This window comes from Pseudomonas sp. A39 (assembly GCF_058145955.1).
On record NZ_JBYVMD010000019.1, the window covers coordinates 55,647 to 109,551 of the forward strand.

Sequence of the window (53,905 nt, forward strand, 5' to 3'; positions counted from 1 at the left end):
CTCCTTGGCGGTCGGAATATTCTTCATTTCCGGCTCGTCCAGGCGCTCCTCGGAGAACACCGCCAGCAGGCGCATGTCGCCGCTCAAGATGTGCGGCATGGAGTCGGAGATATCGGTACTGCCCACCTGGATATGGCCACCGAGCAGGGCGGTGGCAATTTCACCGCCGCCTTCGAGTGCCACGTAACGCAGTTCGCGCGGGTTGATCCCGGCGGCCTTCGCGATCAGCGCGGTTTGCATCCAGTCCTGGCTGCCGACGGTGCCGCCGGAACCGATCACCACGCTGCCCGGATCTTTCTTCAGTGCTTTGACGAGATCGTCGAGGCTCTTGTAGGGCGAATCGGCTTTCACCGCGATAGCCCCGTAGCTGGTGCCGACGGCGGCCAACCAACGCACGGCGCTTTCATCGAAACGACCGAACTTGCCCTGGGCCAGGTTCAACAGCGAACCGCTGGACCAGGCCACCAAGGTGCCGGCGTCTGCAGGACGCTGGGCCACTACGGCGTTGTAGGCCACCGCGCCTACGCCGCCAGGCATGTAGGTCACGCGCATCGGCTTGCTGAGCAGTTTCTCGTTGACCAGCGCGCTTTGCGCCAGTTTGCAGGTCAGGTCAAAACCACCGCCAGGCGAGGCCGGGGCGATGCATTCCGGGCGCTTGGGTTCGTCGGCGGCCAGCAGTTGGCCGGCGAACAGCATGCAGCCGGCGGCGAGGGCCAATTTACGCAGTGAAGGGGTCATGGTTATCTCCGTCTTTGTTGTTATGAGTTGTTACTACCAAAGCGCAACGCTATAGCTCACCAGCAAGCGCATTTCATCCGCATCACGGGCTGAGTAGTTGGAACGGTAGGTGGCGTTGCGCAGGCGCACGGCCACGTCTTTGAACGTGCCGGTCTGCACCACGTACTTGATCTCGCTGTTGCGTTCCCACTCTTTGCCCGTCTCGCCGTTCTTGAGCTTGATGTTGTCACCTGAGAGGTAACGGCTCATGAAACTCAGGCCGGGGATCCCAAGCTTGGCGAAGTCGTAGTCGTAGCGCGCTTGCCAGGAGCGCTCTTCGGCGCCGGCAAAGTCGTTGATCTGCACGAAGTTGACCAGGTACGGGTCGCTGCCGTCCACATACGGGAACGCACTGTCGCCGGACATGTGCTGGTAACCGGCGCTGAGCTTATGACCATTGAGGGCATAGCTGAACAGGCCGTTGAGGGAGGTGTTGTCGATCTTGCCGCCACGCGCACTGCCGGTGTCATCGCTGATCGCCAGGCGCAGGTCGGTGCCGAACGTACCGGGGCCCATCGGGCGCGCGGCCACCAGGCCGAGGAAGTGCTGGCGGTACACGTCGTCGAGTTGGGCGAAGTGGTAGCTGCCGGTGATTTTGTCGGCGAACTTGTAGTCGGCCCCGCCGAAATTGAAGTGCTTGCCGGTGGCCCCGCTGAGGAAGCGGCTGTTCTTGTTGTTGAGGGCAATGTCTTCGTAGTTGCTGTCGTCGCGGTCCTTGGCTTTGTCCAGGCGACCAGCGGTGAACACCAGGTTCTTGAATTCCTTGGACGTGATCAGGCCGCCATTGAAGGTCTGCGGCAGGATGCGACCGTCGTTGGGCTTGAGGATCGGCAGTTCGGGGATCAGCGAGCCGATTTTCAGCTCGGTGGCCGAGATCTTCACTTTGCCGGTCAGGCCCAGCTTGGAGTACTCATCGGCGGCGCGACCGTCGTCATGCGTGGGCAGCAGACCGGTGCCGGTGCGGTCGGGGCTTGAGTCGAGCTTGACGCCGAGCATGCCCAGCGCATCCACGCCGAAACCGACGGTGCCGTCGGTGTAGCCCGATTGCAGGTTGAGCATGAAGCCCTGGGCCCATTCATCGCGCTTGGATTGCTGCGCGCTAGTGCCGTCGCGGAAGTCGCGGTTGAAGTACATGTTGCGGGTTTCCAGGGTCGCGCTACTGTCTTCGAAGAAGGCAGCCTGGCTAAGCGGCGAAAAGCCGGCAAGGGTAGCAGCACTGGCAAGGGCGGTCTGGGTCAGGCGAGAAGAACGAACAGGCGAGCGGGCCTGGGGCTGTGTCGACAGCATCGTTGTGTACTCCGTTATTGTTCTTATTTTGGCGAAAACGCTTCGAGGCGTTTTTCGGGCGCTGCGGTTCAGGCAACTCGGTGGGCATAGACCACCGTGACTGGATGCTAAAGGGCGAAGCTTTCACTAACCTTTCAGCTGCCTTTCAATGTTTTCGGGCTTCACAGGGCAGTCGGCGCCTGTAAACTGCCCGGCAAAGCGTGGTGCCAACCACCCCTGACTGAGGTAGAAATCCATGCGTGTCTTGCTGGTTGAAGACCATCTGCAACTCGCTGAAAGTGTCGCGCAAGCGCTCAAGAGCACGGGTTTGACCGTTGACGTGCTGCACGATGGCGTGGCCGCGGACCTGGCCCTGAGCAGTGAGGAATACGCCGCGGCGATCCTCGATGTGGGGCTGCCGCGCATGGACGGTTTCGAGGTGCTCGCGCGCCTTCGGGCCCGTGGGAAAAATCTGCCGGTGCTGATGCTGACGGCGCGCAGTGACGTGAAAGACCGCGTGCACGGCCTGAACCTGGGGGCGGACGACTACCTTGCCAAACCTTTCGAGCTGACGGAGTTGGAGGCGCGGGTCAAGGCGCTGCTGCGGCGCAGCGTGTTGGGTGGCGAGCGTCAGCAGGCCTGTGGTGTGCTGGTATATGACCTCGATACCCGGCGTTTTACCGTGGGCGGCGAGCTGATGACGCTCACTTCCCGTGAGCAAGCGGTGCTTGAGGCGCTGATCGCCCGTCCGGGCCGGGTGATGAGTAAGGAGCAGTTGGCTTCCCAGGTATTCGGCCTGGACGAAGAGGCCAGCCCCGACGCCATCGAAATCTATGTGCATCGACTGCGTAAGAAGCTCGACGGCCAGCCCATCGCCATCGTGACCTTCCGCGGCCTTGGCTACCTGTTGGAAGCCCGCGATGCATAAGCCCAGCAGCCTGCGCTGGCGCCTGTTGTGGAACCTGGCGCTGTTGCTGGTGTTGTTGATGATCGCCAGTGGCCTGAGTGCCTATTGGAATGGTCGCGAGGCCGCCGATACGGCCTACGACCGTACGCTGCTGGCCTCGGCGCGTACCATTGCCGCCGGGTTGACCCAGGTGGACGGTACGCTCAGCGCGAATGTGCCGTATGTCGCGCTCGACACGTTCGCGTACGACAGCGCCGGGCGTATTTACTATCAGGTCAATGACATCAACCAGAAGTTGATCTCCGGCTACGAAAACCTTCCTGGCCCACCGCCGGGTACCCCACGAACCGATGATTACCCGGCCTTGGCACGGTTCTACAACGCCATCTACCAAGGGCAGGAGGTGCGGGTGGTCAGCCTGCTCAAGGCCGTTTCCGAGCCGAACATGAACGGCATGGCGGAGATACGCGTGGCTGAAACCGACGAAGCACGCGTCAGCATGGCCCGCAGCCTGGCAGCGGACACGTTGCTGCGCCTGGGCATGCTTGCGATTGGCGCCTTGTTATTGGTGTGGTTTGCGGTGAGCGCGGCATTGCGCCCGCTGGAGCGATTGCGCACGGCGGTGGAAGAGCGCCAACCCGACGATCTGCGGCCGTTGCCCTTGGTGGAAGTGCAGCACGAGTTTGGCCCGCTGGTGCGGTCCCTCAACCACTTCACCGAGCGCTTGCGCGGCCAGTTCGAGCGCCAGGCGCAGTTTATTGCCGACGCTGCCCATGAGTTGCGTACGCCACTGGCCGCGCTCAAGGCCCGGCTGGAACTGGGCTTGCGTGCCGAAGAGCCCGCCACGTGGCGCAGCACCCTGGAAACCGCCGCCCAGGGCACTGACCGCCTGACTCATCTGGCCAATCAATTGTTGTCCTTGGCCCGCATCGAAAATGGTGCCCGCGCGATTGCCGAGGGTGGCGCACAGTTACTCGACCTCAGCCAATTGGCCCGTGAACTGGGCATGGCCATGGCACCGTTGGCTCACGCACGTGGCGTGGCATTGGCGCTGGAGGCCGATGAGCCGGTGTGGCTGCGCGGTGAGCCCACCCTGTTGAATGAGCTGTTGAGCAACCTCGTGGACAACGCCCTGGCCCACACGCCACCGGGTGGCAATGTGATCCTGCGGGTGACGGCGCCGGCGGTGCTGGAAGTGGAAGATGATGGTCCAGGCATTCCGCTGGACGAGCGGGACCGGGTGTTCGAGCGTTTTTACCGACGCAGTCAGCAGGGCATGGGCTCGGGGCTGGGGTTGGCGATTGTTGGCGAAATCTGCCGGGCGCATCTGGCGCAGATCAGCCTGCACGATGGGGAGCAGGCCGGGTTGAAGGTGCGGGTGAGTTTTATCGCGGGTTGATCAGTAGAACATCGAGCGGGCTTCATCCAACTCGGCCCGCAAGGCGTCGCTGTAGGGGTCGAACCGCAGCTTTTTGATCGCCGGCAGCGTGGAAACCGCTATGTTGGCCAGCGGGTGATCGGTGCCGCGATGGCAATACAGCACGGCGACCTGCACCAGGTCGATGTAGTCGAGGCTGGGCGAATCGCGCTCCAGGTCGAGGTATTGGCCGGGCAGTTTCGCCAGCATTTCCGGGAAGTCCCAGCCACCCAGCAGTTTGTCACCCAGTAACGGGTGGATGCTCTCGATGACGTGGTTGAGGCTGACCGGGTCCGCGAGCAGCTCGTAGTGGTCTTCGGCGTATGTCAGGATGGGCAGCACACCGATCTGGTGCACCAGGCCGCCGAGGGCTGCCTGGTCCGGTTTGAGCTGGCTATGGCTGCGGCACAAGGCGTAACTCACGCCCGCGACTTCGAGGCTGCGGCGCCACACATCACGCATCTTTTGTTCGACCACGTCGGAGCGGGCGTGGAATATCTGCTCCATCACCAGGCCGATCGCCAGGTTACTGCTGTAATTGGTGCCCAGCCGGGTGATGGCGGTGTGCAGGTCGGTGACTTCCTGGGTCGCGCGCAACAACGGGCTGTTGACCACTTTGATCAGGCGCGCCGACAGCGCGGTATCGCGACCGATCACTTTGCTCAAGTGGCTGATGCTGATTTCCGGGTCTTCGGCGGCCTGACGAATGTTCAGGGCCACTTCCGGCAATGTCGGCAGAACCAGGTCATCGTTATCGATGGCCGTCACTAAAGCCTGTTGGACTTTTTCCGCCAGCTTGTTCATTCATGATCTCTAGGGTGTTGCAAAAGGGTGCGGCGACTAACGCTGGATCTCTCGATCACGGTCGAGCGTGTAAGGCAGGTCAAGCAGTTGCAAGCCGGGACCTTCCAGATTGCCTAAATGCACATCGCCACTATCGGCAGCTTCGGCTTGCAATACGGCCAGAAGTTCAACGCTCTGGTCAGCTTTTGCGGCAATGACCACTTCGCCGATCGCGCTGTTATGGCTGGGTGAAAACAGCGGTGTGCCTGGCGCGGGCATTTCAGTCGCATTGAGGCTCAAGCGGTACAGGCGACGTTTGAGTTTGCCCAGGTACTGCATGCGCGCGACGATTTCCTGGCCGGTGTAGCAGCCTTTCTTGAAGCTGACGCCGCCCACGGCTTGCAGGTTGAGCATCTGTGGGATGAACAGTTCGCGTGTTTGCGGCATGACCTGGCCGATGCCGGCGCGGATTTGCCCCAGCAGCCATTCATTCAAGTCCGCTTGTTGCAGCCTTTCTGTCAGCTGGCTGCGCACCGTATCGGCGTGCTCGGCGGGCGCCCACAGTTCGGCGCGGCCGGGGGACACACGAACAGCGATCAAGGCATCGGTGCGGGCAACGCTGTCGGTCTCGGCCGGCAGTTCCAGACCAAGGCCGGACAAGGCCTGGTCGGCATTCGCCAGGCCAAAACGCACCCAGGCGGCACTTTCGTCGGTGAGTTTGGATTTGGAGAATACGGCGTATTTCTTCAGGTCTGCCAGTTGCGGTTCCAGCAGCTCGGTGGCCATGGCCAGCAACACGCCGTCACCTTGCAGCAGGATGCGGAAGCTCGACTGCATGCGCCCTTTTTGCGTGCACCGCGCACCGAGGCTCGCCTGGGTGTCGCTCAGGTAATTGAGGTTGCAGGTCAGTTGGCCCTGAAGGAATTTAGCAGCGTCAGCGCCGCGGACGGCGAGAACGCCTTCGTGGGACAGGGGGCAGAAGAAAGCAGAGTCAGCCATGGGTCATCGCAGGTCAAAAAGTCATGGGTGCATCATAGAGGGGCGCCCGGCAAATGGATAGTTTCCGTAGGGGGCGACCAAAGCCGACTGTTCCGGTGCCGTCGGGGCTGTATACTTGCCGCCTATTTGAGGAGCGCTCCATGGTCGAAGAAGTTGAAATCAATCGCCTCTACTGGCACAGCCGTCGTGGCATGCTGGAGTTGGATGTGTTGTTGGTGCCTTTCACCAAGGAAGTGTACGCGACGCTCAACCAGGTGGACCGCGACCTCTACGTCAGGCTGCTGACTTGCGAGGATCAGGACATGTTCGGCTGGTTCATGGAGCGCGCCGAATCTGAAGATCCGGAGCTGCAGCGCATGGTCCGGATGATCCTGGACCGTGTCCAGCCCAAGTAATCGCTTCGAATGCCGCTGGCAGGCCTCACGGCTGTTGCTGGCGGCGTATCTCCTTGCCCAGCTGTTCGCGTTGGGTGCGCTTTCGTTGCTCGATCTGACGTATTCAAGCCTCGCCATGCTGTTATGCCTGGCTCATGCCGCCTGGGTGCTGCCGCGCCATATCCTGCTGACTCACCGTTCGTCGATTCGTGGCCTGCGTCGCGATGACGATGGCTGGTGCCTGTTCACTGAGGAGCGGGGCTGGCACAGCGTGCAGCTGCTTCCCGACAGCCTGGCGTTGCCGCTGGTCGTAGTGCTGCGCTACAGGGTGCAGGGTGGGTGGTGTGCGCGTTCGATGTGTGTGCCCAGGGATGCGCAGGCGGCCGATGTACACCGGCGCCTGCGGGTTCGCCTGAAGTTCAGCCGCCGTAGGTGGTTGGCACCAGGATAGTGTCGCGGGCCTCGGGCAACATCTGGGGGTAGTCGAGGGTGTAATGCAGGCCGCGGCTCTCCTTGCGCTCCATCGCCGAGCGGATCATCAGTTCGGCGACCTGGGCCAGGTTGCGCAATTCGATCAAGTCGCGGCTGACCTTGTAGTTGCTGTAGAACTCGTCGATCTCATCCAGCAGCAGCCGCACCCGGTGTTGCGCGCGTTGCAGGCGCTTGTTGGTGCGCACGATCCCTACGTAGTCCCACATGAATCGGCGCAACTCGTCCCAGTTGTGCGCGATGATCACGTCTTCGTCCGAGTCGGTGACCTGGCTGGCGTCCCAGCGGGGCAGGGCGGCAGGCACCGCAATGCGTGGCAGCTGTTCGAGAATGTCCGCCGCCGCCGAGCGCGCATAGACGAAGCATTCGAGCAGCGAGTTGCTGGCCATGCGGTTGGCTCCGTGCAGGCCGGTGAAGCTGGTTTCACCAATGGCGTACAGGCCGGGCACGTCGGTGCGGCCGTGCTGGTCGACCATCACGCCGCCGCAGGTGTAGTGAGCGGCCGGCACCACCGGGATCGGCCCTTTGGTGATATCGATGTTGAATGCCAGGCAGCGCTCATAGACGGTGGGGAAGTGGGTCTTGATGAAATCTTCGGGTTTGTGGCTGATGTCCAGGTAGACGCAGTCGACGCCCAGGCGTTTCATTTCGTGGTCGATGGCGCGGGCGACGATATCCCGTGGGGCCAGCTCGGCGCGTGGGTCGAAGCGCTGCATGAAGCGTTCGCCGTTGGGCAATTTCAAGTGTGCGCCTTCACCGCGCAGGGCTTCGGTGATCAGGAAGCTCTTGGCCTGTGGGTGATACAGGCAGGTGGGGTGGAACTGGTTGAATTCCAGGTTGGCCACGCGGCAACCGGAGCGCCAGGCCATGGCGATGCCGTCGCCACAGGCGCCGTCGGGGTTGCTGGTATAGAGGTAGACCTTGGCTGCGCCGCCTGACGCCAGGATGGTGAAGCGCGCGCCGTAGGTGTCGACTTCGCCGCTGCCGCGATTGAGCACGTAAGCGCCAAGGCAGCGGTCGCCTTCCAGGCCCAGGCGTTTCTCGGTAATCAGGTCGACGGCGACGCGTTGCTCCAGCAGCTCGATGTTGGGGCGTTGGCGCGCCTGATCGAGCAGGGTTCTGAAGATGGCGGCGCCGGTGGCGTCGGCGGCATGGATGATGCGACGGTGGCTGTGGCCGCCTTCGCGGGTCAGGTGGAATTCGAAGCCGCCGTCGTCGCTGCCTGCGTGTTCGTCACGGGTGAACGGCACGCCCTGATCGATCAGCCATTGGATCGCCTCGCGGCTGTGCTCGACGGTGAATCGCACCGCCTCTTCATTGCACAGGCCGCCACCGGCGTTGAGTGTGTCTTCGACGTGAGATTGCACTGTGTCGGTGTCGTCCAGCACGGCGGCGACACCGCCCTGGGCCCAGAATGTCGAGCCGTTGGCCAGGTCGCCTTTGCTCAGGACCGCAATGCGCAGGTGGCCCGGGAGGGTCAGCGCAAGGCTCAAACCGGCCGCGCCGCTGCCGATCACCAGGACATCGTGTTGAAACTGTTGGCTCATTGGAAGGATTCCGCAAAAAGCGATCCGAAGAGGGGGCGCAAACAGGACGCCTGGATCGGCGAATCAAAGGGTCACACGGGCTACTAGTATATAGAGGGGTGGAGCGGCACAATAGCCGGGCATTCGTGGCAATGTGAGATTACGGTGCACAGCTTGGGGTAAAATCGGCTGGTTATTGAAGCGGGAACTTTTTGCATAAGCCTCGACTCAATAGCAGGTTGCCCGAAAGCTGGGAAAACGTTGAGTTTATTGGCCCGTCGGGAGCATTGGACGCGTCAGAAAACCGACGACAAGATTATTCGCGCAGTCGGCGTTGCCCGTACTGCGTTTTTCGTGTGTGCCAAATCAGTGCGTGCCGGAAACTTGCTTGAAGGGGGAGAACTTTTGCGAAAAGACCGAGTCTATGTTTGCAAGCCTGATCGTTTAGTTATGCAAGCCTCCTTCAAGTACAACGAGGAGTGTTCATGCTAACCCAGGAAGAGGATCAGCAGCTGGTCGAGCGCGTTCAACGCGGCGACAAGCGAGCTTTTGATCTGCTAGTGCTGAAATACCAGCACAAAATTCTCGGGTTGATCGTGCGGTTTGTGCACGACACCCATGAAGCGCAGGACGTTGCACAGGAGGCCTTTATCAAGGCTTACCGTGCACTTGGTAATTTTCGCGGTGACAGTGCGTTTTACACGTGGCTCTACCGCATCGCCATCAACACGGCGAAGAACTATCTGGTGTCTCGCGGACGCCGCCCACCAGATAGTGATGTAAGTTCAGAAGATGCGGAATTTTACGATGGTGATCACGGCCTCAAGGATCTCGAGTCGCCGGAGCGTGCATTGCTGCGCGACGAGATCGAAGGCACCGTTCATCGCACAATTCAGCAACTGCCAGAAGATTTACGTACGGCGTTAACTTTACGTGAATTCGATGGTCTGAGTTACGAAGACATTGCGAGCGTCATGCAGTGTCCGGTGGGGACTGTAAGGTCACGGATTTTCCGGGCCCGGGAAGCCATCGATAAAGCCTTGCAACCGTTGTTGCAAGAGAACTAAAGACAGCGGCGACAGCCAAGAGAGGAACCGCCATGAGTCGTGATGCCCTGCAGGAATCGCTGTCCGCAGTGATGGATAACGAAGCGGATGAACTGGAACTTCGTCGAGTGCTCAATGCATTTGATGATGCCGAAACCCGTGACACCTGGTCTCGTTACCAAGTCGCTCGGGCGGTGATGCACAAGGATCTTCTAATCCCTCGTCTGGATATTGCTGCGGCTGTTTCTGCTGCGCTGGCTGATGAAGCCGTTCCGGCTAAAGCTACTCGTGGTCCATGGCGTAGCCTGGGTCGCCTGGCAGTTGCAGCCTCGGTGACTGTTGCCGTGTTGGCCGGTGTTCGCCTGTACAATCAAGACGAAATCGCGGGTGCCGAGCTCGCCCAACAGACTCAGCAGCCGGTCATGGCCGGTCCGCAAGTCAAAGGCCCAGCGGTACTGGCCGGCTACAAGGAAAGCTCCGACACCACCGGCCCTATGGCTAACGGTGTGTTGCAAGGGCAATCCGGCTGGCAAGACCAGCGTCTTCCAGGTTACCTGCGTCAACACGCACAGGAATCAGCCCTGAAAGGCACTGAAAGCGCTCTGCCATACGCTCGCGCAGCAAGTCTGGAAAACCGCTAATCCGTAAGGAGCTCTATGCGAGCCATACCGCTCCTTACGCTTTTGCTCAGTAGTTGGTTTGCACTCCCCGCCCACGCCGATGAAGCCCAAGATTGGCTGACTCGACTTGGGCGTGCAGAGCAGCAGCAGAGCTTTCAAGGTACGTTCGTCTACGAACGTAACGGCAGTTTTTCTACCCATGACATCTGGCATCGTGTCCTGAATGGTCAAGTCCGTGAGCGGCTCTTGCAACTCGACGGTTCCGCCCAGGAAGTCGTGCGGTTGGACGGTCGTACACAATGTGTCAGCGGCACCCTCGTCGCAGGCTTGGGCAATTCACGTGATGCACCCTCACGTGCGCTGGATCCGCAAAAACTCAATGAATTCTACGAACTGGCCGTCATTGGCAAATCCCGTGTGGCCGGTAGAAATGCGGTCATCGTATCGATCACGCCGCGTGACCAGTACCGTTATGGGTTTGAATTGCACTTGGATCGAGAGACCGCGCTGCCGCTCAAATCCCTGTTGTTGAACGACCAAGGGCAATTGCTGGAGCGCTTCCAGTTCACGCGGTTGGATACCTCGCAGGTACCTGACGAACGTGATCTGCAACCTAGTGGTGAATGCACGCCTATCGCCGTCGCTAATGGCAAGGCGCCAGAAGTGCAGTCTACCGAGACTTGGCATATGGAGTGGTTGCCACCCGGTTTTCAACTGACCCGTAGCAGCGCCCACAAAGACACCCACACCAAAGCGACTGTCGACAGCCTGATGTATGAAGACGGGCTGGCGCGTTTCTCGGTGTTCCTTGAGCCGATCAGCGATGTGAGCGTGACCGAAACCCGCACTCAGCTGGGCCCTACGGTTGCAGTATCGCGTCGCCTCAATACGGTGGACGGCGAGATGATGGTGACGGTGGTGGGTGAAATACCCATCGGCACCGCAGAACGTATCGCGTTGTCGGTGCGCGGTGAAAAAAAGCCAGTCCCCCAGCCGTGAGTCGTTAATCCTATGTTCATCCTGACCTTTCACTGTATTTCCATGCCAGGTTGGCTGCCGAGAGCATGAAATGTCTGGATCAGCATTTTCACTTGCAAAAATCCTTCATGTTTTTTATAGGTCAGGGCTTGTCGGCTCTGGCCTTGATTTGTTCGCGGAACAAAGATGTCGGTCGCAGTTTTCGGCGTTTCTTGAACCCTGTCGCTCAACCCTGCTCGTCGTAACGGGAGCTGTATGTCGATACCACGTTTGAAGTCTTACCTATCCATAGTCGCCACAGTGTTGGTGCTGGGTCAGGCCTTACCTGCGCAAGCAGTCGAGCTGCCTGACTTCACCCAATTGGTTGAGCAAGCCTCGCCTGCAGTTGTGAATATCAGTACCACGCAAAAACTGCCGGATCGCAAAGTCTCCAACCAGCAGATGCCGGACCTGGAAGGCCTGCCACCGATGCTGCGCGAGTTCTTCGAGCGTGGCATGCCGCAACAGCGCGCACCGCGCGGCGGCGGTGGTCAACGTGAAGCTCAGTCCCTGGGCTCGGGCTTCATCATCTCGCCGGATGGCTATATCCTCACCAACAATCACGTGATTGCCGACGCCGATGAGATTCTCGTGCGCCTGGCTGATCGCAGTGAGCTGAAAGCCAAGCTGGTCGGCACCGATCCACGTTCCGATGTGGCTTTGCTGAAAATCGAAGGCAAAGACCTGCCTGTGCTGAAACTGGGTAAATCCCAGGACCTGAAAGCCGGCCAGTGGGTGGTTGCCATCGGTTCGCCGTTCGGTTTTGACCATACCGTTACCCAAGGCATCGTCAGCGCCATCGGCCGCAGCTTGCCGAACGAAAACTACGTGCCGTTCATCCAGACCGACGTGCCGATCAACCCAGGTAACTCTGGTGGTCCGCTGTTCAACCTGGCGGGCGAAGTGGTGGGCATCAACTCGCAGATCTACACGCGTTCCGGTGGTTTCATGGGTGTCTCGTTCGCGATCCCGATCGACGTCGCCATGGATGTTTCCAATCAACTGAAAAGCGGTGGCAAGGTCAGTCGTGGTTGGTTGGGTGTGGTCATCCAGGAAGTGAACAAAGACCTGGCTGAGTCCTTTGGCCTCGACAAACCGGCCGGTGCCCTGGTCGCGCAGATCCAGGACGACGGTCCGGCTGCCAAAGGTGGCCTGCAAGTCGGCGACGTGATCCTGAGCATGAACGGCCAGCCGATCGTCATGTCGGCCGACCTGCCGCATCTGGTAGGCGCACTCAAGGCTGGCAGCAAGGCCAAGCTGGAAGTGATCCGCGAAGGCAAGCGCCAGAATGTTGAGCTGACGGTGGGCGCCATCCCTGAAGAAGGCGCAACGCTGGATGCACTGGGCAACGCCAAGCCAGGTGCCGAGCGCAGCAGCAATCGCCTGGGTATCGCCGTGGCCGAGTTGACCGATGAGCAGAAGAAGAGCTTCGACCTCAAGAGCGGCGTCGTGATCAAGGAAGTGCAGGACGGCCCTGCCTCCCTGATCGGCCTGCAGCCGGGTGACGTGATTACGCACCTGAACAACCAGGCAATCGACAACACCAAGCAATTCACCGACATCGCCAAGGCGTTGCCGAAGAACCGTTCGGTGTCGATGCGCGTGCTGCGCCAGGGGCGTGCCAGCTTCATCACCTTCAAACTGGCTGAGTAAATCGGTAAAAACAAAAAGCCCCGCCTTCGTTTAACGAGGGCGGGGCTTTTTTGTGCCTGGTCGGTTTAGCTCATCATCCCTTTAACCAGGCGTTCCTGCTCGATCAACTCACGCTGGCGTGCGTCGATGCGCGACGACAGTGGGAAATTGTTACCGGCCCGACGCTTGGCAAAGTCCAATTGCTGAATGGCCTGCTGGAAATCACCCACCAACGCAAAGTATTCGGCGCGGGCCTGATGCAGGCCGATGATGTTGCCGGACAACCCGCGTGTTTCGGCGACCTGGTACCAGACGTCCGGATCATCCGGACGCGACTTGAGCAAGCTGTCCAACGCCTTTTCCGCGTCCGCCGTGCGGTTCTGCTTGAGCAGCAGATCCACGCGCACCTGATTCAACGGATAGTTGCCCGGATACTGGGTCAGCATCCGATCCGTCCGTTGCTGGGCATCCGGCAGGCGGCTGTTGTCGATGTCCAATTGGATCTGCGCCAGGTTGTAAGTGATGTCGTTGGGCGCCTTGGCCAGCAGCGCCGCCAGGTTTTCCCGTGCCTGCTTGAACTGAGAGCCTTTGATTTGTGCAATAGCCAGGCCGTAGCGCGCCACATCATTCTTCGGGTTCTCGTCCAACTGCGCCTGGAAGCGCTTGGCGGCGAGGCCCGAGGTGTCTTCGTATTGCAACTGCACCCGCGCGCGAATCAGTTGATAGCGCAGGCTGTCTTCCTTGCCACCAGGCTTGGACTGCTCGGCACGGTTGCGGGTGTCGGCGATCCGCGATTCGGTGACTGGGTGCGTCAGCAGGAATTCCGGTGGCTTGGCATCGAAGCGGTACTGGCGCATCAGGCGCTCGAACATGGTCGGCATGGAGCGCGGGTCGTAACCGGCTTTTTCCAGGTTGAGGATGCCGATGCGGTCCGCTTCCTGTTCGTTCTGGCGGGAGAACCGTCGTTGTTCCTGGATCGCGGCGGCCTGGGTGCCGGCAATGGCGGCGATACCGGCATCACCGGCACCGGCGGCTGCCGCGATGATGCCGCCGAGCAGCGCGGCCATCATCGGGATCTGCATGCGCTGTTGCGCTTCAACGCCACGGGCGAAGTGGCGTTGGGACAAGTGCGCCAATTCGTGAGCCAGTACCGAGGCATATTCGCCTTCGGTCTGGGCGTTGAGGAACAGGCCGCCGTTCACACCGACAATCCCGCCAGGCGCGGCGAAGGCGTTCAGTTGCGGGCTGTTGATCAGGATGAACTCCAGGCGCCGGTCGTTGACCTGGCTGGTCTCCACCAGTTTGTACACGCTGGTCTCGACGTAGTCCTTGAGTTGCGGGTCGTTGAGCTGCGAGACCTGGCCCCGCAGGTAAGCCAGCCACGCACGGCCCAGCTGGTATTCCTGTTGTGGCGAGACAATGGCAGAACTGGCGTCGCCAAGTGACGGTAGGTCGTCAGCGAAGCCTGGGGAGGCCAGCAGGCAAGCCAGCGTCAGCAGGGTAGGGCGCAAAAAAGTCATGCACAGAGCCTTTCGACAAAGAGCTTACTGTAGCCGGACACTGAGCTTCGGACCAGATATTCTAAGCAACCCAAACGCGTGCCCGGAGTAAAAACATGACCGACGCTGTAGCCTTTGATGCCGAACTCGATGCCAGCGGCCTCAATTGCCCGTTGCCCTTGCTCAAGGCCAAGCTGGAACTCAATCGTTTGGCCAGTGGCGCAGTGCTTAAGGTGATCGCCACGGACGCTGGCTCCCAGCGCGACTTTCGAACCTTTGCCAAACTGGCCGGCCACACCCTGCTGCATGAAGAAGACGCCGCCGGTGTGTACCGCTATTGGTTGCGCAAGGCCTGAACCGTTTGCCCCCACCACCCGAGGTTGATTGATGTTCAAAGTGTTACGAGACTGGATTCAGCGCTACTTCTCCGATGAGGAGGCCGTGGTGCTGGCGGTCCTGCTGTTTCTGGCCTTTACGGCCGTGCTCACCTTGGGCGGCATGCTGGCGCCCGTATTGGCGGGGATGGTGCTGGCTTACCTGATGCAGGGCCTGGTGACCACGCTGGAACGCTTGCGCTTGCCGGGCGGTGCTGCGGTGGGGCTGGTCTTTGCCTTGTTCATGGGCCTGTTGGTGCTGTTTATCGTGGTGGTATTGCCGTTGTTATGGCATCAGCTGATCACGCTGTTCAATGAGTTGCCGGGCATGCTCGCCAAGTGGCAATCGCTGTTGTTGCTGTTGCCGGAGCGCTACCCGCATCTGGTGTCGGACGAGCAGGTGTTGCAAGCCATCGAAGTGGCGCGCGGCGAGATCGGAAAATTCGGCCAGTGGGCGCTGACCTTTTCCTTGTCCAGCCTGCCGCTGCTGGTCAACATCATGATCTACCTGGTGCTGGTGCCGATCCTGGTGTTCTTCTTCCTCAAGGACCGCGCCATGATCGGTCGCTGGGTGCGTGGCTATCTGCCCCGCGAGCGCGCGCTGATCACACGCGTGGCCGAAGAGATGAACCGGCAGATCGCCAACTACATCCGTGGCAAGGTTATCGAGATCATCATCTGCGGGGGCGTGACCTACATCGCGTTTATCGCCCTGGACCTGAACTACGCGGCCTTGCTGGCATTGCTGGTCGGCATTTCAGTGGTGGTACCGTACGTCGGCGCCGTGGTGGTGACCGTGCCCGTGACCCTGATCGCCTTGTTCCAGTGGGGGTGGAGCGATCAGTTCATCTACCTGATGGCGGTATACGGGATCATCCAGACGCTGGATGGCAACGTGCTGGTGCCGCTGCTGTTCTCTGAGGCGGTCAACCTGCACCCAGTGGCGATCATCTGCGCAGTGCTGTTGTTTGGTGGGCTGTGGGGTTTCTGGGGCGTGTTTTTTGCGATCCCGCTGGCAACACTGTTCAAGGCGGTGCTGGATGCATGGCCACGACAAGAGCCGGTGGTAGCGCCGCTGTTGTAACGTCACAAATAACTTACTGTAGTGAGCGGGCTTGCCCCGCGCCGGGCTGCGCAGCAGCCCCAAAACCTGCATTCGCGTTTTATCTGAAAGACCGCGGCGGCTGTATTGGGGCTGCTTCGCAGCCCAGCGCGGGGCAAGCCCGCTCACTACAAACGCCCGCGTTTCAGGCCTTGTTTAAAGCCTGTGCTGCCGCCAATACGGCATCCACATGGCCTGGCACCTTCACGCCGCGCCATTCCTGGCGCAGCACACCTTCGCTGTCGATCAGAAAGGTGCTGCGGTCCACACCCAAGTATTCCTTGCCGTACAGCTTCTTCAACTTGATCACATCAAACAGCTGGCAAACCGCTTCATCCTTGTCGCTGATCAGCTCGAAGGGGAATTCCTGCTTGCCCTTGAAGTTCTCGTGGGACTTCACGCTGTCGCGCGACACGCCGAACACTTCGGTGTTGGCCGCCTTGAACGCTGCGTACTGGTCGCGAAAGCCCTGGCCCTCGGTGGTGCAACCCGGCGTGCTGTCCTTCGGATAGAAGTAGATCACCACTTGCTTGCCCTTGAGAGCTGCGAGGCTGAAGGTCTGGCCGCTGGTGGCCGGGGCTTCGAAATCGGCTACAGGTTTGTCGATGACTACCGTCATGAAAAACTTCCTTACATTGGGTTCTGTGGGCGCCATGGCTCGATCAAGGCGTCGAGGTTCAGGGCATCGGCGAAATCCAGGAACTGGTCGCGCAGCCAACTGATCTGCACGCCAGCCGGCAAGGTCACGGTAAACGTGGCGTTCAACATGGTGCCGCCGGTTTGCGGGGCCAGGTAGGTGTCGCAGGTCAGGTTCTCCAGTTCGACGTTGTGGTCGATGAAGAACTGGCACAGCTCGTTGACGATGTCCGAGCGATAGGCGGAACTGACATAGGCGACATAAGGCAGGGCCTGGGGACGATTCTCCAGGGCAGCACTGCGTACCACATTGACGGTGAAATCATGCTTCTTGGCCAGGCCCGGCAGGCCCGTCTCCAGGCGCGCCAGGGCATCCCAGGTGCCGGAGATCTGCAAGACCAGCGCGCTGCACTCGCCATGGCGGGTCAGGCGGGAGGTCACGACGGCGCAGCGGTTTTCATGGCTGGCGCGGCACAGGACGTTGGTCAGCTCCATGGGGTTGGCGCCGAGGGCACTGATAACAAGGAATTGTTCGCGAACTGTGGGGGTGGACATGCAGCCTTCCTAAAACGATGAGCGGTCGATACCGTGAGGGCTGTATCGATCAAAGGATGAAGGGTAGCGAAAACCGCCGCCAAGGGATAGGAGGTGGCGTTTTCATTACGTGATCGGTCTGATTTCATCGTGCGTCAGAGCATGCTTTTGTCCAATGATGGCATTGCCCGTCGTTTAGTTGCGCCAGAACGCATCCTCACGCGGTACTTCGCTTGTACAAGCATCTTGGCGCCAGTACCATTACGGCTCTCTTTTTCCGGCAGGAGCGGTTGCATGATTGCGGGCAGTATGGTGGCACTGGTCACACCCATGGATGCACAAGGTCGTCTCGACTGGGACAGCCTGGGCAAACTGGTGGACTTCCACCTGCAAGAAGGCACCAACGCCATCGTGGCGGTCGGCACCACCGGTGAATCGGCCACCCTTGATGTGGAAGAACACATCCAGGTGATCGAATTCGTGGTCAAGCGTGTCGCGGGCCGTATCGCCGTGATCGCTGGTACGGGCGCCAACTCGACGCGTGAAGCGATCGAGCTGACCAAAAACGCCAAGAAGGCCGGCGCCGATGCCTGCCTGCTGGTGACCCCGTACTACAACAAGCCGACCCAGGAAGGCTTGTACCAGCACTTCCGCGCCATTGCCGAAGCGGTCGCTATCCCGCAGATCCTCTATAACGTGCCGGGTCGTACCGCGTGCGACATGAAGGCCGAGACCGTGATCCGCCTGTCCACCGTGCCGAACATCATCGGTATCAAGGAAGCCACCGGCGACCTGCAGCGCGCCAAGGATATCCTGGCCGGCGTGAGCAGCGATTTCCTGGTGTATTCCGGTGACGACGCCACCGCGGTCGAGCTGATCCTGCTGGGCGGTAAAGGCAACATCTCCGTGACCGCCAACGTGGCCCCGCGTGCCATGAGCGACATGTGCGCCGCCGCCATTGCCGGCGACGCCGTGACCGCCCGCGCGATCCACGAGAAGCTGATGCCGCTCAACAAGACACTGTTTATCGAATCCAACCCTATCCCCGTGAAGTGGGCGCTGACTGAAATGGGCATGATGCCGGACGGTATCCGTCTGCCGCTCACCCGTCTCAGCGAAGCCTGTCACGAACCGCTGCGACAGGCCCTGCGCCAGTCCGGCGTCCTGGTTTAATTGAGGAAGCACTACGCATGAAGCGATTGGCCGGACTTTCCGCACTTGCCTTGATTATCTCCAGCACCAGTGGCTGCGGTTGGATCTGGGGCCCGGAAGGCTACTTCCGTGACCGCGGCAGCGATTACCTGGAAGCACAACCCACCAAACCGATGGAATTGCCGCCGGGCGTCAACGTCGCCAAGCGCCTTGACCCGTTGCTGCCGATCCCGCGCAACGTCGCCGACGACACCACCAAAGGTGAATACGTGGTGCCACGTCCACAGCCGATCTCGGCCGTGGCGGATGCCAGCGACTACAGCCTGCAGAAGAGCGGCGACTCCCGCTGGATCGTGGCCCAGCGTCCACCTGCCGAAGTCTGGCCAGTGGCGGTGCAGTTCTTCCAGGACAACGGTTTCCGTATCGACGAGCAGCGCCCGCAGACCGGTGAATTCACCACGGCATGGCAGCAGGGCAGCGAATTGTCCGCCACCATGGCCAAGCGCCTGCAGGCCGGTGGTGTAGCCGCCGACAGCGAAGCCCGTGTGCGTGTGCGCATCGAGCCAGGCGTGCAGCGTAATACCAGTGAAGTCTACGTGGTCAGCGCCGAGCGTCCTGCCGGCAGCACCGCCAACGTTGATTTCACCAACCGCTCGGTCAACACCGGCGTCGACTCGGCACTGGTCGACGAAATGCTGGCCAGCATGAGCCGTATCTCCGAGAAGGGCGGCTCCGTGTCCCTGCTCGCCGCCCGTGATTACGACACTCCGAGCCGCGTCAGCCTCACCGAAGACGGCAGCGGCAACGTGGTGCTGAACCTGGGTGAAGACCTCGATCGCGCCTGGGCCAGTGTCGGCCGCGCGTTGGAGCAGGGCCCTTGGCGCGTAGAAGACATCAACCGCAGCCTCGGCCTTTACTACATCAACGTGGCTGAAAAGGCCGAGCGTAAAGATGAAGAGCCCGGTTTCTTCGGCAAGCTGTTCGGCAGTAAGCCGACCAAGGAAGAAATCGAGACTCGCGCCGAGCGTTACCAGGTTCGTTTGAGCAAGGTTGGCGAAAGCGTGCAGGTTACCGTCGAGAAGAACATCAATACCGTTGCGCCCGCTGAAACAGCGCGCAAAGTGTTGGGCGTGATTCAAGACAACCTGGGCTGATCCGGTGCGTTTTGCCGTTCTCGGCAGCGGTAGCCAAGGGAACGGTACGCTGGTCGCCCACGACGACACGTACGTGCTGGTGGATTGTGGTTTCTCATTAAAAGAAACTGAGCGTCGCCTGTTGCGCCTGGGGATTCACCCCGCGCAGCTGAGCGCGATTCTGGTGACCCACGAACATGCCGACCATGTGCATGGCGTGGGTTTGCTGTCTCGGCGCTACAATCTTCCGGTGTACCTCAGTCGCGGTACCTTGCGCGGGATGCGCAAACCCATTGAACCCGCAGGTTTCCTGGCCGGTGGCGAGCAGCTGCAAATCGGTGCCTTGAGCATCGATGTGATTGCCGTGGCGCACGACGCCCAGGAACCGACGCAGTATGTCTTCAGTGACGGTGAGCGGCGCTTCGGCGTGCTTACCGACCTGGGCTCCTACTGCGCCAAGGTGCTGGACGGTTACCGGAACCTCGATGCCTTGATGATCGAGTCCAACCACTGCCGAGACCTGCTGGCTCGCGGTCATTACCCCTACTTTCTCAAGCAGCGGGTGGGCGGCGAACTGGGACACTTGAACAACCACCAGGCGGCGTACCTGGTGTATGAGTTGGGCTGGCAAGATTTGCAACACTTGGTCCTGGCCCACCTGAGCAGCAAGAACAACCTGCCGCAGCTGGCCCGGCAATGTTTTGTCGACACCCTCGGGTGCGACCCGGACTGGCTGCAACTGGCCGATCAAGATTCAGGGCTCGACTGGCGACACATCGCCTAGCCCACCATTTAGCAAGCGGAGCCCATCATGGAAAAACGTGAAGAACTCTACCGCGGCAAAGCCAAGTCGGTGTACAAGACCGACGACGCCAACCGCCTGATCCTGCTGTTTCGCAACGACACCTCGGCGTTCGACGGCAAGCGCATCGAACAACTTGATCGCAAAGGCATGGTGAACAACAAGTTCAACGCCTTCATCATGCAGAAGCTCGAAGCGGCCGGCATTCCGACCCAATTCGACAAACTGCTGGGCGACAACGAGTGCCTGGTCAAGAAGCTCGACATGATCCCGGTTGAATGCGTCGTGCGTAACTACGCCGCCGGCAGCCTGGTCAAGCGTCTGGGCGTGGAAGAGGGCCTCAAGCTCAATCCCTACACCTTCGAACTGTTCTTGAAGGACGACGCCAAGGGCGACCCGTTCATCAACGAATCCCACGTCGTGGCATTCGGTTGGGGCACCGCTGAGCAACTGGCGCGCATGAAGGAGTTGTCCCTCAAGGTCAACGACGTACTGAGCAAACTGTTCGACGACGCAGGCCTGCTGTTGGTGGACTTCAAGCTCGAATTCGGTGTGTTTCACGACGGCTCCATCGTCCTGGGTGACGAATTCAGCCCGGACGGCTGCCGCCTGTGGGACAAAGACACCAAGAAGAAGATGGACAAAGACCGCTTCCGCCAGGGCCTCGGTGACGTTATCGAAGCCTACGAAGAAGTCGCCAATCGTCTCGGCGTACCGCTGTAATCGACGCAAGCATCTGATAGCACGGAAAAAATTCGCTTCGGCGCTTTGCTTTCCTGATCCACGCTGTTATGATGCGCGCCGTTGGAGAGATGCCAGAGTGGCCGAATGGGACGGATTCGAAATCCGTTGTACCTTCACCGGTACCTAGGGTTCGAATCCCTATCTCTCCGCCATATTATTGATGCTCTTGTAAATCAAGCACTTACAAGAGGTCACATAAAGCGTTTGTACCAGCGCTTTGTACCAAAATAAATAGCCCTGATCTGCGGATCGGGGCTTTTTTTTGTCCAAAATTTGACCAGTTAATGTGCTTGTGGGGCCTGTCTGGCTTTTACCTTGGCATTCCTGTCTTCATCCATGATTATTTCGCCTTAGAACCCCTGTGCAGGGTAGTTTGTACTGAAAATGACAGTAGGGTAGGTTGGTTGTTCGTAAGCGTCTCAATACGCTTCACAGCCCTACCCAAGGGAAATTATTTGATCGTGGTTCTGCCTGAAAGCCTACAACGCGCAAGGTGTGAAGGTTAAGTTCTTCACCGCAGATGACTTGATCACAGACAAGCTTTTCAAGCGGATCAGCGCCAAACATATCGTAGGGCATGACGTAACGATTGTTCCAAAGTCCAGGCGCTACCACTACTTCACAATCAGCTCTGTCACGTCCCTGAAGCTCAGAGGCCTGGCTCGCCTAGGCATTCCCTACGCTGGTCGCAACGATCAAGGGAAGCTTGCACAGCAAGCTCACAGCGCCTGCTGTTGGAGTTGGTAGCCCTGATGACGCCGCTTTCTACCTAAAGGCATTGCGCGAGACGTTCGTGTACAAATCAATGCTGCATGGTGATGCGCTGGTTGACGATGTGAGCGATAGGAAGGTGGCAAGAGGAGCCTTTGCAGAACAATACAGCGGCGATGACGTGTTGGCCTTCCTAATGAGTCAGAGCCACATCCAATTGAGGGAGAATGCGTTTGAGCATGCTGTTAATGCTATAAATATCTGATTTTATAGTAAAAATACCAAAAATATGCACAAATGCATATTGTCGGTTGTGTGTAGAACTGGTTTTATGTACAGTTGTTTTGCCTGGTGTCTAGCATCGTATGAAGACAAGCAGGACGCAGCCTGCTTTTGGGCTGCTGAAATTTAAGATTTGTGCATTTCTAAAAAAATGCCAAGTCACATGGAGATTCTTATGTCTACAACAAATGGAATTGAGCTACCCCCTATCATCGTCACACCAGATCCACTTCCACCTCCGCTTCCACCTGTACCAGTTGTTGTACCGGGAGTACCCGGCGCACAGCCTCCAAATTCAGTAGATGTGCCTGTTGGTACCGACGTTGAGACCCTTCTGAGCCTTCCTGGAATCCGCTCCTCTTCGGATTATGTTTTGCCCATTGCAGGTAAAGCAGCTCGTGCTCAGGTGGACATTGAAACGGCCTATAATGCAAATTTTCCTAATATTCCAACCCAAACCGAAAGCGAAGTAGCCGCTGCGCTTGGTGATGTCGGCCTTCTGAGTGAATTGGAAAAAGCACAAAAAGAGAAAGCGGTAGTAGATGGGCTGGTTGCACAAGCACAAGAGTTACTTGTTAATAGTAATGCAGTTGCGAACTCTTATTTTGGAAGAGATCCTCTTGCAGTAGAATTCAAAAAGAATTCCGCCATTCTCGCAACTGATATTGTTAACGGAAAACGCCCAGGCACGCCGATTGAAATCTATCGATCTTTTATCGCTTCGATTTCAGCTGTTTATGAAAGTAAAAAGCTGGCTGAAAAAATCCGGATCCTTACTGAAAAGTCTAACGCGTTGACCCTTGCTGTTGCAGCAGCACAAGCTGCAGAGGATGAACGTATTGCGGCTGAAGCCGCAGCCAAAAAAGCTGCAGAGGAAGCAGAAGCAAAACGAATTGCCGAAGAACAAGCAAAGGCAGAAGAGGAAATTAAGGGGGCTATCAAATTCACTGCTGATTTCTACAAAGAAATCGGTGAAAAATATGGCGCTCAGATGTCTGCATTAGCTACAGATTTGGCTGAAACTGCAAAGGGTAAAACGCTTCGCAGTGCTGAAGAGGCTTTGAAGGCTTTTGATCAATACAAGGATCATCTGGATAAGAAATTCAGTGCTGCAGATCGTGCCGCCATCGTGAATGCTCTGGATTCACTTGATCGAGCTGAGCTGGCAAAAAACCTCAACCTCTTCGCGAAAGGGTTTGGCTATGCAAGCAAAGCATTTGATGTGTATGACTTGGTTGAGGAGGTCAAAAAAAGCTACGCATCGGGTGATTGGAACAATACTGTGCTGAAAATGGAAACACTTTTTGCCGGCAGTGCAGCGACAGGTCTAATTGCTTTTGCTTTCGGAGTGACCGTTTCCACACCGATTGGTATCGTAGCTTTTGCGCTAATTATGGCACTTGTCAGTGCTTATATTGATGACGCGCACGTGAAGCAATTTAACGATGCGCTTGATGCAATGCTGCCTTAAAAGAGAAGAGAGGAAGTGGTCTTTTTAGGCCACTTTTTTTAATGCCATATACATTAGATAAATACCACAAATGGGAACTGCTAGGATCGTACAGACTACATAAAAGATAGCATATAGGCCATTTTTCCCAGGTGACTCAGTAAATAAGCCGGTAGTCCAGAATTCTGGCGTTGTGAAGCGAAGCGCAGTTTTTTCGATGATCATCCGCGAAAAAGGGAATAAAAAAGTACTGCATACACCCAGCGTTAAAAAAATGGGGTTTGTTCTTTCTACGAATGTTTCCCCACCAAACCAATTGGTAAAGAATAAAATGAAAATTCCTACCGAGATTATCAAGTTCCGGAAGTAGTATTTTATATACAAAGTATGCTCGCGTTTAAATTCAATTTTAGTTTGAATGCTACCGTGCTCAGTATTACATAGCAAATGTCATAGGTGGCGATGGGCTAATAGTGAGCCTCACCGACACATGATTTTCCTCATGCCCGACGCCGGTGTATTCAAATGCACCACATTGAGTATCAGCGCTACAGCAAGGCGTTGATGCCTGAAGGGCTGCCGGGCTACTACGATGCCCATCTGCGTGATAAGACCATGAACCCGGAAAATGGAACAGGGGTGAGCACGGCAGCTAAAGCCAAGATCCAGGCAGATAAACTCATTGAGAAATGTGCTGCCAGCTAACAACCGCGGTTGTAGGTTGATCTGAACATCGGGGGCCATGGAATGCCATGAATGGTCAGAGGCTGCGCTCTCTGATCGGACCCCAGAAACGAAAAAGCCCCGTAACTTATTCAGCTACGGGGCTTTTTCGTTTCTGGGGCGCGGTCAGGCGGGTTGAGCCGCCAAGCTATTACTGACCTTCCGTCCCAGCACCAGCACCGTCACAAAACCTGCACCCACCAGCGCCGTGGCCAGGCTCAACAGCACCGCGCTGCCCAGTTGGTCGACGATACGCCCGCCAAAGAACGATCCCAAGGCAATGATCACTTGGAACAGGGCGACAAACAGCGGCATGCCGCGCTCCACATCTTTCGGCGCTACGACAAACATCCAGATACTGGCGCACGCCGGGAAGGCGCCAAAGGCGAAGCCCCATAGCCCGATCAGCATCGCTGCGCCGGTCATGCCGGTGGCGAAGTAGGGGAACAGGGCGGTGCTGGTGCCGATCATCAGCGCAACCAACAGCAGGGTGTGACGTACGCTGCGGTTGGCGGCGAAACCGGCAAAAATATTACCGAATACCCCGGCCACGCCAAAGAGCAGCAACAGCGAGCCAATGGTCGGTCCGTCGAAGCCGGAGCTGTATTTGAAGAACGGCGCGACATAGGTGTACGCGGCAAAGTGCGCCAGGCCGATCAGCAAGACAGCGATCAACCCGACACGAGCTTGCGGGTTGATAAACAGGGCCGGCAGGTCACTGACGCGAATCGCTTTTTCCGGGTTGAGTCGGGGGAGGAGGAAGACCTGCGCCAGCAGCACCGGTACGCCCACCAGTGCGGTGACCAGGAAGGTCATGCGCCAGCCCATCAGGCCACTGAGCCAGGTGCCGACGGGCACGCCCAGTACGGTGGCCAGGGTCACGCCCATCATGATGATCGAAGTGGCCTTCGCAACATCCACGCCCTTGGGGGCCAGGCGGCCGCTGAGGGCGATGGCCGTGGCCCAGAAACCGCCGATGCTGATGCCCAGCAATACACGGCCGAACAGCAGCAGGCTGAAGTCGCTGGCGAAGGCCACGACCGAGTTGGCGATGATCATGATCAGCGTCAGGCCGATCAGCAGGTAACGACGGTCCATGGCGCCAATGCTCACAGACAGCAAGGGCGCGGCGAGGGCGGCCATGATGCCCGGCAAGGTCACCATCAACCCGGCGTGGCCGGCGCTGATGCCGAGGTCGCTGGCGACGTCATTGAGTACGCCCACCGGGAGAAACTCACTGGTCACCAAGGCGAAGGCGCCCACGGCGACCGAGAGAATCGCCAGCCACTGCTGCTTGAGACTTTGTTGATTGTGTTCGGGAAGGCCGCTAGGGGCCTGGCTGGCACTTGGCATAGTGTTGGGTTCCAGGGTTAACGTCGCCTGAAGCCAGGCGAAAGGGGAGGGAATAGGGAAGGGATTATAGGAACCCGTCTTGAAAATCGAGCAGGCGCTCCGTTCGATAGTAATCATCAGTGCAATCGATGCGACGCTCTAGCACGCACTACATGACCGGTACACCTTTCGCACATGCTTCCAAAACGTTGCCTACAAGCAGCGCGTTGCGATACCCCGGGCAACGCTTTACTTTGTGGTGGCGCTCGAGATGGAGTGCCCACAACTGCAAAGGAATTGCATCATGAGCAAGAATACGAAAGAAACCTCCGACAAGGTCGCGACGTTGGCGGCCCAAACGCTCAACAGCCCAGCCTCCTCAGCCCTCGCCAAAAGCCTCGCGGCTTCAGCGCTAGCCCAGAAAGACCACGACAAGCAGACGGGTGCAGAAATGGAGGCGAAAGCCGGGAGGGTACTCGGCGCCAATCACTACAACGAAACCACCAAAACGCTTGCCGCCTCGGTCCTTTCACAATCCAACAAAGAGCGCGGAAGCTGAGTCACCTCCGGTCGCTAAAAGAAGCCCGTGGTCGAAGAGGTTACGGGCTTTTTCGTAGCTGTATTTTTCTCCTTTTTTCCAGCAGCAGAAATATTAAGTAGCACTTTCATCCGCATCGCTAAAGTCCTGCCCCAGCAGGCCGAAACGCTCTTATACGACATCGTATCCCCAATAAGAGAGTCTCCTGAAAATGTCCCTTCGCAGCCTGTCCATCGCCCGCCGTGCGGGTCTGGGTTTCGCCTTGATTGCTTTGCTGGTGGCCCTACTGGGTTTTTTTGCGCTGTCGAACATGGCAAGCATCCGCGCCAGTGCGGTGCAGGTTGAAAGCGGGCTGGTGCCCAAGATGCGGCTGGTGGCGGACATCCGCGAAATCATGCTGCGCATTCGTACGATCTCTTTGCGCATGGCGCTGGACCCGAACCCCGCCAGCCTTCCGCAGTATCGCAGCCAGATGGACACCCGTAGCCAAGACCTGACGAAAAGGCTGGCCGAGCTCGATGCGGTCATCGACACCCCTGAAGTGCGCTCGCTCTATGACCAGTTTCAGGTGTCGCTGCGCCTGTACCAGCAAGGTCTGGCACAGTCCTTCGTCCTCGCCGACAAGCAGCAGGGCGCCGAGCTTAACAAGTTGCTGCTGGTGGACATGAAAACCGTGGTCGATGGTTCGGGTGCGCAACTCAATGCCCTGGCTGACTACTACAACGCGCAGGTCAATCAGCAGGGCCTGGAGGCCGAATCGCAATACAGCCGTTCGCGCACCATGGTGGTTGGCTTCGTGCTGCTGGCCGCCTTGAGTACGGTGGCGCTGGCGTGGTTGTTGACTCGCAGCATCGTCGGTCCGCTGAGCCATGCGGTGCGGGCCGCCGAAAACGTGGCCCACGGTGACTTGACTCAAACGGTAGACGTGACCGGCGACGACGAAGTAACCCGCTTGCTCGTGGCGCTCAAGACCATGCAGTCCAACCTGCGCGGGACCCTGCAACTGATCCGCCAGTCGGCAGGGCAGATGGCATCATCCGCCACCGACCTGAATGGCATCACGGATCAAAGCAGCCGCAGCCTGCAAAAGCAGACCGCTGAAATTGAACAGGCCGCCACCGCCGTGAACGAGATGACCTCGGCGGCGGATGAGGTGGCGCGCAATGCCGTTTCCACCTCCGAGTCCACTCGCCTCTCCAATGAAACGGCGCGCGAAGGCCAGCATCGTGTCGGCGAAACTGTCAACGCCATCCAGGCCCTGAGCTCTAACATCGGTGAAACGTCGACGCTGGTGCAGAACCTGGCCGAGCAATCGCGCGATATCGGCAAGGTACTCGACGTGATTCGCTCCATTGCCGAACAGACCAACCTGCTGGCCCTCAATGCTGCCATTGAGGCTGCGCGGGCCGGCGAATCCGGGCGTGGCTTTGCGGTCGTGGCTGATGAAGTGCGCGCATTGGCGCACCGTACCCAGCAATCAACCCTGGAAATCGATCAGATGGTGACCGCGATGCGCACGGGGTCTGACCATGCACTCACATCAATGCAGTCGAGTACCCAGCGTGCCACCGATACCTTGGCGTTGGCTGAGGGCGCAGGTGGTGCATTGAGCCAGATCACCGACTCCATCGACCAGATTCACCAGCGCAACCTGGTTATTGCCAGCGCCGCAGAGGAGCAGGCGCAGGTGGCCAAGGAAGTTGACCGCAACATCGTCAATATCCGTGACTTGTCTGCTCAGTCCTCGTCCGGCGCCGGGCAGATCAATGGATCGAGCCGAGAGCTGGCGCAGTTGGCCGTCGCGCTGAACGAGGCGGTGGCGCGTTTTCAGCTGTAGCGGGACTACGGTGACGGCGTGAGTGAATCGGACATCAGTTCCAACACCCGATCTCTTCCGCCTTCGGCCAGTACATAGGTTCCTCGACCGGTCGGCACAATCGACTGCGGCGCCTTCAGGAACGATTGGGTGTTCAGCCAGGAGTTTTCAGGTGGCTGAACACCTCCGGGTCGCTGCCGTCCAGAGTGAGTTCGCGCACCACGCCTTTTTTCTTCTCGGTATAGAGCATGCGCCCATCCGTGCAACGCACGATGGACTCGCCTTCCTGGACCCGCTCGCGCAGCACTGTCAGGCTCTGGTCGCTCCAGCGATAGCGCAACAATCGCCCGAAGGGCTTGCGGTCTTCAATGGCGTAGAGGTCGTCGCCGTCATCCCACAAGCCCTGCACGTTCTCACCTCTGAACAGTTCGGTGACGACGCCGTCCTTGAGGAAAGTCCGCCGAGGGTGAGTAGGATTCAATCCTGCTTGACCATTGGCGTGATGCAAGAAGCAACTGATCGATGCCGATATCCGGCGTCTCGGCGTCTGTCCAGAACTGATGGGTTTCCATGAGTGGCTACGTCTTCCGTTGTGTAGGTCAGGCCGCAAGTATTGACCCATTTCGACGATTGCGTGGCCGCAGACGGCCGATAACCTATTGATATGTATGACTTCATATTTGTAGTAGGGTTATTACCGCAAACCTTTCTGCCATACATGGCGCCCCACCGGCTCCCATACGATAATGCCCACCACCCCGACCACTCTGGCTTCCCTCCCGTGATCATCAACTTCGACCTCAACGACCTCCAGGCCTTCCGTGCCGTGGTAGACAAGGGCAGTTTCCGAGGCGCCGCCGAGGCCATCCGCATCTCGCAACCGGCCCTGAGCCGGCGGATCGAAAAGCTCGAAACCGCCCTCGACGTAAAACTGTTCGAACGCACCACCCGGCGGGTCAGCCTGACCATGGTCGGCCGCGCATTCCTGCCCCAGGTCGAACGCATGCTCGACGATCTTGATGTGGCGTTGATGGGCATCAGCAATGTCGCGTCCACGCGCATGGGCAATGTGACCATCGCCTGTGTGCCGTCCACCGCGTATTACTTCATGCCCCACGTGATCTCCGAATTCCACAAGCTGTACCCGAAGATTCGCCTGCGGGTGCTGGATGCCAGTGCGGGTGAGGTGTGCAATGCGGTGGAGAGTGGCGAGGCGGATTTTGGCGTGAGTTTCAGCGGTAGCCTGGCCGATGAAGTGGAGTTCGAACTGCTGTTGCAGGAGCGCTATGTCCTGGCCTGTCGCCGCGACCACCCGCTGGCCCAGCGCGACAGCGTGACCTGGACCGAAGCCTATGAGTACGACTACATCACCGTCGACAAAACCTCCGGCAACCGCAGCCTGCTGGACCAGGCCTTGCGTGGCGTGCGGGTGAAAAAGCCGAGTATCTGCGAGACGCACCACGTGACTACGATGATCGGGCTGGTGGAGGCCGGGCTGGGCGTGGCGATGGTACCGTCGATTGCGATGCCGGCGCTGGAACACCCGATTCTGGTGAGTGTGCCGTTGGTGGAGCCACAGGTGATGCGCAATGTGGGTTTGATCAAACGCCGCGGGCGGACATTGCCACCGGCGGCGCTGGAGTTGGAGCGGTTAGTGCGTGAGATGCCGTTTCGCTCAGCGTGACACCGAGTCCAGGCCGGTGGATTGCACCACCGGTTGCGCCTCGGGCGACGCCAGGTAATGCAGCAGCGCCTTGGCCCGCGTCGGGTGCTCGGCGTTGACCGGAATACCCGCCGCAAAGCGCGTCACCGATTGCACGTCCTCCGGGATCTTGCCGACATAGGTCACACCCGGCACCGGCAACAATTCCGCCACCTGCTGCAAGCCCACTTCGTAGTCTCCCTTGGCGACCTGTTCGGCCACCGGGAGGCGTTCGATCATGGTGCCCTTGGCGGGCATGCCGAGCTTCTTGAACAGCTCTTTCTCGACATACACACCGCTGGCGCTGTCCGAGTACGCCACTGATTTGGCTTGACTCAGCACGGCTTTCAGTTCGGCGTCAGTCCCGATGGCAGGCTTTGGCACGCCTGCCTTCACCACCAGGCCGATGCGCGAGTCCGCCAGTTCCACACGGGAGGCCGGGTCGACCTTGCCTTGCTTGATCAACTCATCCAGGGCGTAGCCGACCATGATCACCATGTCGGCGTGTTCACCACGGGCCAGGCGGTTGGGAATCGCTTCCGGCGCCTTGCCCATCGACGGGCCGAGAATGGTGTCCAGGCTGTCGCCGCTTTGCTTGGCGTACTGCGGGCCGAGCAATTTATACGCGGCAGTGAAGCCGCCGGAGGTCATCACCTTGAGCTGTTCGGCCTGGGCCGTCAGCGCCACGGCGCCGAGGGCCAGGGCCGTCAGGGTCTTGAGCAGTGGCTTCATCACGCGGCCCCCTGCATGACTTGCCCACGGGCATTGGCGCGGCGATACAGCGCCAGGGTCGAACACAGGGCGCACAGCGCGGCGAACATCAGCCAGTAGGCCGGCGAGGCCTTGTCTTCGGTGATGTGGATGAACCAGGTGGAAATCGCCGGGGTAAAGCCGCCGAAGATCGCCGTTGCCAGGCTGTAGGCCAGGGAGAAGCCCGCCACGCGCACTTCCACCGGCATGATTTCGGTCAGCGCCGGGATCATCGCGCCGTTGTACATGCCGTAAAGGAAGGAGAACCACAGCAGGGTTTCCAGCATATGGGCGAAGCTTGGCGAATTCACCACGTAGGACAGCGCTGGATAAGCGGTGAGAACGGTCAGCACGGTCATGGCGATCAGTACCGGCTTGCGGCCAAAACGGTCGCTCAACGTACCGCCGATCGGCAGCCAGACAAAGTTCGACACGGCCACCAGCAACGTCACCAGCAGGGCATCGGAAGTGCTCAGTTGCAGCACGGTCTTGCCGAAGGTCGGCGCGTACACGGTGATCAGGTAGAACGCAGTGGTGGTCATGGCCACCATCAACATGCCGCCAATCACCACCGTCCAGTTTTTCGCCAGGGTTGCCAGCACTTCGCGCATGGTCGGGCGATGCTTGCGGTTGGCGAACTCTTCGGTTTCCTGCAGGCTGCGACGCAGGATGAAAATGAACGGGATAATCACGCAGCCGATGGCGAATGGAATGCGCCAGCCCCAATCGGCTACCACCGCCGGCTCCATCCATACGTTCAGGCCATAACCCAGCGCGGCGGCGACCACGATAGAGATCTGTTGGCTGCCCGATTGCCAGCTGGTGTAGAAACCTTTGCGGCCCGGTGTCGCCATTTCAGACAGGTACACCGACACGCCGCCCAATTCCGCGCCGGCCGAGAAACCTTGCAGCAGGCGGCCCAGCAGCACCAGCAAGGGCGCCCACAAGCCAATGGTGTGATAACCGGGCACCAGCACGATCAGCAGCGTGCCGCTGGCCATGATCGACAGCGTCACGATCAGCCCTTTGCGGCGACCGACGTCATCGATGTAGGCACCCAAAATAATCGCGCCCAACGGCCGCATCAGGAAGCCCGCGCCGAACACGGCGAAGGTCATCATTAATGATGCAAACTCATTAGCGGAGGGGAAGAACGCGGCAGCGATATAGGTGGCGTAGAAACCGAACAGAAAGAAGTCGAACTGTTCGAGGAAATTGCCCGAAGTAACGCGGAATACCGCACCAACTTTCGAGTGGGCAGAGTCGGGTCGGGTAGGGCTAGTCATGGTTTTGTGTCTCCAGCGTTCTTTTTGAAGTGCTTGTCTCGCTTAAGACCTGGAATAGTGGCTGACACATTTAGAAATGAAAAGTGACAAATTTAAATGGATTGATGTTCGTTGGCTATCAATCGGCGGTGCAGTCGAAAATTCATCAGCTGTTTGTGCGTGCGATTTGGAGATGGGAAACTATTTGACATATTTGATTTGTGATCACATATTGGGGCCATAAGAACGACAACACAGGTTTTGCCTCATGACAGATGGTCCGCTCCTCCTGCCCACCCTGCGCCAGGTGTCCCGCGATACCTTGCAAGACCAGGTCTATCGCCAGATCCGCGAAGCATTGATGAGTGGCCGTTTCCAGCCCGGCCAGAAACTCACCATTCGCGGCCTCGCCGAAGCCCTCGGTTCCAGCCCGATGCCAGTGCGCGAAGCCCTGCAACGCCTCAGCGCCGAAAACGCCTTTGAAGTCACCGAAACGTCCCGTCTGCGTGTACGCCTTATGACGGTCGAACGCCTGCGCGAAATTCGTGATGCGCGGGTCGCCCTTGAAGGGCTGCTGGCGGAAAAAGCCGTGCTGCTCCTGCAAAAAGCCGACCTCGATGAAATCACCGACCTGTGCCAGCAAATGCAGCACGCCGCCGACGAAGTCGACGTGTCGCGCTACCTGTGGACCAACTTTGCCTTTCACCGGCGTATCTACGCCGTGGCCCAGGCCGAGTTGACCATGGCCGCCGTGGAAAACTTCTGGCTGCACATGGGCCCGTGCTTTGCGCTGGTCGCCCCGGATAAAGCTCACCTGCAACGCTCGATGGAGGCGCACACGCGCATCGTCGAGGCCCTGGCTGCCCGTGATGGCGCCGGTGCACGCGCGGCGGTGACCGATGACATCATGCAGGCCGCCGATTCCCTGGCGCGCCTGCTCGTCAAGAGCGACCGTTCGCGGTCGTCTGCTTCAGGAGGTAAACGAGCATGAGTGTCCTACAGCGGCTGCAGCCCTATCCTGGGTTACGTGTATTGATTTCCGGCGGGGCTGCCGGCATCGGTGAAGTGCTGGCGGCGGCATATCTGGAGGCCGGTGCCCAGGTGCATGTGTGTGATGTGAGCGAGCCAGCCCTGGCCGCGTTTCGCGACAAATACCCGGGCACCGTCGCCACCCGCGCCGACGTCAGTGATGCCGCGCAGATCGAGGCGGTGTTCAAGGTACAGTGCGAGCATTTCGGCGGCCTTGATGTGCTGGTCAACAACGCCGGGATCGCCGGGCCTACCGGCGGCATCGATGCGATCAGCGACGCCGAGTGGCAAGCCACCATCAACATCAATCTCACTGCGCAGTACCGGTTTGCCCACCACGCGGTGCCGATGCTCAAGGAATCATCCCACGGCCATCTGCTGCATATCGCCTCGGTGGCGGGGCGCTTGGGCTACGCGTGGCGCACGCCGTATGCGGCGACCAAATGGGCGATTGTCGGTTTGATGAAATCCCTGGCGTCGGAGCTGGGCGAGAGCGATATCCGCGTCAACGCCTTGCTGCCCGGCATCGTCGAAGGCCCGCGCATGGACGGTGTGATCCGCGCGCGTGCCGAACAGGTCGGCGTGCCCGAAGCCGAGATGCGCCAGGAATACCTCAACAAGATTTCCCTCAAGCGCATGGTCACCGCCGAAGACGTGGCAGCCATGGCCTTGTTCCTCTGTTCGCCCGCCGCACGCAATGTGACCGGCCAGGCGATCAGCGTCGACGGTAACGTCGAGTACCTGTAAGCCACGGAAGAACATATCGCGCTGTACCCAGGATTTTTTTCATAAGAATAAAAGTCGGAGATTCGTCATGTCCAAAAATCGTCCTGTCATCATTACCTGTGCCGTTACCGGTGCGATTCACACGCCGTCGATGTCGCCGCATTTACCGATTACCGCGCAGGAAATTGCCGATGCCGCCATCGGCGCCGCCGAGGCTGGCGCCGCGATTGTCCACCTGCATGCCCGTGACCCGGTTGACGGCCGCCCCAGCCAGGACCCGGCGCTGTTCGCCGAATTCCTGCCGCACATCAAGGCCGCCAGCGACGTGGTGATCAACATCACCACCGGCGGCGCACCGACCATGGGCGTGGAAGAGCGCCTGCAACCGGTGATGCAGTTCAAGCCGGAACTGGCCTCGCTGAACATGGGCTCGATGAACTTCGGCCTCTACGAAATGCTCAACCGCTTTACCGAGTTCAAGCACGACTGGGAACGGCCTTACCTGGAAGAGAGTGACGACCGGATTTTTCGCAACACCTTCCGCGACATCACCCACATCCTCAATTCGTGCGCCGAGAACCGCACGCGGTTTGAGATCGAGTGCTACGACATCGGCCACCTGTACACCGCCGCGCATTTCCTCGAACGCGGCCTGCTCAAGCCGCCGTTGTTTATCCAGTCGGTGTTCGGCCTGCGCGGCGGCATCGGCGGCCACCCGGAGGACTTGGCACACATGCGCCGCACCGCCGACCGCCTGTTCGGCGACGACTACGTGTGGTCGATCCTCGGCGCCGGGCGTGGGCAGATTCCGCTGGCGACCATGGGCCTGTCCATGGGCAGTAACACCCGTGTCGGCCTGGAGGATTCGCTGTGGGATGGCCCGGGCAAGCTGGCGGCGTCGAATGCCGACCAGGTACGGCGTATTCGCACGGTGATCGAAGCCCTCGGGCATCGGGTCGCCACGCCGGATGAAGCGCGGGAAATCCTCGGGCTCAAGGGGCGCGACCAAGTCAATTTCTAACCCGACAAACCGCCGCGTCAAGGCGCGGCCTGCATCCCGCACAACAACAATAAGGGGATCACCATGCGTATCGAAGTGCTTGTGGACGTCAAGACCACCCTGGGCGAAGGCCCGGTATGGGACGTCGAGCAACAACGTTTGTATTGGATCGACAGCGCCGACGGCCGCATCCTGCGCTGCACCGAGGATGGCCGCGAGTTGCGCGCCTGGGAGGTGGGCCAGAAGATCGGCTCCATGGCCCTGCGCCACGCTGGTGAGTCTGCGATTGTCGCGCTGCAGAACGGCGTGCACACACTGGACCTCAGCAGCGGGGAGCTCAACCTGGTCATCGACCCGGAACCGCACCTGCCCGATAACCGCCTCAACGACGGCAAGGTCGACCGGCAGGGCCGTTTCATCTTCGGTTCGATGGACACGCTGGAAGACAACGCCAGCGCCAAGCTTTACCGCCTGGACGCCGACCTGAGCCTGCACACCCTGGACGAAGGCATCATCGTGTCCAACGGCCCTTGCTGGAGCCCGTCGGGAGAGACCTTCTACTTCTGCGACACCTGGTCCGGCGAGATCTGGGCCTACGACTATGACCTCGCCACGGGCAATGTGAGCAACCGCCGCACCTTCGCCAAGGTCGACACCTGCGGCGGTGGCGCCGCTGACGGCTGCACCGTGGACGCCGAAGGGTGCCTGTGGCAAGCCCTGGTCTATGCCGGGAAGCTGGTGCGCTACACCCCGGAGGGTCAGGTCGACCGCGTCATCCAGATGCCGGTGAAAAAGGTCACCAGCCTGACCTTCGGCGGGCCGAACCTCGACACCCTGTTTGTGACCTCCATGGCCAAGCCGCCGCTGCCGCGCTTCCCGGCAGACGGCCAGCAGCGCGGAGCGCTGTTCGCCATTACCGGGTTGGGCGTGCAAGGAATAGCCGAGCGACGGTTCGCCAGCTAGCGCGTGTGTTCAAAAAGGCATATTCCTTCGCAACCTTGTGTCAGTGCGCGCCCTCGCGCGCCTGGAGAGGCCCATGGCAACTATAAAAAAAGCGTCGCTTCGCAGCATTCACCGGCATTCCTGGGTATCCCTGCTGGTCTGCTGGATGATCTGGATCCTCAACGCCTACGACCGTGAGATCGTATTGCGCCTGGGGCCGACCATCTCCAAGCATTTCGATTTGTCCGCCGATCAATGGGGCACCGTGGCCACGGTGGTCATGCTGGCCTTGGCGTTGCTGGATATCCCCGGCTCGATGTGGAGCGACCGCTACGGTGGCGGCTGGAAACGTGCGCGCTTCCAGGTACCGCTGGTGCTGGGCTACACGGCGATTTCGTTCCTGTCTGGCTTCAAGGCGTTGAGCGGCAACCTCGCCACCTTCATTGCCCTGCGGGTCGGCGTCAACCTCGGCGCCGGCTGGGGCGAGCCGGTCGGCGTCAGCAACACCGCCGAATGGTGGCCGGTGGAACGTCGCGGCTTTGCCCTGGGCGCGCACCACACCGGCTACCCGATTGGCGCGATGCTCAGCGGCATCGTCGCGAGTTTTGTCATCACGGTGTTTGGCGAGGACAACTGGCGTTATGTGTTCTTCTTTGCCTTTGTGGTGGCGCTGCCGTTGATGATCTTCTGGGCGCGTTATTCCACCGCCGAGCGCATCACCGCGCTGTACGTCGACATCGCCGCCAAAGGCATGACCCCGCCGGACAACGCGCCGGCCAGCCAAGTCAAAGGCGAAGCCTGGCGCACCTTTGTCGCCACCTTGCGCAACCGCAATATCGCCCTCACGGCCGGTAACACCATGCTCACGCAGGTGGTGTACATGGGCGTGAACATCGTGCTGCCGGCCTACCTCTACAATATCGCCGGGCTGTCATTGGCCGAGTCGGCAGGGATGAGCGTGGTGTTCACCCTCACCGGCATCCTCGGGCAACTGGTGTGGCCGTCGCTGTCGGACATCATCGGCCGGCGCACCACCCTGATCATCTGCGGGCTGTGGATGGCGGCGAGTGTCGGCGCGTTCTACTTCGCCAATACCCTGACGTTGATCATCGTTGTGCAACTGCTGTTCGGCCTGGTCGCCAATGCGGTGTGGCCGATCTACTACGCGGTGGCCTGCGACTCGGCCGAGCCGTCGGCGACCTCCACCGCCAACGGCATCATCACCACAGCGATGTTCATCGGCGGCGGCCTGGCGCCGGTGCTGATGGGCAGCCTGATCGCCATGGGCGGCGGTTGGACCACGCTGCACGGTTACACCGTGTGTTTCTTCGTGATGGCCGGCTGCGCCCTGGGCGGCGCGCTGCTGCAACTGTTTTCCCATCGCCCCCAGGCGTTGGTTGTGCAACTCGACTCCTAGAACAACACCGATGCGCCCCCCAGCCTGGCTGGCGGGGCGCCAAGAGGAATTGCCGATGACTTCCGCCCCCCACGCCCGCGAGCCGCAGGCGTTGAACAAACTGATGTTCGTCAAGCTGATGCCCTTGCTGATCATCGCCTACATCCTGAGCTTCCTGGACCGCACCAACATTGCCCTGGCCAAGCATCACCTGGACGTCGACCTGGGCATTTCCGCCGCGGCCTATGGACTGGGCGCGGGGCTGTTTTTCCTGACCTATGCGCTGTCGGAAATCCCCAGCAACCTGATCATGCACAAGGTCGGCGCCCGCTTCTGGATTGCGCGGATCATGGTGACCTGGGGCCTGATCTCGGCGGCCATGGCCTTTGTGCAGGGCGAGACCTCGTTCTACGTGCTGCGCCTGTTGCTGGGGATTGCCGAGGCCGGTCTGTTTCCAGGCGTGATGCTGTACCTGACCTACTGGTTCAACCGCGAACAACGGGCGCGCGCTACCGGTTATTTCCTGCTCGGCGTGTGCTTCGCCAACATCATCGGCGGCCCGGTGGGCGCCGCCTTGATGCGCATGGACGGTCTGCTCGGCTGGCACGGCTGGCAGTGGATGTTCCTGCTGGAAGGCCTGCCGGCCGTGGCGTTCGCCTGGGTGGTGTGGCGCAAACTGCCGGACCGTCCGAGCAAGGCGCCCTGGCTGTCGGCCGAGGAAGCACGCGGGATCGAACAACGCATCGCGCTGGAAACCGAAGAGGGCGCGGGCGAGGGTGGGCACTCATTGAAAAACTGGCTGACCCCACAAATCCTGCTGGCGATCTTTGTGTACTTTTGCCATCAGATCACTATCTACACGGTGATCTTTTTCCTGCCGAGCATCATCAGCAAATACGGCGAGTTGAGCACCATGAGCGTTGGCCTGCTGACCTCCTTGCCCTGGATCGCGGCGGCACTCGGCGCGGTACTGATCCCGCGTTTCGCCACGACGCCGGGGCGTTGCCGTCGACTGTTGGTCACCGGGCTGCTGACCATGGCGCTGGGGTTGGGCATTGCGTCGGTGTCGGGGCCGGTGTTCAGCCTGCTGGGCTTTTGCCTGTCGGCTGTGATGTTCTTTGTGGTGCAGTCGATCATCTTTCTGTACCCAGCCTCGCGTCTCAAGGGCGTAGCACTGGCGGGCGGGCTGGGGTTCGTCAACGCCTGCGGGCTGTTGGGCGGGTTTGTCGGGCCATCCGTGATGGGCGCGATTGAGATGAGCACCGGCAATGCGATGAACGGCTTGAAAGTGATTGCGCTGGTATTGGTGGTGGCCGCGTTGGCGGCATTGCGTCTGCGCCAGGGCCAGGAGGCGGCTCAGACCAGCAGCGAAGTCGGAAACCCGGAAGCCAGCACCAGATAAGCCACGACCGCCGCCAGGCATAACCCGACAAAGGCGCGCAGCAGTGTCCTGGCGGTGGGATGAGCGATGAACTTGATGGCCCAGAGCAAAACGCCGCCGAGCAGGATGCTTAAGGCAAGAATGACCAGCACGGCGGTGTTCCTGTGACCATTGAGAGCTGATTTATAGTCGCAAAGCGCCTGGATGAACAGTGCGCGCATAGACGCAGCCCCCCGCGCTTTCTAAACTGCGGCTTGGCTTGGGGAAAGGGGCTGGCGCCGATGAATCGCAATGAATTACGCAAGGCCGACATCAACCTGATGGTGGTGTTCGAAGCGTTGATGCTTGAGCGCAATGTGACGCGGGTGGCGGAGAAGCTGTTTCTCGGCCAGCCGACCATCAGTTCGGCCCTCAACCGCTTGCGCACGCTGTTCAACGACCCGCTGTTCATTCGCGTCGGCCACCGCATGGAGCCCACCGCGCGGGCCGAGGAAATCATCCAGCACCTGTCGCCGGCCCTGGATTCGTTGTCTTCGGCCTTGAGCCTGACCCACGACTTCGACCCGTCCGTCAGCACCATGACGTTCCGCATCGGCCTGTCCGATGATGTCGAGTTCGGCCTGCTGCCACCGCTGCTGCGCGCCTTGCGCCAGGAAGCGCCGCAAGTGGTGTTCGTGGTGCAGCATGTGGACTACTGGCGCATTCCCGACTTGTTGGCCTCCGGCGATATCACCGTCGGCATCACCCAGACCCGTGGCCTGCCGGCCAATGCCAAGCGCAAGCTGCTGCGCCATATCCGCCCACGCTTGCTGCGCGCCGATGCGTCGGACACACCGCTGACCCTCGATGAATATTGCTCACGGCCCCATGTGCTGGTGTCTCACACCGCCAACGTGTCGGGGTTTGCCGATGAGTGGCTGGCGGAAATCGGCCGAAAACGCCACGTGGTGCTGTCGGTGCCGCAATACAGCGCGCTGCCGGCCTTGCTGGCCGGCACGGACCTGATCGCTAGCCTGCCGGACTACACCGCCGAGGCCATGGCGGTGTCGGGCCACCTGTTCTGCGAGCCGTTTCCGTTCGAGACGCCGACCCTGGATTTGTCCATGGTCTGGCTCAGCCATGTGGACACCGACCCGGCCGAGCGCTGGGTGCGTTCGCGGCTCGAGGCGTTTATGAGTGATCGAGGGTTGGCGACCCAGGCCTGACTCACGTGATATATCTACAAATCTTCCTACAACAAATTCGGAGCCCTCCATGCCACATCTGCACTTGGAATACACCGCCAACCTGACGAACCTGGCCGTTGAGAAAACACTGCTAAGGCTCAACAACGTGCTGATGGCGTCCGGGCAGTTTGGTTCCGAGTTCGATATCAAAAGCCGAGCGCTCAAGGTCGAGAGTTTCCAGGTCGGCACCTCTCTCGACCCGCGTGGCTTTATGGCGGTGAGGCTGTCACTGCTCAGTGGGCGGTCGCCACAGGTCAAGAAACAGTTGTCGGAGAGCCTGCTGGCAGCACTGCAGGATCTGGGCGATTGGCCGGCGGATATCCAGGTTCAGCTGAGCGTCCAGGTGATAGATATGGATCGCGAGTCCTACAGCAAAGTCGCCATTGGCTGACACACCATCAACTGTGGCGAGGGAGCTTGCTCCCGCTGGGCTGCGCAGCGGCCCCAACATCTTGGGAGCGCTTCGCACTGGAGCGCCAGCCCGGTCCAACGGGAGCAAGCGGCTCGCCACAGACGTTAGAGTAACCCCTGATCCGCGCACACCTTCACCACCTGCTCACGAAACCAGGTATTGGCACTGTCCTGTTCACTGGTTTCATTCCACTGCATCTCCAGCGTGAACCCCGGCAAGCCGTTGGGCACTTCGCAATGGCCAAACACCGTCGCGGGCGCCAGCAGTTTTTGCACGCGGCGCGGCAGGGTAACGATGAAGTCGGTGCCGGTGATCATCTTCAGCGCCGCGCCGTAGCTGTTGGCGCGGGCGATCACTTGGCGCTTGTGCGCCTGGCGCGCCAGCCAGCCGTCGATCATGTTGGTGTCGGAGGTCCACGGCGTGGGGAATACATGGCGCCGCTCGACGAAGGATTGCAGGCTGAAGGCCGCTTCCCGCGGTGCCGAGCGCTTATCGAAGACGCACACCAGATCGTCCTCCAGCAACATCTGGGTGCGGAAGTCTTTATGGGCACGGTGGAAGTTGGGGCCGAAGCAGATCACCAAGTCCAGGCGGCCCTCACGCAGATCATCGGCGGGGATGTCGGTTTCCAGTTTCTGCACATTGACGATCACCGGCAGGTCGGCGTGATCGAAGTGTTTCAACAGGCGCGGCAGGATCAACTGTTCGAAGTATTCCGGCGCGCAGACATTGAACGTCACGGCTTTCTGGGTCGGGTCGAAGGCCTGGCCACCGGCGTGGCACAGGTTGATGCTCTCGAGGATCTTCTGCACATGGCCGTACATGGTGGTGGCCTTGTACGTCGGCCGCATGCCCGCCCGGGTGTTGATAAACAGTTCGTCTTCAAAACTGGTGCGCAGCTTCTTCAAGCTGTAGCTCACGGTGGACTGGCTGACAAACAGCGTTTCGGACACCTCGGTAACGCTGCTCTGATCGTAGACGGCGATAAACACCATCAAGTCCTGCATATCGAGTTTTCTGAGCAAGTTACTGTTTAACATCGGTTTCGTCCGTAAACCCGTTGTACCGAACTCAGTACAAGACAGCGCAAAAGCTTAACGGAACGGACGTGCCAATAGAAAGCGCTGTAGGGCATTTCTATGTTTGCTGTGGGACAAATACTGTTTGCAACACGACCTCAGCGGATATGGTGCGCGTAATGCTTGGGGTTAAAACGCACGACGATCAGCAGCATCACCACGATCACTGCCGTCAGCGACCACCAGGCCCATTCGAAGCTGCCCAGCTGGTCGCGGATCATCCCGGCGATCAGCGGCGACAGCCCGGCAATCAGGTAGCCGATACCTTGCACAAACGCGGTGAGGCCACCGGCGCGGCGCGGGTTGTCTAGGTGGTCTAGGGACAGGATCAGGCTCATCGGGAACAGGCCGCCGATGCCCAGGCCCAGCAGGCAAGGCCACAGCAGGCTCAGGTGTTGCGGGCTGAGGATCAAGCCGCAGAAGCCGAGGATGATCAGCACCAGCAGCACGGCCACCACCCCGCGTTTATCCTGGCGGCGGTTGGCGATGGCGGGCGTGACCAAGCCGGACACCACTTCCATGGCCGTCAAAAAGCCCAGCAGCAACCCTGCGTTCTGTTCGCTCCAGCCTTGCTCCACGTAGTACGGCGCGAGCCAGGCGAGTACGCAGGTGTAGGATGCGGTGCCCAGGCCAAAGAAGACTGCCAGCAACCAGGCGCGGCCATTGCCGAAAAACGATTCTTGAGGGCCGGCGCCGGCTTGGGGCAGGGGCGGCAGCGCTGAGCGCTGCGCATACCAGAACACCAGGGCCAGCACGGCGAGCACGGCCCAGATCGCCAGGCCAATGCGCCAACTGCCGGTCTGCACTTGCACGAAGGGCGCAAACGACGCCGCCAGTGCCGCACCGCCCATGATCGCGGTGACGTACAGGCCCATGAACAGCGAGACGTTATCGCTGAACCGCGATTTGATCAGCGCCGGCATCAACGCCTGGATCATCGCAATCCCCACCCCGGCGGCGATGGCGCTGACGATCAACTCCAGCGCCGAGTCGAGGAACAACCGCGACAGCGTGGCCACGCCAATCACCAGCAGCGACACCACGATGCTGCGGTGCTCGCCAAAGCGCTTGGCCAGGCCCATGCCAAAGAACATCGCCAAGCCCATGGCCATCACCGGCAACATCGTCAGCAAGGCGGCGCTGCTGAAACTCAACGGCACATCGGTGCGAATCGACGACAACAGCGGGCCCACGGCGGCCATCGACGGGCGCAGGTTGAGGGCGACCAGCACGACGCTGATCATCAGCCAGAGGGCTGTGGTGGGTTTGGTGTGAACGGTTTCCATGGGACGGCCTTGAGTGAACAAGGGGGCATCAGGCCATGGGCGGGGGAGTGGGGCAAATGAGAAAGTCGCTAGGTCTATCTAAAAATTGCGCTGATCAACATGTGGGAGAGGGCGAGCCCCCGATAGCAGTGGTTCAGTCAGAACATTGTTGACTGACACACCGCCATCGGGGGCAAGCCCCCTCCCACATTTGACCTGCGCCGTCAGTTGGATCTGATCACATGCTTGATCTCCTGAAACGCCGCCAACCCCCACGGCCCTAGCTCGCGGCCGATGCTGCTCTGCTTGTAACCGCCCCACGCCGCTTGCGCAAAGATCACTTGCGGCGCGTTGATCCACACCAGCCCGGCCTGCAAGGCATTCGCCATGCGCTCGGCGGTTTCGTTGTCACGGCTGACCACGCTCGCCACCAAGCCGAAATCGCTGTTGTTGGCCAGTGCGATGGCCTCGTCCTCAGTCGCGAACCGTCGTACACACAGGACTGGGCCGAAGATTTCTTCGTTCCACAATGCGCTGTCCAGCGGCACATCGGTGAACACGGTGGGGCGAATGAAAAAGCCCTTCGGCAGATCCGCCGGGCGCTCACCGCCGCAGAGCAAACGGGCGCCGTCTTCGATGCCGCGCTGGATATGCCCCAGCACCCGCTGATACTGCACGCGGTTGATCAGCGCGCCCATTTCTACTTCATCGGCAAAGGGGTCGGCCACGCGAATGCTTTCAGCGCGTGCCTGCACACGCTGAAGGAATTCATCCGCCAGGCTGTCAGCCACCAGCACGCGACTGGTGGCTGAACACATCTGCCCAGCGTTGAAAAATCCACCGCCACAGGCCAGTTCCACCGCCAGGTCCAGGTCGGCATCCGCCAGTACCAACAATGAAGATTTGCCGCCCAATTCCAGGCTCACGCCCTTGATGGTTTCGGCCGCGCGTTGCATCACCTGCACACCGACGGCGTTACTGCCGGTAAAGGAGATCTTCGCCACTCGACGGTCTGCCGCCAACGGCGCGCCGACGTCCAGGCCGGTGCCACACACCAGGTTGAACACACCGGCCGGTACGCCTGCCTCGGCGATAATCCGCGCCAACTGCAACTCCGCCAACGGTGTGACTTCCGATGGCTTGAGCACCACGCAGCAACCGGCCGCCAGGGCCGGGGCGAGTTTCCAGGCGGTGGTCACCATGGGGAAATTCCACGGCACGATCAGCCCCACCACGCCGCACGGTTCGCGACGCAGGCGTGCGCTGAAGTCAGCGCTGGGCAGCGCCACCGGGAGGTCCTGGCCGGCGTCCAGGTCGTCGGCCACCGTGGCGTAATACTCGAAGGTGGCGATCGCGTCGTCCACATCGATCGCGGCTTCAAATAGCGGCTTGCCGTTGTTGCTCGACTGCAGGTGCATCAACTGTTCGCGCTGCTCGCCCACGCCCTGGGCGATCCTGCGCAGCAGGGCGGCACGATCGCGGCCGGTGCTTTTCGACCAGTCGGCGAGGGCTGCGCTGGCGGCGTCGACCGCCAGGCTCACGGTGCCCGCATTGCCGACGCTGACCTGGGCCAGGATGGCCTCGGTGGCCGGGTTGATCACCTCCAGCACGGCTTCTCCGGCACGCCACTCACCGTTGATATACACACCGTTCACGACCGGGCTCATTGCGCCACCTCCCGCATCCACTGGCCTTGGTCGATTTCAATCAGTGTCGGTCCCTGGCGATCAGCGGCGTTGCGCAATGCCGTGCGCAGTTGCTCGATGCCCTGGATGCTTTCGGCCGCACAGCCCAGTGCCTTGGCCACACCCATAAAGTCCGGGGTGTAGATGTCCACGCCGACCGGCTCGATGGCACGGTTGAGCATGTATTTCTTGATCTCTTCATAGCCGTGGTTATTCCACAGCAGCACGATGATCGGCGTGCGTGCTTCCACGGCGCTGGCCAGTTCCGGCAGGGTGAATTGCAGGCCGCCGTCGCCGATCAGGCACACCACCGGTTGCCCATCGCCACGCCCCAGCCAGGCGCCGATGGCGGCGGGCAGGGCGTAGCCCAAGGTGCCGTAGCCGGTGGACGAGTTGAACCAGCGGCGCGGGTGGTCGAGGTTCAGGGTCAGGTTGCCGCTGTACACCGGTTGGGTCGAGTCGCCGACCAGCACGGCGTTGGGCAGTGTGTCCAACACAGTGTCGAGGAACAGGGTTTGCGCACGGGTGGCGGCGTCCCAGGCAGGGTCCAGTTCGGCCCACAAGCGTGCGACACGTTCAGCGCCCCAGGCACTGTTGCGTGGCGGCAATGGTTGGCTGCTCAGCGCGTTCACCAACGCCTCGGCGGCGATCTGTGCGTCGGCCACCAGCGCCACCTGTGGCGGGTAGTTGCGCACGGTCTGGTCCGGGTCGATATCGATGCGCAGCAAGGCTCCGGGAATCTCGAAACCGCCGGCGAAGGTGACGTCGTAGTCGGTCTCCGCCAGCTCGGTGCCGATGGCCAACACCACGTCTGCTTCGGCCACCAACGCACGGGTGGCGACCAGGGTCTGGGTCGAGCCGATCAGCAGCGGGTGGCGTGCGGGCAGCAGGCCTTTGGCGTTGATGGTCAGGGCCACCGGCGCGCCGAGCGCCTCGGCCAATTGCGTCAGTGCCGGGGCCGCGTCGATGGCGCCGCCACCTGCCAGAATCAAGGGCCGCTTGGCCGCCGCGAGCAACTGGCTCATCTGCTTGACCGCCGACGGCGCCGCACCGGCACGGGCCACGCTGACGGGCTCACTGCTGAGCAGTGCGTCGGCATTTTCCACCAACACATCCAGCGGGATTTCGATATGCACCGGTCGTGGTCGCCCGGCCTGGAATAACGCAAAGGCCCGCGCCAACACGCCGGGTAATTCCGCCGCCGACATCAGGGTGTGGGAGAACGCCGCCACGCCGGCCATCATCGCGCCCTGGTTCGGCAGCTCGTGCAACTTACCGCGCCCGCCGCCTAATTGGCTGCGTGACTGCACGCTGGAAATCACCAGCATCGGGATCGAGTCGGCATAGGCCTGGCCCATGGCGGTGGTGATATTGGTCATGCCGGGGCCGGTGATGATGAAGCACACGCCGGGCTTGCCACGGGTGCGCGCATAACCGTCGGCCATGAAACCGGCGCCCTGTTCGTGGCGCGGGGTGACGTGACGGATGCTGGAACGGGCCAGGCCGCGGTACAACTCCACGGTGTGCACGCCAGGGATGCCAAACACCTGGTCCACGCCGTAGCCTTCCAGGAGGTTGACCAATACTTCGCCGCAGGTCGCCATAGAGGTCGCTCTTGTTATGGATTCGAGGCGCTATTGGAGCGGCTGGCCGGTAGCGACAACAATCGATAAAAAGTCATACTAGCCATGTCCTCACGTCATGGCTCCACCCGTTATGAAACGTCTCCCGCCACTGCCTGCGCTGCACACCTTCTGGGTCACGGCCCAGTGCTGCAATTTCACCCGCGCCGCCGAGCAATTGCACATCACCCAAGGCGCGGTGAGCCGGCAGATTGCCGGGTTGGAAAGCCATTTGGGCTACGCGCTGTTCCAACGCCAGGCGCGCGGCTTGAGCCTGACCGAAGAGGGCCGCGAATGGTCACTGCGCGCCCACCAAGTGTTCGGCCTGATCAGTGAGGCGGTCGAGCAGATCGGCAGTCGCCGCCAGGCCCTGCAACTCAAGGCCTCCACCTGTGTGATGCGCTGGCTGCTGCCGCGCCTGATGCAATGGCAGCGGGAGCGCCCCGACGTGCCGGTGGAACTCACCACCACCGTGGCCTACACCGTGGACTTTCGCCGTGAGCAATTCGACGCGGCGGTGATCTATGCGCCCATCGCCGAGCAGTCGGCCGAGGCCCGGCACCTGTTCGATGAGCAACTCACCCCGGTCTGCGCGCCGGCGTTGCTCGGTGGCTTGCACACGCCGGCCGACCTGCAGCAACAGGTACTGCTGCACCCCACGCGCGATGAGCGGGATTGGGCGTTGTGGCTGAAGGCGGCGAATACGCGGCTGAACAATTTGAGCCAGGGGCATCATTTTGAAACGCTGGATCTGGCGATGACGGTGGCGTCCCAAGGTTCGGGCGTGGCGATTGGCGACAGTGCGTTGATTGGCGAGGATTTGAAAGCGGGGCGGTTGGCGACGCCGTTTGAATTGAGGGTACCGACGGGGATGGGGTATTACCTGGTGTATCCACCGGACACCAAACCATCGGCGGGGCTCGAAGCCTTAATGGTTTGGTTAGTGAGCCAAGCACAACAACCGTAGCGCTGAAGATCAACTGTGTTGTGTCAGTAGCCGACGGTGAAGCGTTCGGTGCGAGTGCTTGGGCGATTCAACGTTTCCAGCGACTTGAAGATCCCAATGTGGGAGGGGGCTTGCCCCCGATGGCGGTGGTTCAGTCAACGATATTCCAACTGACCCACCGCTATCGGGAGCAAGCCCCCTCCCACAGTTTTAACTGTGTTGTGTCAGTAGCCGACGGTGAAGCGTTCTGTGCGAGTGCTTGTGCGATTCAACGTTTCCAGCAACTTGAAGATCCCAATGTGGGAGGGGGCTTGCCCCCGATGGCGGTGGTTCAGTCAACGATATTCCAACTGACCCACCGCTATCGGGAGCAAGCCCCCTCCCACAGTTTTAACTGTGTTGTGTCAGTAGCCGACGGTGAAGCGTTCTGTGCGAGTGCTTGTGCGATTCAACGTTTCCAGCAACTTGAAGATCCCAATGTGGGAGGGGGCTTGCCCCCGATGGCGGTGGTTCAGTCAACGATATTCCAACTGACCCACCGCTATCGGGAGCAAGCCCCCTCCCACAGTTTTAACTGTGTTGTGTCAGTAGCCGATGGTGAAGCGTTCTGTGCGAGTGCTTGGGCGATTCAACGTTTCCAGCGACTTGAAAATCCCAATGTGGGAGGGGGCTTGCATCCCGATGGCGGTGGTTCAGTCAACGATATTTCAACTGACCCACCGCCATCGGGAGCAAGCCCCCTCCCACCGTTTTAACTGTGTTGTGTCAGTAGCCGACGGTGAAGCGTTCGGTGCGAGTGCTTGTGCGATTCAACGTTTCCAGCAACTTGAAAATCCCAATGTGGGAGGGGGCTTGCCCCCGATGGCGGTGGTTCAGTCAACGATATTCCAACTGACCCACCACTATCGGGAGCAAGCCCCCTCCCACAGTGTTAACTGTGTTGTGTCAGTAGCCGACGGTGAAGCGTTGGCGCGAGTGCTTGGGCGATTCCACTTCGTCGATCAGGGCAATGGCATAGTCGGCAAAGCTGATCCAACTGCGGCCTTCACTGCTGACCAGCAGATCATCCTGACCTACACGGAATGTGCCGGTGCGTTCGGTTTCAACGAACTCCGCCGACGGCGACAGGAAGGTCCAATCCAGCTCTTTTTCCTGACGCAGTGCTTCGAGAAATGCTGCGCCGGCACTGGCTTCGGCCTTGTACTCTGCCGGGAAACCCTCGCTGTCGATCACTCGCCCGCCACCCGGCAGCAGCAGTGAACCGGCACCGCCCACTACCAGCAGACGTTTCACCCCGGCTTTTTTCACCGGCGCGATCACGGCGCTGGCGGGTAGGGTAGCGAAGTGCGCGGCGCTGATCACCACTTCGCTGCCGCTGATGGCCTGTTGCAGCGCATCTGCATCCAGTGCGTCCACTTGCTTGACGGTGACACCCGGGCGCGCCGCCAGTTTGTCGGTGTTACGCGCAATCGCCACAACGCTATGCCCACGACGCAGCGCTTCTTCCAGCAGTTGGCTACCGGCACGGCCGGTGGCCCCAATGATTGCAATCTTGCTCATGACGTTCTCCAGTACGTTAGGGTTTAACACCATTCACCACTTCATTTCGCCCTTGGCGACTTTAGCGCTCAACTCCAGCGAGCTTTCGTCGGCGAGGGTGGGGTAACGCTTTTTCATGGCCGCGATCAGGGCGGCGGAGTTCTTGGCCTTGGTGGTCTCGGCGTCAAAGGCCTTGATGTAGTCGGCGGTAAAGGCCACGGATTTCAGAGACGGTGTGCCCAGGTAATGGCCTGGGATCACGGTGCGCGGCTTCAGGTCTTCGATGCGTTGCAGGGTGGTCAGCCAGTCTTTATGGGATTGCGCACTCTGGGTGTCGGCCATCCACACGTGAATATTTTCGGCGACCACTACGCCACCGACCACGGCCTTGATCGACGGGATCCACACAAAACTGCGGTCCGGCTGCGGGCCGTCCAGGCCGATTACGTCCAGTTGCTGGCCTTCGAGGTTCAGGCTGTGGCCTTCGAGTACCTGCGGCACGAGGGTTCGGGCGGGTTTATCGGCGCCCATTTTCGGTCCCCAGAACGCAAGCTTGCCGTCCACGGTCGCCTTGATGTGGTCGACCACCGGTTGCGGGGCCAGCACCTTGGCGTCGGGGAAGGCGGCGGTGAGGGTATCGAGGCCGAAGTAGTAGTCCGGGTCGCCATGGCTGATGTAGATGGTGGTCAGGTGTTTGCCGCTGGCGCGGATCTTCTGTACCAACTGTTCGGCCTGGCCCTTGCCAAATTGGGCGTCCACCAGGATCGCGTCCTTGGCGCCGCTGACCAGCACCGAGCTCACCGGAAAGATCGCGGCCTCGCCTGGGTTGTACACCTCCAGAGTCAGGTCGGCTGCCGCCGCATGGGCGGCGAAGGCCAGGGCGGCGGTCGCCAGGGTCAAGCGCTTGAGGGTTGAGAACATCGGTCAGCTCCAGCATCGGTAAGGGATGCACAGAGCTTAGTTGCACAAAACCAGACTAAAAATGCGATGCTGGGACATAGTTTGTTTCTGAAATCGGGCAGATCATGGATCGTCTTCAAGCAATGCGCGTGTTTGTCACGGTGGTGGACCTGGGCAGCCAGTCCGCCGCTGCCGATCATCTGGACCTGTCGCGCCCGGTGGTGTCGCGCTACCTGGCCGAGCTGGAAGATTGGGTCGGCGCACGCCTGCTGCACCGCACCACGCGCAAGCTCAGCCTCACGGCGGCAGGCGGTGAAACCCTGCCACGTTGTCGGCAATTACTGGAATTGTGTTGCGATATGCAGGCCGCCGTCAGCGAGCCGGATGACGCGCCCCGTGGCCTGCTGCGCCTGAGTGTCAGCACCTCATTCGGCCAGGCGCAATTGGCCGAGGCCATCGCCGAGTACGTCACGCGCTACCCGCTGGTGACTGTCGACCTGCAAATGCTCGATCGCACGGTGAACCTGGTGGATGAACGCATCGACCTGGCCATCCGCACCAGCAACGACCTGGACCCCAACCTCATTGCGCGGCGCCTGACTGTGTGCCGCTCCGTGGTGTGTGCCTCACCGGCCTATCTGCTGGCGCATCCGGCCCCTCGGAAAGTCGAAGAACTGGCCTCGCACAACTGCCTGACCCATTCCTATTTCGGCAAAAGCCTGTGGCATTTCGAAGAGGGTGGCGAGCACGTCTCGGTGCCTATCAACGGCAACATCACCTCCAACGAAGCCAGCACCTTGTTGCGAGTGACGCTGGCCGGGGCCGGGGTGTCGATGCTGCCCACTTACCAGGCCGGCGATTACATCCGCCGTGGCGAACTGGTGCGCCTGCTGCCCGAGGCTGAGCCTCGGCAGATGAACATCTACGCGGTCTACGCCTCGCGCAAGCACATGCCATCGGCACTGCGTAGCCTGTTGGATTTCCTGGTGCTGAGGTTCCCGGAAGAGCCGGCGTGGGATGTCGGTCTCTAGGCCGACATAAACGTGTTGAATGTCGCCCGATAATGGCAACTTGGCCTGGTTGACCTATGCTTTAGACAGCACCGTGTAGATCCGCTCAGAGGTCTGTGCCATGAGCATTAAAACCAGAAAGTACCTGATGATTTTCAGCCTGTGCGCCATTGCCAGCGCACTGTACGGGACTGCCGCCTACCGCGTGGAGCAGACCCGTATGCAGCCAACCTTTGCGATCAGCTGCCATCAGGATCAATGCGTTCCCCATACTGGCAGTTTCAGCGCGTTGCGCTAAAAACCGCCCTCAGGGGATGCAAATGTGGAAACCCGCTCTCACCCTTAGCGCTGCGGTGTTTCGGCCTTGAGTTGTTCGCGAAACGCCTTGGGCGAGAACCCGACGCGTCGGCGGAACAGTCGAGAGAAGTTGGTCGGGTCGGAAAACCCCAATACCTCTGACATTTCATTGATGGTCATGCTGGTGTAAGTCAGCAGGCGCTTGGCTTCCAGCAATTGGCGGTCGTGCATGATCTGCAGCGCCGGCTGCCCACCCAATTCCCGACATGTGCCGTTCAGGTGTGAGACCGAGATGCCCAGTTTGTGGGCCAGGTCTTCGATCTTCGGGTGTTCGCGGTAATGCTGCTCGACCAATTGCGTGAACTTGCGAAAATACTCGCGCCCCCGTGGCGCCCGTGGGTGGCGACGCTGGATGGCTTGGCGGCTGATCCACACCAGCAGCACGCTGACCAGCGCATGCATCATCATGTCCCGCGCCGGTTGTTCGTCGGCGTATTCATCCTGCAAGCGGGCGAACTGGCTGTTCAGGTAATCACTGTCCTTGCCCGCCGGGTAGTTGCCCAGCGCCTGTAAACCGTCGACCGTGGTGCCCAACTGAGTTTGCAAATGGCTGACCAGCGGCGCCGCGAGCGTCACCACATAACCTTCGACATCCTCGGAAAAACGAAACCCGTGCACACACAGCGGCGGCAATACCTGCAATGTCGCTTCGTTCAACGTGGAGCGCTGACCTTCGATCTCCAATTCTGCCTGGCCTTTGTGCACATACAGCAACTGGCACAGATCCGCGTGCCGGTGGGGCTGGATTTCCCACTGGTATTCCCGACTGCGCCGGGAAATGGTTTCACAGTGCAACAAATCGGGCGTCGGCCATTGCTGGTTTTCCCCGTAAAGCTTGAAGACCGGAATCGCGGTTTTGGTCATGGTTTCAATCCGATACCCAGGAGAGTGGTGCGGTAATCGCCCCGATTGGCAAAAAGCGCAGGCTTTGGCTCAGTTTTCACCTTCTTATGCTGGCCACTCAAGTGAAAAATGTCAGCTACAAGACCACTGACAATTCTTTCACCCTATCCGTTCGGGTGAAGCATGCGGGCGATAAAAATAATGAAAACGCTGAAAACCCAAGTCGCCATTATCGGCGCCGGTCCCTCGGGACTGTTGCTCGGCCAGCTGTTGCACAATGCCGGTATCGAGACCCTTATCCTAGAGCGCCAGAGCGCCGATTACGTGCAAGGCCGCATCCGAGCCGGCGTATTGGAGCAAGGCATGGTCGACCTGCTGAGGCAGGCGGGCGTCAGCCAGCGTATGGATAGCGAAGGCCTGGTGCATGATGGCTTCGAGTTGGCGCTCAATGGCCAGCTTACCCATATCGACCTCAAGGCACTGACCGGCGGTCAGTCGGTGATGGTCTACGGCCAGACCGAAGTCACCCGCGACCTGATGGCCGCCCGCGCCGACGCTGGCGCGATCACCCTCTACGAAGCCCGTGACGTGCAGCCCCATGGCCTCAAAAGTGATCGACCCTGGCTGACGTTTGAGCATCAGGGCGAAGCCTTTCGCCTGGAGTGCGACTACATCGCCGGGTGCGATGGTTTCCATGGTGTGGCGCGTCAATCGATCCCGGCGGAGTCCCTCAAGGTCTTCGAGCGGGTCTACCCCTTCGGCTGGCTGGGCATCCTTGCCGATACACCGCCGGTGCACGCTGAACTGGTGTACGCCAAGCACCCGCGTGGTTTTGCCTTGTGCAGCATGCGTTCGCCGACCCGCAGCCGCTATTACCTGCAGGTGCCGGTGGACGAACCGATCGATGAATGGCCCGACGCACGCTTCTGGGATGAACTCAAAACCCGCCTGCCCAGCCACCTCGCCGAGGACTTGGTAACCGGCCCGTCGATCGAGAAAAGCATCGCGCCGCTGCGCAGTTTCGTCGTGGAACCGATGCAGTACGGGCGCCTGTTCTTGCTGGGGGACGCCGCGCATATCGTGCCGCCCACCGGCGCCAAGGGCTTGAACCTGGCGGCCAGCGATGTGAGCACGCTGTATCGGATTTTGCTCAAGGTCTACGGCGAAGGGCGGGTGGACTTGCTGGAGCGCTATTCCGCCATCTGCCTGCGGCGGGTGTGGAAAGCCGAGCGGTTTTCCTGGTGGATGACCTCGATGCTGCACCAGTTTCCCGAGGCGGACGGCTTCAGCCAGCGCATCGCCGAGAGTGAGCTTGAATACTTCATCCACTCCGAGGCGGGGCGCAAAACCATCGCAGAAAATTACGTCGGACTTCCTTACGAAGCTATCGAATAGCCTGCTATCGTATCGAGCATTCCCGCGGGCCGCCTTTTCCCGCGGGCCTTGCTCGAAGGTCCTGCCGTGACGCACCTCAATCAGCCCGCTCCGCCGCTGCCCGCCGTACGCAGCATCCTCGCCTCACTGATGATGGCGATCTTCCTGGGGGCCCTGGACCAGACCATTGTCGCCGTGTCCATGCCCGCCATCTCCGCGCAGTTCCACGACGTCAACCTGTTGGCCTGGGTCATCTCCGGCTACATGGTGGCGATGACCGTGGCGGTGCCGATCTACGGCAAGCTCGGTGACCTCTACGGGCGCCGGCCGATGATGCTGATCGGCATGGGCCTGTTCACCCTGGCCTCGCTGTTCTGCGGCATGGCGCAAAGCATGGAGCAACTGGTGCTGGCGCGGATCCTCCAGGGCATCGGCGCCGGCGGCATGATCTCGGTGAGCCAGGCGATCATCGGCGACATCATCCCGCCCCGCGAACGCGGGCGTTACCAGGGCTATTTCAGCAGCATGTACGCGGTGGCCAGCGTCGCCGGGCCGGTGCTCGGCGGCTACATGACCGAGTACCTGTCATGGCGCTGGGTGTTCCTGATCAACCTACCCTTGGGCGCCGGCGCCTGGTACGTGGCCCATCGCACCCTGGTGGGGCTGCCGGTGCCGCAACGCAAGCCGATCATCGATTACCTCGGCACTGTGCTGATGATCATCGGCTTGACCGCCTTGCTGCTGGGCATCACCGAAATCGGCCAGGGCCACCCTTGGCGTGACGACGAAGTGCTGGGGCTGTTGCTGGCTGCCTTGGTGGCATTGACGTTATTCGTGTGGCACGAGCGCCGCGCACGCGAGCCGTTGCTGCCGATGCATCTGTTCGCCAACCGCAGCGCGGTGTTGTGCTGGTGCACGATCTTTTTCACCAGTTTCCAGGCGATTTCCCTGACGGTGCTGATGCCGCTGCGTTATCAGACGGTGACCGGCTCCGGGGCCGACAGCGCGGCCCTGCACCTGCTGCCGCTGGCCATGGGCTTGCCGATGGGCGCCTATTTTGCCGGGCGCATGACCTCCGTGACCGGACGCTATAAACCGATGATCCTCAGCGGCGCATTGCTGAGCCCCTTCGCCATCCTCGGCATGGCCCTGAGCGCGCCCCAGGCAGTGGGGCTGACGGCGATGTTCATGCTGCTGTGCGGCATCGCTGCCGGCATGCAATTCCCCACCTCGCTGGTAGGTACGCAAAACTCGGTGGACCAGCGCGACATCGGCGTCGCCACCAGCACCACCAACCTATTCCGCTCCCTGGGCGGGGCCGTGGGGGTAGCGTGCATGTCGGCACTGCTGCTGGCGCTGCTGCAAGATTCCAGCTTCGCCCACCTGGCCACCGGCGCAGTGGTGGCCGAAGGCAGTTCCGGCAACGTACTGCTCGACGGCCTCAACGCCGCCCCCGGCCGCGCGCAGGACGCCCTGCGCGGCGAGTTGGCAGTGACATTCCGGCATTTGCTGATGGTCAGTGCAGCGGTGTCACTGCTGGGGCTAGCGGCGGCAATCGCAATGCCGAACCGAGTGCTGCGCGGCCGTGAGGACAAGGCAAAATAAACCGCAGTGACGCCGAGTTATCTACACAAGCGTGTAGCACTCAACCGTAACCACGATGCGAAGCGAGCCGCTCTTGATCGTGACCTTGATCTAGCTTTTGATCTCAGGCGCCCCGTCAAACACGCTGGCCGGAATTCGACAGGGATTTGGGGGGTAAACCGGCAGGGATG

54 protein-coding genes, 1 tRNA gene and 2 pseudogenes (1 of these 57 running past the window's edge) are annotated in these 53,905 nt (G+C 60.4%); 35 read left to right on the forward strand and 22 right to left on the reverse strand.

What is annotated here, in order from left to right; translation table 11 throughout:
• On the reverse strand, positions 1-738 hold the 5' portion of the coding sequence (locus AC3ZU9_RS16325; RefSeq protein WP_046034525.1) for a Bug family tripartite tricarboxylate transporter substrate binding protein. Its footprint begins 246 nt before the window's first position; 738 of the gene's 984 nt are visible here — the first part of the coding sequence; it begins with the start codon at positions 736-738; the stop codon falls past the left edge of the window.
• Positions 739-771: 33 nt separating this feature from the next.
• Positions 772-2,064, reverse strand: a complete 1,293-nt coding sequence (locus AC3ZU9_RS16330; RefSeq protein ID WP_490090986.1) for an OprD family porin — start codon at positions 2,062-2,064, stop codon at positions 772-774.
• 235 nt (positions 2,065-2,299) lie between these two features.
• Between AC3ZU9_RS16330 and AC3ZU9_RS16335 the strand changes: the two genes are divergently transcribed.
• The gene (locus AC3ZU9_RS16335; protein WP_010212220.1) at positions 2,300-2,971 is read left to right on the forward strand and encodes a response regulator; all 672 of its coding nucleotides are present in this window, start codon (positions 2,300-2,302) and stop codon (positions 2,969-2,971) included.
• On the forward strand, positions 2,964-4,349 hold the full coding sequence (locus AC3ZU9_RS16340) for a sensor histidine kinase (RefSeq protein ID WP_093543917.1): 1,386 nt from the start codon (positions 2,964-2,966) through the stop codon (positions 4,347-4,349). The genes AC3ZU9_RS16335 and AC3ZU9_RS16340 overlap by 8 nt, the downstream gene beginning before the upstream one ends.
• Here the strand turns inward: AC3ZU9_RS16340 and AC3ZU9_RS16345 are convergent, their stop codons facing one another.
• A complete protein-coding gene (locus AC3ZU9_RS16345) occupies positions 4,350-5,171 on the reverse strand; it encodes an HDOD domain-containing protein (RefSeq protein WP_012722755.1) in 822 nt (273 codons plus the stop codon).
• 36 nt (positions 5,172-5,207) lie between these two features.
• On the reverse strand, positions 5,208-6,149 hold the full coding sequence (gene ygfZ / locus AC3ZU9_RS16350) for a CAF17-like 4Fe-4S cluster assembly/insertion protein YgfZ (protein WP_012722756.1): 942 nt from the start codon (positions 6,147-6,149) through the stop codon (positions 5,208-5,210).
• A 140-nt stretch (positions 6,150-6,289) separates the two neighbouring features.
• Here ygfZ and AC3ZU9_RS16355 point away from each other — a divergent pair, with 140 nt between their 5' ends.
• Together AC3ZU9_RS16355 and AC3ZU9_RS16360 are read left to right on the forward strand one after the other, a co-directional pair.
• Positions 6,290-6,544, forward strand: a complete 255-nt coding sequence (locus AC3ZU9_RS16355; protein WP_012722757.1) for an FAD assembly factor SdhE — start codon at positions 6,290-6,292, stop codon at positions 6,542-6,544.
• Positions 6,528-6,974, forward strand: coding sequence for a protein YgfX (locus tag AC3ZU9_RS16360; RefSeq protein WP_490090987.1), 447 nt, complete (start codon positions 6,528-6,530; stop codon positions 6,972-6,974). Before AC3ZU9_RS16355 ends, AC3ZU9_RS16360 begins: the two co-directional genes overlap by 17 nt.
• On the opposite strand, the gene nadB is transcribed toward AC3ZU9_RS16360, so the two are convergent.
• Positions 6,943-8,559 (reverse strand): L-aspartate oxidase, encoded by a 1,617-nt coding sequence (nadB, locus tag AC3ZU9_RS16365; protein ID WP_046034526.1) that lies wholly within the window; start codon positions 8,557-8,559, stop codon positions 6,943-6,945. The genes AC3ZU9_RS16360 and nadB overlap by 32 nt on opposite strands.
• Before the next feature lie 464 nt (positions 8,560-9,023).
• Here nadB and rpoE point away from each other — a divergent pair, with 464 nt between their 5' ends.
• From rpoE to AC3ZU9_RS16380, 3 genes are read left to right on the forward strand one after another with little or no spacing between them, the layout of a single operon-like run.
• On the forward strand, positions 9,024-9,605 hold the full coding sequence (rpoE, locus tag AC3ZU9_RS16370; protein ID WP_003172477.1) for an RNA polymerase sigma factor RpoE/AlgU: 582 nt from the start codon (positions 9,024-9,026) through the stop codon (positions 9,603-9,605).
• Between the two features lie 32 nt (positions 9,606-9,637).
• Entirely contained in the window at positions 9,638-10,225 is a 588-nt protein-coding gene (locus tag AC3ZU9_RS16375; protein WP_012722767.1) for a sigma-E factor negative regulatory protein, read from the forward strand.
• 15 nt (positions 10,226-10,240) lie between these two features.
• Positions 10,241-11,203 carry a MucB/RseB C-terminal domain-containing protein gene (locus AC3ZU9_RS16380; protein WP_490090988.1) on the forward strand — a complete coding sequence of 321 codons (963 nt, stop codon included), beginning with the start codon at positions 10,241-10,243 and terminating at the stop codon, positions 11,201-11,203.
• 29 nt (positions 11,204-11,232) lie between these two features.
• Here AC3ZU9_RS16380 and AC3ZU9_RS16385 read toward each other — a convergent pair whose 3' ends face one another.
• Positions 11,233-11,412: a hypothetical protein gene (locus tag AC3ZU9_RS16385; protein ID WP_102061808.1), complete on the reverse strand. Its 180-nt coding sequence runs from the start codon at positions 11,410-11,412 to the stop codon at positions 11,233-11,235.
• A 25-nt stretch (positions 11,413-11,437) separates the two neighbouring features.
• Between AC3ZU9_RS16385 and AC3ZU9_RS16390 the strand changes: the two genes are divergently transcribed.
• A complete protein-coding gene (locus tag AC3ZU9_RS16390; RefSeq protein WP_046034528.1) occupies positions 11,438-12,874 on the forward strand; it encodes a DegQ family serine endoprotease in 1,437 nt (478 codons plus the stop codon).
• A 65-nt stretch (positions 12,875-12,939) separates the two neighbouring features.
• Here AC3ZU9_RS16390 and AC3ZU9_RS16395 read toward each other — a convergent pair whose 3' ends face one another.
• On the reverse strand, positions 12,940-14,373 hold the full coding sequence (locus AC3ZU9_RS16395; RefSeq protein WP_012722770.1) for a M48 family metalloprotease: 1,434 nt from the start codon (positions 14,371-14,373) through the stop codon (positions 12,940-12,942).
• A 95-nt stretch (positions 14,374-14,468) separates the two neighbouring features.
• Here AC3ZU9_RS16395 and AC3ZU9_RS16400 point away from each other — a divergent pair, with 95 nt between their 5' ends.
• Together AC3ZU9_RS16400 and AC3ZU9_RS16405 are read left to right on the forward strand one after the other, a co-directional pair.
• Positions 14,469-14,708: a sulfurtransferase TusA family protein gene (locus AC3ZU9_RS16400; RefSeq protein ID WP_010212198.1), complete on the forward strand. Its 240-nt coding sequence runs from the start codon at positions 14,469-14,471 to the stop codon at positions 14,706-14,708.
• 31 nt (positions 14,709-14,739) lie between these two features.
• Positions 14,740-15,810 (forward strand): AI-2E family transporter, encoded by a 1,071-nt coding sequence (locus AC3ZU9_RS16405; RefSeq protein ID WP_012722771.1) that lies wholly within the window; start codon positions 14,740-14,742, stop codon positions 15,808-15,810.
• Between the two features lie 163 nt (positions 15,811-15,973).
• On the opposite strand, the gene AC3ZU9_RS16410 is transcribed toward AC3ZU9_RS16405, so the two are convergent.
• Entirely contained in the window at positions 15,974-16,447 is a 474-nt protein-coding gene (locus AC3ZU9_RS16410; protein WP_046034529.1) for a peroxiredoxin, read from the reverse strand.
• A gap of 11 nt (positions 16,448-16,458) precedes the next feature.
• Positions 16,459-17,019, reverse strand: coding sequence for a glycine cleavage system transcriptional repressor (locus tag AC3ZU9_RS16415; protein ID WP_012722773.1), 561 nt, complete (start codon positions 17,017-17,019; stop codon positions 16,459-16,461).
• A gap of 273 nt (positions 17,020-17,292) precedes the next feature.
• On the opposite strand from AC3ZU9_RS16415, the gene dapA reads away from it, so the two are divergent.
• From dapA to AC3ZU9_RS16450, 7 genes are all read left to right on the forward strand, one after another.
• Positions 17,293-18,171, forward strand: a complete 879-nt coding sequence (dapA, locus tag AC3ZU9_RS16420; protein WP_012722774.1) for a 4-hydroxy-tetrahydrodipicolinate synthase — start codon at positions 17,293-17,295, stop codon at positions 18,169-18,171.
• 17 nt (positions 18,172-18,188) lie between these two features.
• Positions 18,189-19,304 carry an NlpB/DapX family lipoprotein gene (bamC, locus tag AC3ZU9_RS16425; protein WP_012722775.1) on the forward strand — a complete coding sequence of 372 codons (1,116 nt, stop codon included), beginning with the start codon at positions 18,189-18,191 and terminating at the stop codon, positions 19,302-19,304.
• 4 nt (positions 19,305-19,308) lie between these two features.
• Positions 19,309-20,067 (forward strand): MBL fold metallo-hydrolase, encoded by a 759-nt coding sequence (locus tag AC3ZU9_RS16430; RefSeq protein WP_122809838.1) that lies wholly within the window; start codon positions 19,309-19,311, stop codon positions 20,065-20,067.
• A 27-nt stretch (positions 20,068-20,094) separates the two neighbouring features.
• Positions 20,095-20,808 carry a phosphoribosylaminoimidazolesuccinocarboxamide synthase gene (gene purC / locus AC3ZU9_RS16435; RefSeq protein ID WP_010212191.1) on the forward strand — a complete coding sequence of 238 codons (714 nt, stop codon included), beginning with the start codon at positions 20,095-20,097 and terminating at the stop codon, positions 20,806-20,808.
• Positions 20,809-20,891: 83 nt separating this feature from the next.
• Positions 20,892-20,981 (forward strand) — tRNA-Ser (locus AC3ZU9_RS16440).
• 554 nt (positions 20,982-21,535) lie between these two features.
• Positions 21,536-21,805: a hypothetical protein gene (locus tag AC3ZU9_RS16445; RefSeq protein ID WP_052308629.1), complete on the forward strand. Its 270-nt coding sequence runs from the start codon at positions 21,536-21,538 to the stop codon at positions 21,803-21,805.
• 192 nt (positions 21,806-21,997) lie between these two features.
• Positions 21,998-23,293, forward strand: a complete 1,296-nt coding sequence (locus tag AC3ZU9_RS16450) for a colicin-like pore-forming protein (RefSeq protein ID WP_102061810.1) — start codon at positions 21,998-22,000, stop codon at positions 23,291-23,293.
• 24 nt (positions 23,294-23,317) lie between these two features.
• On the opposite strand, the gene AC3ZU9_RS16455 is transcribed toward AC3ZU9_RS16450, so the two are convergent.
• The gene (locus AC3ZU9_RS16455; protein ID WP_370636465.1) at positions 23,318-23,719 is read right to left on the reverse strand and encodes a colicin E1 family microcin immunity protein; all 402 of its coding nucleotides are present in this window, start codon (positions 23,717-23,719) and stop codon (positions 23,318-23,320) included.
• Between the two features lie 78 nt (positions 23,720-23,797).
• Here AC3ZU9_RS16455 and AC3ZU9_RS16460 point away from each other — a divergent pair, with 78 nt between their 5' ends.
• Positions 23,798-23,977, forward strand: a complete 180-nt coding sequence (locus AC3ZU9_RS16460; protein ID WP_320400351.1) for a hypothetical protein — start codon at positions 23,798-23,800, stop codon at positions 23,975-23,977.
• A 144-nt stretch (positions 23,978-24,121) separates the two neighbouring features.
• Here AC3ZU9_RS16460 and AC3ZU9_RS16465 read toward each other — a convergent pair whose 3' ends face one another.
• Positions 24,122-25,348 carry an MFS transporter gene (locus tag AC3ZU9_RS16465; protein WP_012722779.1) on the reverse strand — a complete coding sequence of 409 codons (1,227 nt, stop codon included), beginning with the start codon at positions 25,346-25,348 and terminating at the stop codon, positions 24,122-24,124.
• Positions 25,349-25,631: 283 nt separating this feature from the next.
• Here AC3ZU9_RS16465 and AC3ZU9_RS16470 point away from each other — a divergent pair, with 283 nt between their 5' ends.
• The 3 genes and pseudogenes from AC3ZU9_RS16470 (at position 25,632) to AC3ZU9_RS16480 (ending at position 27,702) form a co-directional block, all read left to right on the forward strand.
• Positions 25,632-25,886, forward strand: coding sequence for a hypothetical protein (locus tag AC3ZU9_RS16470; protein WP_012722780.1), 255 nt, complete (start codon positions 25,632-25,634; stop codon positions 25,884-25,886).
• Positions 25,887-26,076: 190 nt separating this feature from the next.
• Positions 26,077-26,844: pseudogene (locus AC3ZU9_RS16475) on the forward strand (MCP four helix bundle domain-containing protein); the annotation flags it as partial.
• Positions 26,845-26,892: 48 nt separating this feature from the next.
• The gene (locus AC3ZU9_RS16480; RefSeq protein WP_370636466.1) at positions 26,893-27,702 is read left to right on the forward strand and encodes a methyl-accepting chemotaxis protein; all 810 of its coding nucleotides are present in this window, start codon (positions 26,893-26,895) and stop codon (positions 27,700-27,702) included.
• Positions 27,703-27,707: 5 nt separating this feature from the next.
• Here the strand turns inward: AC3ZU9_RS16480 and AC3ZU9_RS16485 are convergent.
• Positions 27,708-28,138, reverse strand: a pseudogene (locus AC3ZU9_RS16485) (hypothetical protein); the annotation flags it as partial.
• Positions 28,139-28,462: 324 nt separating this feature from the next.
• On the opposite strand from AC3ZU9_RS16485, the gene AC3ZU9_RS16490 reads away from it, so the two are divergent.
• Entirely contained in the window at positions 28,463-29,365 is a 903-nt protein-coding gene (locus tag AC3ZU9_RS16490) for a LysR family transcriptional regulator (RefSeq protein ID WP_012722783.1), read from the forward strand.
• Here the strand turns inward: AC3ZU9_RS16490 and AC3ZU9_RS16495 are convergent.
• Together AC3ZU9_RS16495 and AC3ZU9_RS16500 are read right to left on the reverse strand one after the other, a co-directional pair.
• Positions 29,357-30,115: a substrate-binding domain-containing protein gene (locus AC3ZU9_RS16495; RefSeq protein ID WP_102061813.1), complete on the reverse strand. Its 759-nt coding sequence runs from the start codon at positions 30,113-30,115 to the stop codon at positions 29,357-29,359. The genes AC3ZU9_RS16490 and AC3ZU9_RS16495 overlap by 9 nt on opposite strands.
• A complete protein-coding gene (locus AC3ZU9_RS16500) occupies positions 30,115-31,419 on the reverse strand; it encodes an MFS transporter (protein ID WP_490090989.1) in 1,305 nt (434 codons plus the stop codon). Before AC3ZU9_RS16500 ends, AC3ZU9_RS16495 begins: the two co-directional genes overlap by 1 nt.
• Positions 31,420-31,666: 247 nt before the next feature.
• Here AC3ZU9_RS16500 and AC3ZU9_RS16505 point away from each other — a divergent pair, with 247 nt between their 5' ends.
• The 6 genes from AC3ZU9_RS16505 to AC3ZU9_RS16530 all read left to right on the forward strand — a co-directional run bounded on the left by AC3ZU9_RS16505 (position 31,667) and on the right by AC3ZU9_RS16530 (position 37,893).
• Positions 31,667-32,389, forward strand: coding sequence for a GntR family transcriptional regulator (locus tag AC3ZU9_RS16505; RefSeq protein ID WP_012722786.1), 723 nt, complete (start codon positions 31,667-31,669; stop codon positions 32,387-32,389).
• Positions 32,386-33,174 carry an SDR family oxidoreductase gene (locus AC3ZU9_RS16510; protein WP_046034534.1) on the forward strand — a complete coding sequence of 263 codons (789 nt, stop codon included), beginning with the start codon at positions 32,386-32,388 and terminating at the stop codon, positions 33,172-33,174. Before AC3ZU9_RS16505 ends, AC3ZU9_RS16510 begins: the two co-directional genes overlap by 4 nt.
• Positions 33,175-33,241: 67 nt before the next feature.
• Positions 33,242-34,174: a 3,5-dioxohexanoate:acetyl-CoA acetone transferase gene (gene kce / locus AC3ZU9_RS16515; RefSeq protein ID WP_490090990.1), complete on the forward strand. Its 933-nt coding sequence runs from the start codon at positions 33,242-33,244 to the stop codon at positions 34,172-34,174.
• Positions 34,175-34,237: 63 nt separating this feature from the next.
• Positions 34,238-35,116, forward strand: coding sequence for an SMP-30/gluconolactonase/LRE family protein (locus tag AC3ZU9_RS16520; RefSeq protein WP_046034535.1), 879 nt, complete (start codon positions 34,238-34,240; stop codon positions 35,114-35,116).
• Positions 35,117-35,189: 73 nt separating this feature from the next.
• Positions 35,190-36,512, forward strand: coding sequence for an MFS transporter (locus AC3ZU9_RS16525; protein ID WP_046034536.1), 1,323 nt, complete (start codon positions 35,190-35,192; stop codon positions 36,510-36,512).
• Between the two features lie 55 nt (positions 36,513-36,567).
• Positions 36,568-37,893 carry an MFS transporter gene (locus tag AC3ZU9_RS16530; RefSeq protein WP_064055070.1) on the forward strand — a complete coding sequence of 442 codons (1,326 nt, stop codon included), beginning with the start codon at positions 36,568-36,570 and terminating at the stop codon, positions 37,891-37,893.
• Here AC3ZU9_RS16530 and AC3ZU9_RS16535 read toward each other — a convergent pair.
• Positions 37,848-38,093: a hypothetical protein gene (locus AC3ZU9_RS16535; protein WP_148270898.1), complete on the reverse strand. Its 246-nt coding sequence runs from the start codon at positions 38,091-38,093 to the stop codon at positions 37,848-37,850. The two genes, AC3ZU9_RS16530 and AC3ZU9_RS16535, sit on opposite strands and share 46 nt — an antisense overlap.
• Positions 38,094-38,153: 60 nt before the next feature.
• On the opposite strand from AC3ZU9_RS16535, the gene AC3ZU9_RS16540 reads away from it, so the two are divergent.
• Positions 38,154-39,077 (forward strand): LysR substrate-binding domain-containing protein, encoded by a 924-nt coding sequence (locus AC3ZU9_RS16540; RefSeq protein ID WP_012722791.1) that lies wholly within the window; start codon positions 38,154-38,156, stop codon positions 39,075-39,077.
• Between the two features lie 49 nt (positions 39,078-39,126).
• Positions 39,127-39,489, forward strand: a complete 363-nt coding sequence (locus AC3ZU9_RS16545; RefSeq protein ID WP_093543821.1) for a 5-carboxymethyl-2-hydroxymuconate Delta-isomerase — start codon at positions 39,127-39,129, stop codon at positions 39,487-39,489.
• Positions 39,490-39,614: 125 nt separating this feature from the next.
• Here AC3ZU9_RS16545 and AC3ZU9_RS16550 read toward each other — a convergent pair whose 3' ends face one another.
• From AC3ZU9_RS16550 to AC3ZU9_RS16565, 4 genes are all read right to left on the reverse strand, one after another.
• On the reverse strand, positions 39,615-40,550 hold the full coding sequence (locus tag AC3ZU9_RS16550; protein ID WP_046034538.1) for a LysR family transcriptional regulator: 936 nt from the start codon (positions 40,548-40,550) through the stop codon (positions 39,615-39,617).
• A 137-nt stretch (positions 40,551-40,687) separates the two neighbouring features.
• A complete protein-coding gene (locus AC3ZU9_RS16555) occupies positions 40,688-41,875 on the reverse strand; it encodes a cyanate transporter (protein WP_093543817.1) in 1,188 nt (395 codons plus the stop codon).
• Between the two features lie 203 nt (positions 41,876-42,078).
• Positions 42,079-43,521 carry an aldehyde dehydrogenase family protein gene (locus AC3ZU9_RS16560; RefSeq protein ID WP_490090991.1) on the reverse strand — a complete coding sequence of 481 codons (1,443 nt, stop codon included), beginning with the start codon at positions 43,519-43,521 and terminating at the stop codon, positions 42,079-42,081.
• Positions 43,518-45,143 carry a 5-guanidino-2-oxopentanoate decarboxylase gene (locus AC3ZU9_RS16565; RefSeq protein WP_490090992.1) on the reverse strand — a complete coding sequence of 542 codons (1,626 nt, stop codon included), beginning with the start codon at positions 45,141-45,143 and terminating at the stop codon, positions 43,518-43,520. Before AC3ZU9_RS16565 ends, AC3ZU9_RS16560 begins: the two co-directional genes overlap by 4 nt.
• Before the next feature lie 112 nt (positions 45,144-45,255).
• Here AC3ZU9_RS16565 and AC3ZU9_RS16570 point away from each other — a divergent pair, with 112 nt between their 5' ends.
• Positions 45,256-46,128 carry a LysR substrate-binding domain-containing protein gene (locus AC3ZU9_RS16570; RefSeq protein ID WP_490090993.1) on the forward strand — a complete coding sequence of 291 codons (873 nt, stop codon included), beginning with the start codon at positions 45,256-45,258 and terminating at the stop codon, positions 46,126-46,128.
• 924 nt (positions 46,129-47,052) lie between these two features.
• Here the strand turns inward: AC3ZU9_RS16570 and AC3ZU9_RS16575 are convergent.
• Both AC3ZU9_RS16575 and AC3ZU9_RS16580 read right to left on the reverse strand, forming a co-directional pair.
• Positions 47,053-47,667, reverse strand: coding sequence for an NAD(P)-dependent oxidoreductase (locus AC3ZU9_RS16575; protein WP_490090994.1), 615 nt, complete (start codon positions 47,665-47,667; stop codon positions 47,053-47,055).
• 33 nt (positions 47,668-47,700) lie between these two features.
• Positions 47,701-48,567, reverse strand: coding sequence for an MBL fold metallo-hydrolase (locus tag AC3ZU9_RS16580; RefSeq protein WP_102060943.1), 867 nt, complete (start codon positions 48,565-48,567; stop codon positions 47,701-47,703).
• A 104-nt stretch (positions 48,568-48,671) separates the two neighbouring features.
• Between AC3ZU9_RS16580 and AC3ZU9_RS16585 the strand changes: the two genes are divergently transcribed.
• Complete coding sequence (locus tag AC3ZU9_RS16585; protein ID WP_046036548.1) at positions 48,672-49,577, forward strand: LysR family transcriptional regulator; 906 nt, start codon at positions 48,672-48,674, stop codon at positions 49,575-49,577.
• Between the two features lie 100 nt (positions 49,578-49,677).
• Positions 49,678-49,854 carry a hypothetical protein gene (locus AC3ZU9_RS16590; RefSeq protein ID WP_012722801.1) on the forward strand — a complete coding sequence of 59 codons (177 nt, stop codon included), beginning with the start codon at positions 49,678-49,680 and terminating at the stop codon, positions 49,852-49,854.
• Between the two features lie 44 nt (positions 49,855-49,898).
• On the opposite strand, the gene AC3ZU9_RS16595 is transcribed toward AC3ZU9_RS16590, so the two are convergent.
• The gene (locus AC3ZU9_RS16595; RefSeq protein ID WP_093547008.1) at positions 49,899-50,777 is read right to left on the reverse strand and encodes a helix-turn-helix domain-containing protein; all 879 of its coding nucleotides are present in this window, start codon (positions 50,775-50,777) and stop codon (positions 49,899-49,901) included.
• Positions 50,778-50,966: 189 nt separating this feature from the next.
• On the opposite strand from AC3ZU9_RS16595, the gene pobA reads away from it, so the two are divergent.
• Both pobA and AC3ZU9_RS16605 read left to right on the forward strand, forming a co-directional pair.
• Positions 50,967-52,151: a 4-hydroxybenzoate 3-monooxygenase gene (gene pobA / locus AC3ZU9_RS16600; RefSeq protein WP_175538125.1), complete on the forward strand. Its 1,185-nt coding sequence runs from the start codon at positions 50,967-50,969 to the stop codon at positions 52,149-52,151.
• A 66-nt stretch (positions 52,152-52,217) separates the two neighbouring features.
• Positions 52,218-53,735: an MDR family MFS transporter gene (locus AC3ZU9_RS16605; RefSeq protein WP_046036551.1), complete on the forward strand. Its 1,518-nt coding sequence runs from the start codon at positions 52,218-52,220 to the stop codon at positions 53,733-53,735.
• Positions 53,736-53,905 lie beyond the last annotated feature (170 nt).

Bases quoted from the DNA above. Each gene is read 5' to 3' on its own strand.
- AC3ZU9_RS16330 (WP_490090986.1), bottom strand. From the start codon at position 2,064: ATGCTGTCGACACAGCCCCAGGCCCGCTCGCCTGTTCGTTCTTCTCGC.
- AC3ZU9_RS16335 (WP_010212220.1), top strand. From the start codon at position 2,300: ATGCGTGTCTTGCTGGTTGAAGACCATCTGCAACTCGCTGAAAGTGTC.
- AC3ZU9_RS16340 (WP_093543917.1), top strand. From the start codon at position 2,964: ATGCATAAGCCCAGCAGCCTGCGCTGGCGCCTGTTGTGGAACCTGGCG.
- AC3ZU9_RS16345 (WP_012722755.1), bottom strand. From the start codon at position 5,171: ATGAACAAGCTGGCGGAAAAAGTCCAACAGGCTTTAGTGACGGCCATC.
- ygfZ (WP_012722756.1), bottom strand. From the start codon at position 6,149: ATGGCTGACTCTGCTTTCTTCTGCCCCCTGTCCCACGAAGGCGTTCTC.
- AC3ZU9_RS16355 (WP_012722757.1), top strand. From the start codon at position 6,290: ATGGTCGAAGAAGTTGAAATCAATCGCCTCTACTGGCACAGCCGTCGT.
- nadB (WP_046034526.1), bottom strand. From the start codon at position 8,559: ATGAGCCAACAGTTTCAACACGATGTCCTGGTGATCGGCAGCGGCGCG.
- rpoE (WP_003172477.1), top strand. From the start codon at position 9,024: ATGCTAACCCAGGAAGAGGATCAGCAGCTGGTCGAGCGCGTTCAACGC.
- AC3ZU9_RS16375 (WP_012722767.1), top strand. From the start codon at position 9,638: ATGAGTCGTGATGCCCTGCAGGAATCGCTGTCCGCAGTGATGGATAAC.
- AC3ZU9_RS16380 (WP_490090988.1), top strand. From the start codon at position 10,241: ATGCGAGCCATACCGCTCCTTACGCTTTTGCTCAGTAGTTGGTTTGCA.
- AC3ZU9_RS16390 (WP_046034528.1), top strand. From the start codon at position 11,438: ATGTCGATACCACGTTTGAAGTCTTACCTATCCATAGTCGCCACAGTG.
- AC3ZU9_RS16395 (WP_012722770.1), bottom strand. From the start codon at position 14,373: ATGACTTTTTTGCGCCCTACCCTGCTGACGCTGGCTTGCCTGCTGGCC.
- AC3ZU9_RS16400 (WP_010212198.1), top strand. From the start codon at position 14,469: ATGACCGACGCTGTAGCCTTTGATGCCGAACTCGATGCCAGCGGCCTC.
- AC3ZU9_RS16405 (WP_012722771.1), top strand. From the start codon at position 14,740: ATGTTCAAAGTGTTACGAGACTGGATTCAGCGCTACTTCTCCGATGAG.
- AC3ZU9_RS16410 (WP_046034529.1), bottom strand. From the start codon at position 16,447: ATGACGGTAGTCATCGACAAACCTGTAGCCGATTTCGAAGCCCCGGCC.
- AC3ZU9_RS16415 (WP_012722773.1), bottom strand. From the start codon at position 17,019: ATGTCCACCCCCACAGTTCGCGAACAATTCCTTGTTATCAGTGCCCTC.
- dapA (WP_012722774.1), top strand. From the start codon at position 17,293: ATGATTGCGGGCAGTATGGTGGCACTGGTCACACCCATGGATGCACAA.
- bamC (WP_012722775.1), top strand. From the start codon at position 18,189: ATGAAGCGATTGGCCGGACTTTCCGCACTTGCCTTGATTATCTCCAGC.
- purC (WP_010212191.1), top strand. From the start codon at position 20,095: ATGGAAAAACGTGAAGAACTCTACCGCGGCAAAGCCAAGTCGGTGTAC.
- AC3ZU9_RS16450 (WP_102061810.1), top strand. From the start codon at position 21,998: ATGTCTACAACAAATGGAATTGAGCTACCCCCTATCATCGTCACACCA.
- AC3ZU9_RS16460 (WP_320400351.1), top strand. From the start codon at position 23,798: ATGCACCACATTGAGTATCAGCGCTACAGCAAGGCGTTGATGCCTGAA.
- AC3ZU9_RS16465 (WP_012722779.1), bottom strand. From the start codon at position 25,348: ATGCCAAGTGCCAGCCAGGCCCCTAGCGGCCTTCCCGAACACAATCAA.
- AC3ZU9_RS16470 (WP_012722780.1), top strand. From the start codon at position 25,632: ATGAGCAAGAATACGAAAGAAACCTCCGACAAGGTCGCGACGTTGGCG.
- AC3ZU9_RS16480 (WP_370636466.1), top strand. From the start codon at position 26,893: ATGGCATCATCCGCCACCGACCTGAATGGCATCACGGATCAAAGCAGC.
- AC3ZU9_RS16495 (WP_102061813.1), bottom strand. From the start codon at position 30,115: ATGAAGCCACTGCTCAAGACCCTGACGGCCCTGGCCCTCGGCGCCGTG.
- AC3ZU9_RS16500 (WP_490090989.1), bottom strand. From the start codon at position 31,419: ATGACTAGCCCTACCCGACCCGACTCTGCCCACTCGAAAGTTGGTGCG.
- AC3ZU9_RS16505 (WP_012722786.1), top strand. From the start codon at position 31,667: ATGACAGATGGTCCGCTCCTCCTGCCCACCCTGCGCCAGGTGTCCCGC.
- AC3ZU9_RS16510 (WP_046034534.1), top strand. From the start codon at position 32,386: ATGAGTGTCCTACAGCGGCTGCAGCCCTATCCTGGGTTACGTGTATTG.
- kce (WP_490090990.1), top strand. From the start codon at position 33,242: ATGTCCAAAAATCGTCCTGTCATCATTACCTGTGCCGTTACCGGTGCG.
- AC3ZU9_RS16520 (WP_046034535.1), top strand. From the start codon at position 34,238: ATGCGTATCGAAGTGCTTGTGGACGTCAAGACCACCCTGGGCGAAGGC.
- AC3ZU9_RS16525 (WP_046034536.1), top strand. From the start codon at position 35,190: ATGGCAACTATAAAAAAAGCGTCGCTTCGCAGCATTCACCGGCATTCC.
- AC3ZU9_RS16530 (WP_064055070.1), top strand. From the start codon at position 36,568: ATGACTTCCGCCCCCCACGCCCGCGAGCCGCAGGCGTTGAACAAACTG.
- AC3ZU9_RS16535 (WP_148270898.1), bottom strand. From the start codon at position 38,093: ATGCGCGCACTGTTCATCCAGGCGCTTTGCGACTATAAATCAGCTCTC.
- AC3ZU9_RS16540 (WP_012722791.1), top strand. From the start codon at position 38,154: ATGAATCGCAATGAATTACGCAAGGCCGACATCAACCTGATGGTGGTG.
- AC3ZU9_RS16545 (WP_093543821.1), top strand. From the start codon at position 39,127: ATGCCACATCTGCACTTGGAATACACCGCCAACCTGACGAACCTGGCC.
- AC3ZU9_RS16550 (WP_046034538.1), bottom strand. From the start codon at position 40,550: ATGTTAAACAGTAACTTGCTCAGAAAACTCGATATGCAGGACTTGATG.
- AC3ZU9_RS16555 (WP_093543817.1), bottom strand. From the start codon at position 41,875: ATGGAAACCGTTCACACCAAACCCACCACAGCCCTCTGGCTGATGATC.
- AC3ZU9_RS16560 (WP_490090991.1), bottom strand. From the start codon at position 43,521: ATGAGCCCGGTCGTGAACGGTGTGTATATCAACGGTGAGTGGCGTGCC.
- AC3ZU9_RS16565 (WP_490090992.1), bottom strand. From the start codon at position 45,143: ATGGCGACCTGCGGCGAAGTATTGGTCAACCTCCTGGAAGGCTACGGC.
- AC3ZU9_RS16570 (WP_490090993.1), top strand. From the start codon at position 45,256: ATGAAACGTCTCCCGCCACTGCCTGCGCTGCACACCTTCTGGGTCACG.
- AC3ZU9_RS16575 (WP_490090994.1), bottom strand. From the start codon at position 47,667: ATGAGCAAGATTGCAATCATTGGGGCCACCGGCCGTGCCGGTAGCCAA.
- AC3ZU9_RS16580 (WP_102060943.1), bottom strand. From the start codon at position 48,567: ATGTTCTCAACCCTCAAGCGCTTGACCCTGGCGACCGCCGCCCTGGCC.
- AC3ZU9_RS16585 (WP_046036548.1), top strand. From the start codon at position 48,672: ATGGATCGTCTTCAAGCAATGCGCGTGTTTGTCACGGTGGTGGACCTG.
- AC3ZU9_RS16590 (WP_012722801.1), top strand. From the start codon at position 49,678: ATGAGCATTAAAACCAGAAAGTACCTGATGATTTTCAGCCTGTGCGCC.
- AC3ZU9_RS16595 (WP_093547008.1), bottom strand. From the start codon at position 50,777: ATGACCAAAACCGCGATTCCGGTCTTCAAGCTTTACGGGGAAAACCAG.